Source organism: Nocardia sp. (assembly GCF_025465275.1).
Taxonomy (GTDB): domain Bacteria; phylum Actinomycetota; class Actinomycetes; order Mycobacteriales; family Mycobacteriaceae; genus Nocardia.
Genome location: NZ_JAODNK010000193.1, coordinates 56,665 through 114,335, shown reverse-complemented (window position 1 = coordinate 114,335; position 57,671 = coordinate 56,665). Strand labels below are relative to the sequence as shown.

Below are 57,671 nucleotides of genomic sequence, written 5' to 3'. Positions count from 1 at the left end.
CTCATGTCCGGTCACACCGGGGTGCGGCCGGGGACGGCGCAGGCGCTGGCGGGACTGCTGGATAGCGGGCTGATTCCCGTTGTGCCCGAATACGGTTCGCTTGGCTGCTCGGGCGATCTGGCCCCGCTGGCCGCCGTGGCGCTGGCGCTCATGGGCGAGGGGTCGGTGCTCGGCCCCGAGGGGGAGTACCCGATCGCCCAGGCGCTCACCGATTGCGGGCTGACCCCGATCACCCTGGCCGAGAAGGAGGGCCTGGCGCTCACCAACGGCACCGACGGCATGCTCGGCATGCTGGCGCTGGCGATTGCCGATCTGCATCGGCTGTTCGATTTCGCGGATCTGACCGCCGCCATGAGCGTGGAAGCGCAACTGGGCACCGATCGGGTGTTCGCGGCCGATCTGCAACAGCTGCGCCCGCATCCTGGCCAGGCCACCGCGGCGGCCAATATGCGTGCGGCGCTGGCCGGTTCGGAGATCATGGCCAGTCACCGCGGGGACGACTGCCCGCGGGTACAGGATGCGTATTCATTGCGCTGCGCCCCGCAGGTGCACGGCGCCGCCCGCGACACCCTGGCCCACGCCGAGACCGTGGCCGAGCGCGAATTGTCTTCGGCCATAGACAATCCCGTGGTGCTGGCCGACGGCAGGGTGGAATCCAACGGCAATTTCCACGGTGCGCCCGTCGGCTATGTGCTGGACTTCCTGGCCATTGCCGTCGCGGATGTGGCGAGCATTGCCGAGCGGCGCACCGACCGCATGCTGGATGTAAACCGCTCGCACGGCCTGCCCGCCTTCCTGGCCGCCGATCCGGGCGTGGACTCCGGCTACATGATCGCCCAGTACACCCAGGCGGGCGTGGTGTCGGAGCTGAAGCGCTGCGCCGCCCCGGCCTCGGTGGATTCCATTCCGTCCAGCGCCATGCAGGAGGACCACGTGTCGATGGGCTGGGCGGCCGCGCGCAAACTGCGCCGCGCCGTGGACGGGCTGACCACCGTGCTGGCCATCGAATTACTCACCGCTGCAAGGGCTCTGGACTTCCGTGCGCCGTTGCGGCCCGCACCCGTCACCGGTGCGGCCCGGGATCTGGTGCGCGAGCGTGTGCCCGGTCCGGGACCGGATCGGCATCTGGCGCCCGATATCGCTGCCGTGACCGAACTGATTCGGTCCGGCGCCATCAATCATCTTCTCGACCAGGGGGTTTCGAACTCATGACCCGAACCGTTCGCGCGGCCCGCGGCACCACACTCACCGCTCGCGGCTGGCAGACCGAGGCCGCCCTGCGCATGCTGCACAACAACCTGGATCCCGAGGTCGCCGAGCGGCCGGACGATCTGGTCGTCTACGGCGGCACCGGCAAGGCCGCCCGGGACTGGCCCAGTTTCGACGCCCTCACCCGCACCCTGATCGACCTGCGCGAGGACGAGACGCTGCTGGTGCAGTCGGGAAAGCCGGTCGGCGTGCTGCGCACCCACGAGTGGGCGCCGCGCGTGCTGCTCGCCAATTCGAATCTCGTTCCGGACTGGGCGAACTGGCCGGAGTTCCGGCGGCTCGAAAGCCTGGGTCTGACCATGTACGGGCAGATGACCGCCGGATCCTGGATCTACATCGGCACCCAGGGCATTCTGCAGGGCACCTACGAAACCTTCGCGGCGGTGGCCACCAAGCGGTTCGGCGGCAGCCTCGCCGGAACCCTCACCATCACAGCGGGACTGGGCGGCATGGGTGGCGCACAGCCGCTGGCCGTCACCATGAACGGCGGGGTGGCGCTGTGTATCGAATGCAATCCTGAGCATGCGCAGCGCCGCGTGCAGACCCGATACCTGGACGAGGTGGCCACCGACCTCGACGATGCGCTGCGGCGGGTCGAGGCCGCCAAGCGTGAACGGCGCGCACTGTCGGTCGCGGTCATCGGCAATGCCGCGGAGGTGCTGCCGGAGCTGCTGCGGCGGGAGGTCGAGGTGGATATCGTCACCGACCAGACCTCCGCGCACGACCCGCTCACCTACCTGCCGATCGGCATCGCGCTCGAGGACTGGGACGACTACGCGGGCCGGAAGCCCGATGAATTCACCAAGCGCGCACGGGATTCCATGGCCATCCACGTAGGCGCGATGGTGGGCTTCCTCGACCGCGGGGCGGAAGTATTCGACTATGGCAATTCCCTGCGCGGCGAAGCGAAGCTGGCCGGATACGAGCGTGCCTTCGACTTCCCCGGCTTCGTGCCCGCCTACATCCGTCCCCTGTTCTGCGAGGGCAGGGGCCCGTTCCGGTGGGTCGCGCTCTCCGGCGATCCGGCCGATATCGCGGCCACCGACCGCGCCATCCTGGAATTGTTCCCGCAGAACGAATCCCTGGCCCGCTGGATGCGCCTGGCCGGCGAACGGGTGGCCTTCCAGGGCCTGCCCGCCCGTATCTGCTGGCTCGGCTACGGCGAACGGCACGCCGCCGGATTGCGTTTCAACGAAATGGTCTCCAACGGTGAGGTTTCCGCCCCGATCGTGATCGGGCGCGACCACCTGGACTGCGGGTCGGTGGCATCCCCCTACCGCGAAACCGAGGCCATGGCCGACGGCTCCGACGCCATCGCCGACTGGCCCCTGCTGAATGCCTTGGTCAACACTGCCTCCGGGGCCAGCTGGGTGTCCATCCACCACGGCGGCGGCGTCGGCATGGGCCGCTCGATCCACGCCGGACAGGTCACCGTCGCCGACGGGACGCCACTTGCCGCGCAGAAGATCGAGCGGGTGCTCACCAATGACCCGGGTATGGGTGTGCTGCGGCACGTGGACGCGGGCTATCCGGAAGCAGACCAGGTCGCCAAGCAGCGTGATGTACGAATTCCGATGTGGGACAGGTGAATCAGTGAACTCTTCGACCGAGGTGAATCGATGACAGCTCGGGCCGGTGATGCCGGGGATGGGCCGGTCCCGTCGCGGCCGTCCGCCAATGACCTGCTGGCGGAGATCGATCGGGTGGGGGCCGACCGGACGCGCGGCGGGTATTCGCGGCACGTGTTCACCACCGCCGAGGGCGAGCTGCGGGAGTGGTTCCGCGGGGCGGCGCGGGCGCGGGGGCTGGAGGTGCACAGCGATCGGAATGCCAATGTGTGGGCGTGGTTCGGGCGGCCTGGCGCGGATGCGGTGGTGACCGGGAGCCATCTGGATTCGGTCCCGGGCGGCGGCGCGTACGACGGGCCGCTGGGCGTGGTGAGTGCGCTGGCCGTGTTCGATCTGCTGCGTGCGGAGGGGTTCGTGCCGCGGCGGCCGCTGGCCATCGTGGTGTTCGCGGAGGAGGAGGGCGGGCGGTTCGGGGTGCCCTGCCTCGGATCGCGCCTGCTGACCGGGACTCTCGCACCCGAACGGGTGCTCGCCCTGCGCGACAGCGACGGCACCACGTTCGCCGAGGCGGCGCGCGGCGCCGGGCAGGATCCGAGACACTTCGGCCGCGACAGCGAAACCCTCAGCCGGATAGGCACTTTCGTGGAGCTGCATGTGGAACAGGGCAGGGGACTGGTTCACCTGGACGCGCCGCTCGCGGTGGGCAGCAATATCATTCCGCACGGCCGGTGGCGATTCACCTTCACCGGGCAGGGTAATCACGCGGGCACAACGCTCATGACCGATCGCCACGATCCCATGCTGCCCGCCGCCCGAATGATCACCGCGGTGCGGGCGGCGGCGGCCGCCGTGCCCGACGCGCGCGCCACGGTGGGGCGGCTGGTGCCCACACCGGGCGGCACCAATGTCATCGCCTCCCAGGTGGATGTGTGGCTGGACGCACGGCTGCCCGAGCCCGGCGACGTGCTCGCACTGGTTGCCGAGATCACCGAACAGGCCAGGGCGGCAGCAGAACTCGAAGGCTGCACGGTGGCGGTGCGAGAGGAATCCTACGAGGGCACCGCAGCCTTCGACCGGGCCTTGCGAGACCGCCTGCGCGCCCTGCTCGGCAACGCGCCCGTCCTGCCGACCGGAGCCGGGCACGATGCCGCGGTGCTGGCCGACTTCGTACCCACCGCGATGCTGTACGTCCGCAACCCCACCGGCATCAGCCACGCGCCCCAGGAGTTCGCCGAACCCGCCGACATCGACCACGGCACCGCCGAGTTGGCGCGCGTCCTGCGGAGCCTCGCGGGATGAGCGGGGCGGAGTCCGGAGGGGTGAGCAGCTACTGGTGTGCGCGGGCATGGCTGCCCGGTGGGGTGGCGAACGCGGTGCGGATCGATATTGCGGAGGGCGTCATCACGGCCGTCACGGCCGGGGCGGAGCCGGGCTGCACCATCCTGCCGGGGATGGTGCTGCCAGGGTTCGCCAATGCGCACTCGCACGCCTTCCACCGGGCGCTGCGCGGGCGCACTCATGATGATCGCGGCAGTTTCTGGACCTGGCGGGAGCGCATGTATGCGGTAGCGGAACGGCTGCAACCGGATTCGTACTACCGGCTGGCTCGCGCCGTCTACACGGAGATGGTGCTCGCGGGCTACACCAGCGTCGCGGAATTCCACTATCTGCATCACTCCGCCGGCTCCCAGTGCTACGCCGACCCCAACGAGTTCTCGCATGCCTTGGTAGCCGCGGCCGCCGACGCGGGTATCCGCCTGACGCTGCTCGATGTGTGTTATCTGGCAGGCGGTTTCGGGCAGCCCACCGCCGGCGTGCAGCAACGCTTCGACGACGGGGACGCCGACGGCTGGGCAGTCCGGGTCGAATCCTTCCGTCCGGCAGGCGATCTGGTTCTCATCGGCGCGGCCATCCACTCGGTGCGCGCGGTTCCTGCCGAACAACTCCCTGCCGTCGTACGCGCCGCGACCGGTAAACCGCTCCACGTCCACCTGTCCGAGCAGCCCCGCGAGAACGCGGAATGCCTCGCCACCTACGGCTGTACGCCGACGGAACTGCTGGCCTCGGCAGGTGCCTGGACTCCGCACACGATGGCCGTGCACGCCACCCACCTCACTCCCGTCGATATCACCACCCTCGCCCCCTCCTGGGTCTGCCTGTGCCCCAGCACCGAAGCCGATCTGGCCGACGGTATCGGCCCTGCCCGTCGCCTCGCCGATGCACAGGTACGCCTCTGCCTCGGCAGTGACGGCCAGACGGTCATCGACCCCTGGCACGAGACCCGCGCTCTGGAACTGCACGAACGCCTCGCCAGCGGCCGCCGCGGCCGATTCGACACCGGGGAATTGCTCTCCGCGGCAACGGCTCACGCCGCCTCCGGCTGGACCGGCGTGGGCGCACTCACGCCCGGTCAGGGGGCAGACCTGGTCTGCGTCGACACTGCCTCGCCCCGCACGGCGGGCGCGGACGGCGCCGGAATCCTCTCCGCGGCAACGGCCGCCGACGTCACCGACGTCATGGTGGCGGGTCGCTGGATCGTCCGTGACCGGACCCATCGGACCATCGACAACGTAGCCCACGCTCTCGCTACGGAGATCGGAGCGCTATGGCAGTGAACGCCGTGACAACGCTGATCGATGGGATCGGCGAACTCACCACCAACACAGTGGAATTCGGTGTGTTGCGCAATGCGGCCCTGGTTGTGGAAGGCGAACGGGTGCGCTGGATCGGAGCGGCGCCCCGTGCCCCTGCCGCTGATCATCGCATCGATGCCGGCGGCCGGGCAGTGCTGCCCGGATGGGTCGACAGCCACACCCATTTGGTGTTCGCCGGTGACCGCACGGCGGAGTTCGGCGCACGCATGAGCGGAATGCCGTACTCGACCGGCGGTATCCAGACCACCGTCGAGGCCACTCGCGCCGCGAGCGACGAGACGCTGGCTGCCACGCTCGAGCGGCTGCGGGAGGAGGCGCTGCGACAGGGCACCACCTGCCTGGAGACGAAGACGGGATACGGCCTCACCATCGCCGATGAAAAGCGTTGTGCCGCATTGGCAGCCGAGGTTGCCGACGAGGTCTCGTTCCTGGGCGCGCACATCGTGCCCCGTGGTATACCCGCCGACGACTATCTGGATCTGGTGTGCGGCCCGATGCTGGAGGCCGTCGCCGAGCATGTCGGCTGGATCGATGTCTTCTGTGAGACAGGCGCTTTCGATGCCGAGCAGTCCGCCCGGGTACTGGCGGCGGGCCGGGCGCACGGCCTCGGTCTCCGCGTGCACGGCAATCAGCTCGGCCCCGGACCCGGTGTGCAGCTGGCGGTCCGGCACGGCGCCGCCAGTGTCGACCACTGTACGCACCTCACCGACGCCGATGTCGAAGCGCTCGCCTCGTCCTCCACCATCGCGACGTTGCTGCCCGCGTGTGATCTCTCCACCCGCCAGCCCCTTGCTCCGGCGCGCCGCCTGCTCGATGCCGGTGTGCGAATAGCCCTGGCCACCAACGCCAATCCGGGCAGCTCCTACACCACGTCCATGGCCTACTGTGTGGCCACCGCGGTCCTGCAGATGAGGCTGTCGGTGGAGGAAGCCATCTGGGCCGCCACCGCCGGCGGCGCGCTGGCGCTGGGCCGCGATCTCACCGCCGACGGTGCGGTCGGTGTGCTGCGGCCCGGCGCCCGAGCCGATCTGCATATCCTCGACGCGCCCTCGGCCGTCCACCTGGCCTACCGGCCGGGCGTCCCGCTCACCTGGGCGGTGTGGTGTCGGGGCGGGCTGGTGGAGGGGTCCGCCACTCCGGCCCACCCCGGGCTCAGCTGAGGGATAGCGAGGGGGCTGAGATCGACATCGGGGTCAGTCGCTCGATGTGTTTGCGGTACCGGGTGAAAAGGCGGGGGTGATCGATGGCGAAGACCGCCACCGGTACACCGTCGCGCTCATAGAGCGCGATGCACGACGGACTCGACGGGTCTCCGTCGAGGAAGCGAACCTCGTCGGTTGCTCGGCAGCGGCCCGCGAACTGCAGTGTTCGCCCGTACTGCCGTGACCAGAAATACGGCACCGGGATGGGTTGCTGCTGCGGGGCGCCGAGAATGGTGGCTGCGGCGATGCGGGCCTGGACGGTCGCATTGGTCCAATGCTCGGAGCGGTGGTGTGCACCCAGCGCTTCGTTGTAGCTGCGGGCACAGTCGCCGATCGCGTAGATGCCGGGAATCGAAGTGCGGCACAGAGAATCGGTGACGAACCCGCTGTCGACAGCCAAGCCCGCAGCCCGGGCCCATTCGGTATTGGGCACGGCGCCGATGCCGATGACCACGGCGTCGGCGGTGAGTTCGGTGCCATCGCTCAATCGGACCGCGCGGACGTGTTCGTCGCCGATGAATTTCTCGACAGCGACACCGGTCAGCAACCGGACGCCGTTGGCGCCGTGCATCGCGGCGCAGAGCGGGCCGATATGTGGGCCGAATACCGCGGTGAGCGGGTCGGTGGAGATTTCCACGATGGACACAGCGATGCCGAGAGTTACTGCGGTAGAGGCAATTTCGGCGCCGATCAGGCCCGCGCCGATGATCACCACCGTTTTCGCGGTGCGCAGCGAATCACGGATGGCGCGGGCGTCTTCGAGAGTGCGCAGCGTGTGTATGCCACCCATTTTCTCCGCGCCGGGCAATGATCTGGCGCGTGCGCCTGTCGCAAGTACCAGCGAATGTCCGGCGATTCGGGTCCCGTCGTCCAGGACGACCCCGGGCCCGGCCTCGGTTCTGATGAGTGCGTTCGCTCGGCGGCCGAGAATCCAATTCGCTTCCGCCCCTTCGCCCAGTGCGAGATCGATATCGCCCTGCAGGAACTCTTTGGACAGCGGCGGCCGGTCGTAGGGAAGGTGTGGTTCGTCGCCGACAACCGTGATGTTGCCGTCGTGACCGTGTTCGCGCAGTGCTCGCACCAGCGAGAACCCGGCCAGTGATGCGCCGACCACGACTACCGGGTCAGCGTTCACAACTGCACCCACACGTCGCCGTCGACCACTCGCACCGCGTGTATCCGCACCGCGATCTTGGCCGGCGGACCGGACACCGCGCCGGTGCGCAGGTCGAAGCACGATTCGTGCAACGGGCATTCGACCGTGCAGTTCTCCACCCAGCCGTCGGACAGCGACGCGTCCTGATGCGTGCAGGTGTCGTCGATCGCGAAAAGTCCGTTCTCGGTATGGAATACCGCGATCGGCGGGGCGCCGTCCGGGGTCACCGTGGCGACCTCACCCAGCGGCAGATCGGTCAGGGGCGCGACGAACAGCTCTGCGGTAGTTGTTTCCGATTGTTCGGCCAGGGAACCCATCAGTCCTCCAGAGTTGCTCATTACGCAACACGTCTCTTATCACGCAACAGTTTGCGCGGGTTTCCGGCGGCGGTCAACCCTGGAATCTGTTTGTGAACAGTAGGTTTCCAGCGGTTGACAGGCCGCCGGATCGGGTCGACCATTTGTTGCGTAATGCGATTACGTTGCGCATCAAGCAACATCGGAGGCACGTCTTGGCTCACCCGAAAGTTGTCATCATCGGAGCCGGAATCGTCGGAACCTCGTTAGCTGATGAAATAACCTCGCGCGGCTGGACGGATGTCACGGTCCTCGATCGCGGGCCACTGTTCACCACCGGCGGCTCCACTTCGCACGCACCAGGTTTGGTGTTCCAGACGAACTCGTCGAAGACAATGACGGAGTTCGCCCGGTACACGACAGAGAAATTTCTGGCGCTCGATCATGAAGAGGGTTGGGTATTCAATCCGGTCGGCGGCTTGGAGGTGGCCACGACACCCGAGCGCTGGCAGGATCTGCATCGCAAGGCCGGGTGGGCGCAGTCGTGGGGAATCGAGGGACGGCTCCTCGAGCCGGCCGAGTGCGCCGTACTGCATCCACTGCTCGATGCCGATCGGATTCTCGGCGGATTCCATACTCCCGCAGATGGTTTGGCCAAGGCGCTGCGCGCGGCGAGCGCGCAGGCCCGGCTCGCGACCGCACGCGGTGCGCGATTCCGCCCGTATCAGGAAGTACTCGGCATCGTGGAGCGTGGCGGGCGGGTGGCGGGTGTGGAAACCGCCGACGGAATCATCGATGCGGACATCGTCATCTGCGCGGCCGGCTTCTGGGGCGCCGAGGTGGCCGCGAAGGCCGGCCTGGTAGTGCCGCTGGTGCCGATGGCGCACCAGTACGCCAAGACCGGCCGGATCTCCGCGCTCGAGGGGCGCAATACCGCACTCCGCGAGGCGAACCTGCCGATCCTGCGGCATCAGGATCAGGACCTCTACTTCCGCGAGCACGGCGATCGGATCGGCATCGGCTACTACGGGCACAAGCCCATGCCGGTGGACCTCTCGACGCTGGCCACCGCGGGTACGGATATGCCATCGATGCTCTCTTTCACCGACGAGGATTTCGCCCCCGCCTGGCAAGAGTCCATGGAACTGCTTCCCGCGCTGGGTGATTCGAAGGTGGAGGAGGGGTTCAACGGGATCTTCTCGTTCACCCCCGATGGCTTCTCGATCATGGGCGAGCACCGCGACCTGGCGGGATTCTGGGTCGCCGAGGCGGTGTGGGTCACCCATGCGGCCGGTGTGGCCAAGGCGACCGCCGAGTGGATCATCGACGGCGCAGCGCACACCGACGTGCACGAATGCGACCTGTACCGCTTCGAAGACGCCGCGCGCAGCGCCCGATTCATCCTCGAGACCAGTTCGCAGGCCTTCGTCGAGGTCTACGACATCATCCACCCGCATCAGCACCGAACGGCCCTGCGCGGCCTGCGCACCAGCCCCTTTTACCCCCGCCAGCAGGAACTCGGAGCGTTCTTCTTCGAGGGTGGCGGCTGGGAGCGGCCGGCATGGTACGAGGCCAATGCCGTTCTGATGCAACGCCTTCGCGATGAGGGCTTCGCGTTCCCGGACCGTGACGGCTGGTCGGCCAACTTCTGGTCGACGATCTCCATCGCGGAGGCGCACTGGACCAGGGAGCACGTGGCCTTGTTCGATATGACGCCATTGACCCGCTACGAACTGGCCGGACCGGGCGCACTGGAACTGCTGCAGCAGCTCACCACCAATAATCTGGACAAGAGTGTCGGCTCGGTGACCTACGCGCTGATGCTCGATGAGAACGGCGGCGTCCGAAGCGATCTCACCGTTGCCCGGCTCGCGCCACAGCGATTCCAGGTGGGCGCCAACGGTCCGCTGGACTTCGACTGGTTCAGCAGACATCTACCCGCCGACGGCTCGGTGACGCTGCGTGACATCACCGGCGGCACCTGCTGTATCGGGGTGTGGGGTCCGGCGGCACGAGATCTGGTGCAGCCCCTGTGCTCCGACGATCTGTCACATCAGGCATTCAAGTATTTCCGCGCCTCGAACACCTATCTCGGCGCTGTTCCGGTGACGATGATGCGCGTGTCCTACGTCGGTGAACTCGGCTGGGAGATCTACACGACGGCCGAATACGGCAGCGCGCTCTGGGATCTGCTGTGGGACGCCGGTCGGGCACACGAGGCCATCGCGGCGGGCCGGATCGCATTCAACAGCCTGCGTATCGAAAAAGGTTACCGCGGTTGGGGAACCGATATGACCACCGAGCATCGTCCGGCGGCGGCGGGTCTCGATTTCGCGGTGCGCATGAGCAAGGCCGATTTCATCGGCAAAGCCGCGCTGGAGCAGGCGGAGCCGCCGGCGAAGATCTTGCGCAGCATCGTGTTCGACAGTCCGGCGGCCGTCGTGCTCGGCAAGGAGCCGGTGTACGTCGGCGGCGTGTGTGCGGGTTATGTCACCAGCGCGGGCTATTCGGCCACCATCGGTCACAGCATCGCGTACGCCTGGCTGCCGGCGGCCACCGCGCCGGGCGACGAGGTCGAGGTCGAATACCTCGGCACCCGCTATGCCGCCGTCGTGCATTCCGAACCGGTGGTGGACCCCGAAATGTCCCGGATCAGGAGGTAGCGAAATGACCACGGCGACAGACGGTTACGACGTCATTGTGATCGGTCTCGGTGGAATGGGCAGTGCCGCCGCCTATCATCTGGCCGCCCGCGGGCAACGCGTGCTCGGACTCGAGAAGTTCACGCCCGCCCACGACAAGGGTTCGAGTCACGGCGGCTCCCGAATCATTCGGCAGTCCTATTTCGAAGATCCCGCGTATGTGCCGCTGCTGCTGCGCTCCTACGAGCTCTGGGAGCAGTTGGCGGCCGACAGCGGCCGGGAGGTCTTCCGGCTCACCGGCGGACTGTTCCTCGGGCCACCGGAATCGCTGACGGTCGCGGGCAGTCTGCGCGCGAGCCGCGAATGGTCACTGCCGCACGAGGTTATGGATGCGGCCGAGATCCGGCGGCGGTACCCGAATTTCACCCCCGAGCCGGACGATATCGCGGTCTATGAGGACAAAGCCGGGTTCGCCCGTCCGGAGCTGACCGTGCAGGCGCACATCGACCTGGCCCTGCGTTCGGGTGCGACCCTGTCATTCGGTGAAGAGGTGCTGGACTGGGCGGAGACCAGCGACGGCGTGACGGTCACGACGGCCCGGGCCACCTACCGCGCGAACCAGCTTGTCGTCTGTCCGGGCGCCTGGGCGCCACAGTTGTTGTCCGAGTTCGGCATCCCGATCACCATCGAACGCCAGGTGCTGTACTGGCTCGACCCGGTAGGCGGCACAGCGGCTTTCGAGGACCAGCCGATCTACATCGCCGAGAGTGTCGCAGGCATGCAGATTTACGGTTTTCCGGCGATCGACGGACCCACCGGCGGGGTGAAGACGGCATTCTTCCGCAAAGGCATCGAGTGCACGCCGGAAACCATCGACCGCGTGGTGCATCCGCACGAGATCCGGGAGATGCGCGAGCGTGTCGCCGAGCTCCTTCCGTCCCTTGACGGTCCGCTGGTGCACTCGGCGACCTGCATGTACTCCAATACCCCCGATCAGCATTTCGTGATCGCCCGCCATCCCGACTCCACGCGGGTGACCATCGCCTGCGGCTTCTCGGGCCACGGCTTCAAGTTCGTCCCGGTGGTCGGTGAAATCCTGGCCGATCTGGCCACCGAGGCGAAGACCGCTCATCCCATCGCACTTTTCGACCCGCAAAGGCTGGTGACCGCATGACGACCGCGGACACACCGCCGGTGGTGGCACCGGCACTGATTCCCACTCTGGGTGGCCGGTGGTACGTCGAGGAACGGATTTTCGCGTCCGAACAGGAACGCATCTTCGAGCAGATGTGGTTCTGCGCGGTGCGCTCGAGCGATCTCGCCGATGCGGGCCGGTTCAAAAAGGTGCAGGTCGGCCGGGAGAGCGTGTTGATCGTGCGGGGCCGGGATGGGCAGCTGCGCGCTTTCCTGAATATCTGCCGCCACCGCGGCGCGATGCTGTGCACCGAGGACGAAGGACAGGTGCGGCGCAACCTGCGCTGCCCGTATCACGCGTGGACCTATGGGCTCGACGGCAAACTCGTCGCCGCACCCAATATGGCCGCGCTCAAGGACGAGAGGGGCGCGGATATCGACCGGGTCGCCTACGGCCTGGTGCCGGTCGCGCTGCGCGAGTGGCTCGGTTACGCCTGGGTCTGCCTGGCCGACGACCCGCCGTCGTTCGAAGACAGCGTCATGGGCGCGGTGACCGAGCGATTGGGCAGTCCGACCGCGATCGACGGATACGAAATAGACACATTGCGGGTAGGTCGCCGCGTGGTCTACGACGTCGCGGCGAATTGGAAGCTTATTGTGGAGAACTTCATGGAGTGCTACCACTGCGCGACCATCCACCCCGAACTCACCGAGGTCTTGCCGGAGTTCGCGGACGGCCTTGCCGCCCAGGTCTTCGTCGGCCACGGCGCCGAATTCGGTCCCGCGATTTCCGGATTCACCATCGACGGCTCGGCGGGCTTCGACCGACTACCCGGTGTCAGCCCAGACCAAGACCGCCGCTACTACGCGATCACCATCAAGCCGACGGTCTTCGTGAATTTGGTGCCGGACCACATCATCTTCCACCGAATGTTTCCGATGTCGGCGGATCGCACCATTGTCGAATGCGACTGGCTCTACACGCCGGACGTGGTCGCGGAAGGCCGCGATGTGTCCCGTTCGGTGGAATTGTTCCATCGGGTGAACGAACAGGATTTCGAGGCATGCGAGCGGACACAGCCCGCGATGTCCTCGCGTGCCTACCGCGACGGCGGAGTACTCGTCCCCGCCGAGCATCACATCTCGGAGTTCCACGAATGGCTGCACGACTGTATCGGCGACGAGAGGTGACATGAGATGAACGGCAACCCGGACCTATTCATCGGCGGCGAATGGGTGCACGCCTCGGACGGCGGCCTGCGCCGGCTCGTCAACCCGGCCGACGGGACGGTGGTGGACACCGTGGACGAGGCCACACCGGACGATGCGCGCCGGGCCGTGGCCGCAGCGCGCGCGGCCTTCGACGACGGGGCCTGGGTTGCCACACCGATCTCCGAACGCGCCGCGCTCCTGGTGCGGATGTCGGACCTGTTGCACCGCGATAAGGAGCAGCTGGCGCATCTGGAGACGGTCGATACCGGCAAAACACTGGTGGAGAGCCGCATCGATATCGACGATGTGATCTCGGTGTTCCGCTACTACGCGAGTCTGGTTGCCGGACAAGCCGATCGGCTGATCGACGTCGGCGATCCGATGGTGGTCAGCAGGGTGGTCCGGGAACCGATCGGTGTCTGTGTGCTGATCGCACCGTGGAACTATCCGCTGCTGCAGATGTCGTGGAAGATCGCCCCGGCCCTGGCCGCCGGTTGCACGATGGTCGCCAAGCCGAGCGAGGTGACCCCGCTCAGCACCATCGCCTTCGTGCGCCTGGCCGAGGAGGCAGGCGTGCCGCCCGGGGTGCTGAACCTGGTGCAGGGCAGTGGTGCGGTACTCGGTGCGGCGCTGACCGATAACCCGCACGTCGACTTCATCTCCTTCACCGGCGGCCTCGCGACCGGCCGGACGATCACGAAGGTCGCCGCCGAGCACGTCACCAAGGTCGCGGTGGAACTCGGTGGCAAGAACCCGCACATCGTCTTCGCCGACGCCGACTGGGAGAGCTCGGTCGACCAGGTACTGACCGGCGTGTTCCTGCACTCCGGCCAAGTCTGTTCGGCGGGAACACGACTCGTCGTCGAAGAGTCCATCGCTGACGACTTCGTCGCGGAGTTGGCGCGCCGGGCCGAGCTGATTCGGGTCGGCCCCGGCCTCGACCCGGTCAGCGAAACCGGCCCGCTGGTCTCGCAGCAACATCGGTCGAAGGTGGAAGCCTATGTGGAGCTGGGCATTTCGGAGGGCGCGAAGCTCGTGACCGGTGGCGTCCGCCCGAGCGACCCGGCGCTGGCCGATGGCAGCTTCTTCCTGCCGACGATCTTCGACCACTGTGATCGGTCGATGCGGATCGTGCAGGAGGAGACATTCGGCCCGATCCTCACCGTGGAGCGATTCACCACCGAAGCCGAGGCGATCCGGCTCGGCAACGACACCGAATACGGTCTCGCCGCCGGCGTGCGCACCGCCGACGCCGCCCGCGGTGAGCGCATGGTGCGCGCACTGCGACACGGCACGGTGTGGCTCAACGACTTCGGCTATTACACCGCCGCGGCGGAATGGGGCGGGTTCAAGAAATCCGGCAACGGACGTGAGCTCGGCCCGACCGGCTTGGCCGAATATCAAGAAATCAAACACATTTGGCACAACCTGGCACCGAAGCCAGCGGAGTGGTTCAAGGGCGTCTGATCGAAGTTTTACCTCTCGGCCGGACAGCCCGTACGGCCGCACCGCGGAAGGCACGGCAGCAATGGTAGTCAAGGAACAGAGTGTGTCCGACGACAATGGCATGGAGGATTTCGGTTACCGGGAATCCCTGGACCGAAGTATCGGAAAATTCGCCAGCTTCGCGGCCGGCGTCAGCTACATCTCGATCCTCACCGGTACGTTCCAACTATTCTATTTCGGTTTCGGGACAGCGGGGCCGGCCTACCTATGGTCGTGGCCGCTGGTCTTCGTCGGACAGGTCGCTGTCGCACTGTGTTTCATGGAGCTCGCCGCGAAGTATCCTGTCGCCGGGTCGGTATATAACTGGTCCAAGGCGCTCGGCAGCAGAATTGTCGGGTGGTCATCCGGATGGCTGATGTTGACCGCCTCAATCGTGACGCTGTCGGCGGTCGTGCTCGCGCTACAGATGAACCTGCCCCGGCTGTGGAGCGGTTTTCAGATCATCGGTGACGGCACCGGTCAATACGACAGCGCCGGCAACGCGGTGGTACTCGGCACAGTGCTGATCGTATTCACCACCGCCGTCAATGCTTTCGGTGTGCGGCTCATGTCCAGAATCAATAGCGCGGGCGTGTTCATCGAACTGATCGCGGCTGTGCTGATCGCAATCATCCTGGCGGCCAACTGGACTCGCGGACCGCAGGTGTTCTTCTCGACGCACGGTTACGGCGCGGGGGAGTCCGGTGGCTATCTCAGTGCGTTCCTGGTGGCCACGCTCGCGTCCGGCTATGTGATGTACGGCTTCGACACCGCCAGTTCGCTCGGTGAGGAGACGGTGGAGCCGCGGCGCACCGCCCCCAAGGCGATCTTCCGGGCTGTGCTCGCCTCATTCGTCATCGGCGGCGCGATCCTCGTTTTCGCCGTTATGGCGGCGCCGGACCTGAAGGACCCGCAGATCGGTAGCACGACCGGTGGCCTGCAATACATTGTCCAACAGGTGATGTGGGGTCCGCTCGGCAGGATCTTCCTGGTGTGCATCGTCATCGCGGTGACAGTCTGTTCGCTGGCGGTGCACACCGCGGCTATCCGGCTGGCCTTCGCCATGGCCCGCGATAACGCGCTACCCTTCGGCGACAAGCTCGCCCGGGTACACCCGAAGACACAGACACCTGTGGTTCCGGCCGTGTTGATCGGGGTGCTCTCCGCGCTGATCCTGGCGATCAATGTCAGCCAGCCGAAGATCTTCACGGTGCTGACCTCGATCGCGGTCATCATGATTTACCTGGCTTATCTGATGGTGACCGGGCCGATGCTGAAGAAGCGGCTGCGGGGGCAGTGGCCTCCGAAGGATCTGAGCGAGGGCGGCTACTTCTCGATGGGCCGCTGGGGCATGTTTGTCAATATTGTTGCCGTGGTGTGGGGTATCGGGATGGCGTTGAACCTGGCGTGGCCGCGCGCTGCGATCTACGGCACCCCTTGGTACAACACGTGGGGTGCGTTCGTCTACATCGGTGCGATCCTGGGTGCCGGGTTGCTCTGGTACGCGATCAAGGGCCGCAAGAGTATCGGGACCCTGGCCTCACACGCGGCGGAGGTGCGTTCCGATGTCTGACACGGTCTTCGACTACGTGATCGCGGGCGGCGGAACGGCCGGATGTGTGCTTGCCGCCCGGCTCAGCGAAAACCCCGATGTGACAGTGTGTTTGGTGGAGGCCGGGCCGTCGGACGTCGGCAATCGCGATATCCTCGAGCTCACGCAGTGGATGCATCTGCTCGATTCCGGTTACGACTGGGACTATCCGGTAGAACCGCAGGAGCGCGGCAACAGCTATCTGCGCCATGCCAGGGCGAAGGTGCTCGGCGGATGTTCCTCGCACAACTCGTGTATCGCGTTCTGGCCGCCGGCCGAAGGGCTGGACGAGTGGGCCGCGATGGGTGCCACCGGGTGGAGCGCGGCGGACGTGCTGCCCTATGTCGCGCGGGTGGAGAACAACAACGCACCGGGAAGCCAGCACGGCCGCAGCGGTCCGGTTCAGTTGCGCGATATCCCGCCGCTCGATCCGTGCGGTGTCGCGGTGCTCGAAGCCGCAGCGCTCGCCGGGTTGCCGACCGTGGAATTCAACCGTGGCGCAACGGTTCGCAATGGCGCCGGCTGGTTCCAGATCAATGCGGCCCAGGACGGCACCCGAATGTCGTCCTCGCACGCCTACCTGCACCCGGTGCTCGATTCAAGGCCCAATCTTGTTGTGCGCACCGGGTGCTGGGTCAGCGAGATCCTGTTCGACGAAGCCCGCAATGCGACCGGCGTGCGCTATCAGCGGCCCGATCTCACCGGGTACGACACGGTTTCGGCGCGCCGTGAGGTCATCGTGACAGCCGGGGCAATCGATACGCCGAAACTGTTGATGCTGTCCGGCATCGGACCCGCCGACCACCTGCGGGAGATCGGCGTTCCGGTACTGGTCGATGCCCCCGGTGTGGGTTCGAATCTGGACGATCACGTGGAAGGGCTGGTGTTCTGGGACGCCGCGCAACCCATGATCGAAACCTCGACACAGTGGTGGGAGATAGGAGTTTTCGCCACGACCGACGAATCGCTGCGCGTGCCCGACATCATGATGCATTACGGCAGCGTGCCGTTCGATATGAACACGCTGCGCCATGGCTATCCGACCACCGACAACGGCTTTTGCCTGACACCCAATGTCACGCAGGGCCGTTCGCGGGGGACGGTCCGTCTGCGCACCCGGGACTACCGGGACCGGCCGAAGGTCGACCCGCGGTATTTCACCGATCCGGAAGGCCACGACGAACGCACCATGCTCGCCGGAGTCCGCTTGGCACGCACGATCGCCGAGCAGACGCCGCTGAAGGAGTGGATCGCACGGGAACTCGCGCCCGGTCCGGACGCGATCACCGACGATGAACTGCTGGACTATATTCGCGCCACCCACAACACCGTCTATCACCCGGCGGCCACGGCGCGGATGGGCGCGCCCGATGACCCGAGGGCGGTGCTCGACCCCGAACTCCGAGTGAAGGGGGTGTCGCGCCTGCGGGTCGTCGACGCCTCCGCAATGCCGAAATTGCCCGCCGTCAATCCCAATATCACTGTCATGACCATGGCAGAGAAGTGCGCGGATCTGATCAGGAAAACCTGAGTCTGCCATCCGGTAGCGCCGGTACCGGGATGCCCTATTGCTGCCCGCGGACAGCAATAGGGCGATCGCCGCTGCGTGAGATCGCGGCGGCGGGTGGGGAGTTCGGTAGCCACAACCACCTAGAATGGCGATTGCTATGGCTAAACAAGACGTCGAGGACAGCGGGCCGACGGCTGCGGTGCAGTCCGTCGATCGAGCGCTGCTGGTCATGGAGATAATCGCCAAGCTGGGGCAGGCGGGCGTCACGGAGATCGCGACCGAACTCGGCGTCCACAAATCTACCGTTTCGCGGTTGGTCGCCGTGCTGGAATCGCGAGGATACGTCGAGCAACTCTCCGAGCGCGGCAAGTATCGGCTCGGGTTCTCGATCGTCCGGCTGGCCGGATCCGCCAGTGCGCAGGTCGATCTCGTCGAGCAGAGCCGAAGCGCCTGCGACGCGCTGGCGATCGAGGTCGGCGAGACCACCAATCTCGCTGTGCTGGACGGCAATCGGATCATCAATATCGCCGAGGCGCACGGTCCCGGATCGATCGCGTTGCGGTCCTGGGTCGGCCAGAGCTGCCCGGCGCACGCCACCTCCAGCGGCAAGGTGCTGCTCGCGGATCTCGAGCCCGCCGCGATGCGCAAGCGCGTCGGCGCCAAGCTCGAGGGCTTCACGGCCAATACCCTGACCAAGGTCGCGGAGCTGGCGGCACAGCTCGTGACGGTTCGTGAGAACGGTTGGGCCAGTGCGTCCGAGGAGCTCGAGATCGGGCTGAACGCGCTTGCCGCGCCGGTTTACGACAGCAAGGGCTCAGTTGTTGCGGCACTGAGTGTTTCGGGCCCCGCGTATCGGTTGAGTCCCGATCGTTTCGCCGCAGCCGCACGGTCGACTATCGCCGCCGCTGCGGATATCAGTCGCCGGCTCGGCCATCTCGGCTGAGTATTCCCGGCGTTTGGGCTCGTTTCGTGTTGACAAGGTGTGCGACCGGTTCGATACTTGGTTGCGCATAGAGCATCAGTTGCGCTTTACGCAACTCACCGGTTCTATATGCAACCGCACATCCGCCGTTTTACGCGCAGCGGGAGATCTCCACCCACACCGGGTGGAGAGCCGAAGGAGCAACACCTCCCGGGAATCTCTCAGGCCCAGTACCGCCGCGCACAGGCAACTCTGGAAAGCAGTGCACACGCACTCGCCGACGGGGCAAACGCACAGTGGCCTAATCGCCACGGTGCGCGAATCTCTCAGGTCATTGGACAGAGCGGGAGGAGCCACCCACGCGCATGCGTCGACGAAAGGCTCCTCATGGCCATCCGTGACTCCGCTCTCCGAATCGAACTCGATACCGGGCTGCGCGAATTCGACCCGCTGATCGCCGAGTTGATCGATCGCGAGGTCGATCGGCAGCAACGTGGCCTGGAAATGATCGCCTCCGAGAACTATGCGCCGCTCGCGGTGATGCAGGCCCAGGGCTCGGTGCTGACCAACAAATACGCCGAAGGGTATCCGGGCCGCCGCTACTACGGCGGGTGCGAGCACATCGACGAGATCGAGTCACTGGCGATCGAGCGGCTGCGCGGGCTGTTCGGCGCCGAATACGTCAATGTGCAACCGCATTCGGGTGCGCAGGCGAACGCGGCGGCGATGCACGCGGTACTGCGGCCGGGCGATGCGATCCTCGGACTGGCGCTCGACCACGGTGGCCACCTCACGCACGGGATGAAGATCAACTTCTCCGGGCGGCTCTATGACGTTGCGGCCTATCATGTTCGGGCCGAAGATCATCTCGTCGATATGGACGAGGTCCGGCGCCTCGCGCACGAGCACCGGCCGAAGCTGATCGTGGCAGGCTGGTCCGCCTACCCCCGGCACCTGGACTTCGCCGAATTCCGGCGCATCGCAGACGAAGTCGGCGCGTACCTGATGGTCGATATGGCGCATTTCGCGGGCCTGGTCGCGGCTGGATTGCACCCCTCGCCGGTGCCGCACGCACATATCGTCACCTCGACCACTCATAAGACCCTCGGCGGACCGCGCGGTGGATTCATCCTCGCCGTCGAGGAATTGGGCAAGAAGCTGGCCTCGGCGGTCTTCCCCGGACAGCAGGGCGGGCCGCTCGAGCATGTGATCGCCGCCAAGGCGGTCGCGTTCAAGATGGCGGCAGAACCGGCCTTCCGTGATCGTCAGGAGCGCACGCTGGCGGGCGCGCGTATTCTCGCCGACCGGCTGCTGGCGCAGGACTGCCGGGCCGCGGGCATCAGTGTTGTCGGCGGCGGCACCGACGTGCACCTGGTGCTCGTCGACCTGCGTGACTCCGAACTCGACGGACAACAGGGTGAGGATCGGCTGCACGACATCGGAATCACGGTGAACCGCAACGCCGTTCCGTTCGATCCGCGCCCGCCGATGATCAGTTCCGGACTCCGAATCGGCACGCCCGCGCTCGCTACCCGCGGCTTCGACATCGAGGCGTTTACCGAGGTCGCCGATATCATCGCCCTGGCGCTGCTCTCGGGGTCCTCGGTTGCCGAGCTGACCGAGCGGGTCGATGCCCTGGTGCGGCGCTACCCGCTGTACCCCGGGCTGCGCGGTCCGGCATGACGGTCAGCGTCTTCGACCTGTTCAAAGTCGGTATCGGGCCCTCGAGTTCGCATACGGTGGGGCCGATGCGCGCAGCCGCGCGGTTCGTCGATCGACTCAAATCCGAGGGGGTGCTGCACAATACGGCTTCCGTACGGGCTCACTCGGTGCGACCGGGCGCGGGCACGGCAGCGTCGAGGCGGTCGTCGCTGGATTGTCGGGCGAGCTGCCCGAGACCGTCGACCCAGATGTGCTGGTGCGCACCATGTCCGACGCCCGGGAGACGGGCACGTTGCACCTGGGAGGCGTACATTCGATCGCCTTCGCCGTCGACGACGATATCGAACTCCTGGGTCGAACCAAGCTCGCCTTCCACACCAACGGCATGCTCTTCCAGGCCTCCGGCGGCGATGGCGAACCGCTCGCCGAGCGTCAATTCTATTCGGTGGGAGGAGGTTTCGTCCTCGACGAGGACGAGATCAACCGGCCGGATCGGGGAGCGGCAATGGTCATTCCCCATCCGTTCGGATCGGCCGTCGACTTGCTCGCCCGCACGACCGCCACCGGCCTGCCGATCAGCGCGCTGGTACGGGTCAACGAAATGTCCTGGCGTTAGTGCGGATCAGATCAGAGCCGAACTGCTGGACCGGTCTGGTGCAGATTCCCTGCATCGAGCGCAACGGCGTAGGCGCAGTCAAAGCAATCATCGCCGCTCGGTTGGCAATCCGCGGCGACGGTATTCACCACGTCTCCCTCGACCAGGTAATTCAAACAATGCGGGCCACCGGCGCCGACATGCTCGACAAGTACAAGGAGACTTCCCAGGGCGGCCTGGCGGTCGCCGTCGTCGAATGCTGACCTCGCTTGTTCTCAACATCTTCTCGGGGCCGGTTGCTGCGGGTTGTAGACAGAATTGGCCGGGTGCTCATCTGCGCGCTACCCGATGATGGCAGCGTGGTCGAGTGCGAATAGCGACTGTCTCGGAATCCGCTCGCTCGCGGTCGATTCGTTCGTTTCACCGGTTGTGCGAACGCGTGGTCGAGCGGCTGCCGTTCGGGCTCGATCGTGCTGTGGCACCGACATTCGTGGGCTACCTGCTGGTCAGCGGGTGCACCTTCGCCGCCGATCTGCTGATGCTCACCGCTTTGCACGGCTGGCTGGGGGTGCCGCTGCCGATCGCGGTCACCGCGGCATACGTTGTGGCATTCGCCTCGAGCTATCTGCTCAATCGGATCCTGAACTTCTCCTCGCACGCTGCGGTGGGCCCTCAGATAGCCGTGTACATCGTGGTCGTCACGGTGAACTATCTGGTCTTCATACTGGGCGTGACCAGTGGCCTGGCGGGACTCGGTGTCGAATACCGTATTGCGCGGATCCTCGGCGGGCTCGGTGAGGCGCTCTACATGTACTCATCGATGCGCTGGCTCGTTTTCCGGCGCTGACGACTAGGGCACCAGGCCGAGACGTGCGGCCAGCCAGGACAATTCGCGATGTCCGCGGCGAGGTAGGTGGCGGCGTTGGCGAGGCGAGAGTCCAGGCACAACGGGTTCGCGAACGGGCCACCGGTTCCGTCGGCGACGATAGGCAGCCGCTGCACCTGCGCAACCTTTCATGACGCCTTGACCGGATCCAACGCGATGTCGTCGGGACGCACGGGTATCCGAGGCAGATCCAGTCCAGTGGCATCGCGCAACGCGTTCAGGATGGCGGGGGTGGATGACAGTGTGGGCGGCTCGCCCACGCCGTTGAGCCCGTACGGTGAGTCCGGGTGCGCAAACTCGAACAGCGTGATCGGCATCGGCGGCACATCGAGGATGGTCGGGATCAGGTAGTCGGTGAACGACGGATTGCGTACCTTCCCAAGGGAATCCACCACGATCTCCTCCATCAGTGCCAACCCGAGACCCTGCACGCTGCCGCCCTCGATCTGGCCTTCGACGGCCATGGGGTTCATCGCCTTACCGACGTCCTGGGCCACGGCCAGCTCGACAACGCGCACCAGCCCCAGTTCGATGTCGACGTCGACGACGGCGCGATGCGCGCAGAACGAGAACGCGACGTGCGCATTACCTTGGCCGCGTTCCGGGTCGATTCCCTGGGTTGGCCGGTGGTGATACTCGTAGACCCGTTCCAAGGTATCCCCGCCGACCGTATCGGCGATCGAGGCGACCGGCTCATTGCTCACAATGTCGAGGATCGCATTGTCACGAAGGGCGAGAGTGGAGGCGTTTCGACCGGTGGCTGCCGCGGCCCGGCTCAGCAGCTCGCGCGTAATCTCCCGGCACGCACCCTGTACGGCACCGCTCGACATCCAGGTCATCCGGGATGCCGACGCGGAGCCGGCGTCGCCGATCCGAGTGTCGGCAGGCAGCACCACCACTCGCGTGACACCGAGCTCGGTGGTCGCGATCTGCGACTGCACGGTCGTAATCCCCTGCCCACATTCCGCCGCGGCGGTATGTATCGACACCACCGGCTCGCCGGCTGCGACGGAAAGAGTCACCCGGGCCGTGGAGATGTCGTCCACACCGCCGGAGTATCCGGTCGCCTTGACGCCTACCGCGTAGCCGACTCCACGGCGAATGCCTTCGCCGTGGGTGGTATTGCCGACCCCTCCGGGCAGCGTGCGCAGGTCGCGGTTCAATTCCGATTCGGGCAGCGGCCGGGCTTTGAGAGCATCGAGCAGTTCACGCACCGGAACAGGTCCGTCGACCGGCTGGCCCGTCGGTAGCACCGTCCCGGTTGTCATCGCATTCTTCAGCCGCAGCTCGAGCGGATCCATACCGAGTGCGCGAGCGAGCTTGTCCATATTGGACTCGCAACCGTATGCCGACTGCACCGCGCCGAACCCGCGCATCGCCCCGCACGGCGGGTTGTTGCTGTAGACGGCCAGGCCATCGATCTCCGCATGCTCGACCGCGTACGCTCCCGCCACGAAATACGACGCATTCGCGATCACGACCGGTGACGTCGAGGTATATGCCCCACCGTCCAGCACCAGCCGCGCCTTGACGTAGACGAGCTTGCCATCGCGGGTGGCGCCATGCTCGTAGTGCATCTTCGCGGGATGGCGATGGACATGGCCGAAGAAGGATTCGTAGCGGTTGTACATCATCTTCACGGGCTTGCCGAGGTGTAGCGCCAGCATGCACGCGTGGACGTGCACCGAAAGATCCTCGCGCCCACCGAAAGCGCCGCCCACGCCCGCCATCGTCAGCCGAACCTGCTCCGGTGGCAGCGCGAGGCAGGGCGCGAGCTGCTCGAGATCCTTGTGCAGCCATTGCGAGGAGACGTACAGCTCCACTCCACCATCCGGCGCGGGAACGGCGAGACCCGATTCGGGGCCGAGGAAGGCCTGGTCCTGCATGCCCACCTCGTAATCGCCGACAACCACGACCTCGGCTTGCGCGCGAGCCTTTTCCATATCTCCGTGGCGAATCTTGACGTGTCGCACCAGATTCGCACCATCGTGTATCCAACGAGTGTCCGGGTCGAGGGCGCGCTCGGCATCGGTCACCGGTTCCATCAGGTCATAGTCGACCTCCACCAATTCAGCTGCGCGCCTGGCGGTCTCGGGATCATCCGCCGCCACCAGTGCCACCGGTTCGCCCTGGTACCGGACCTGATCGATGGCGAGCACCGGCTGGTCGGCGACCTTCATCCCGTACGTCTTCGCTCCGGGGACGTCCTCGTGGGTGAGGACCGCGTGGACGCCGTCGACGGCCAGCGCCTTGCTCACATCGATCGATCGGATACGCGCTGCCGCGTGCGGGCTCCGCACCGTGGTCGCCCAGACCATGCCCGCTATCCACAGATCCGAGGAATAGGCGAATTCGCCGGTGACCTTGAGCGCACCGTCCGGTCGCAGCGCGCTGCTTCCGACGCCCTTTCCTTCTTGTGTCTGTGCGGCACTCACCAAGGTCGTCATCGTGACCACCGGACCGGCCGGCTGCGGAGTGATCGGGGTCGGGATACGTCGTCGGGCGCTCTACTCATGAGCTGACTCCTTGGATGTGCGGCGTTTCGAGACGCCGGGGATTGACCGAGGTCGCCAGCCCATTCCCACCCAATTGCCTTGTACACAAAGCCATTCGGGACATCCCCGACCGGAAACCTTTGGCAAGTCTACACGTGTAGAACCGTGCTGCCCAGATATTCGGCCGTAAGCTGCGCGCGTGCAACGGATTACCCGAGACGATGTCGCACGGCTGGCGGGCACCTCCACGGCCGTCGTGAGCTATGTGATCAACAATGGCCCCCGCCCGGTCGCGACCGCGACTCGCGCCCGGGTGCTGGCGGCCATCGCGGAGCTTGACTACCGGCCGAACCTGGTGGCGCGCGCCCTGCGTTCGACGCGGAGCAATACGATCGGTCTGGTAGTGCCCGACAGCAGCGAGGCATTCTTCACCGAGCTGGTGCATGCCGTCGAACGAGCGGCTTTCGCCGACGATTCGCTGGTATTGCTCGGCAATTCGGGCTATTCCCCGGCGCAAGAAGCCCGGTATGCGCGAACGCTGGCCGGCATGCAGGTCGGCGGAGTCCTGCTGGTGCGCTCGGAAGTCGACGGGCCGCGTGCCGCGCATACCGCCGCAACCGGTCTCGGTGTGCCGGTGGTCTATCTGAACTACCGAGCACCCCGCAATGTTGACGCGACGTCGGTGACGTTGGCCAATCGGCACGGCGGCCGGTTGGCCGCCGAGCATCTCCTCGGGCACGCCTACCGTCGAATCGGTTGTCTCACAGGCATATCCCGATCCGGGCCGGTGGCGGACCGGGCACGCGGCTGGGCGGACGCGATGCGGGCGGCCGGCGGCGATACCTCGGCCGTGCAACGCACCGGACTGGACCGGCGGGCGGCTCGCGGGCAAGTGAAAGCCTGGCTGCGACAAGGGGATCGGCCCGAGGCCGTATTCGCCGCCGCGGACGGATTGGCGCTGGACGTACTGGCGGCGGCGCAGGAGGTGGGGCTGCGCGTTCCCGAAGATCTGGCCGTGGTGGGATTCGGTGCGACCGAACCCGCCGCGCACAGCTGGCCACCGCTGACGACGGTCGGCCGATCGTTCGACGATCTCGGCCGCGCGGCGGTGTCGACATTGAAGGCGGTGCAGGCGCAGGGAAGTCGACGGCCCGATCAGGAGCTCGCGGTATCGCTCATCCCCAGGCGCAGCTGCGGGTGCCCTCAGGATTACATGTAATATGGCGACATTGTCACAAAAGGAGGGTGTGCCGCCGTGCCCGATTCGCCAGGACTGGAGAGCATCTCTCCCGGTGAACTTCTCACCGACCGTACCTATGAGGCCCTGAAGGCGGCGATTCTCCGCAATCAACTGACCCCGGGCACAGCACTGAGCGTGCCGGAACTCGCACGGCAGCTCAATGTGAGTCGCACTCCGGTGCGCGAGGCGGTACAGCGCTTGATCTATGAAGGTTTGGCCAATCACGTCTCACGCCGCGGCGCCGAGGTGAGCAAGGTAGACATCGCCGACCTGCGGCAACTGTATGTGGTGCGCGAATTGCTGGAGGGCATGTCCGCGCGGTTGGCGACCGAGCGCCTCGACTCGGAGAGTCTGTCCACGTTGCGCGAGATCTTGGCCGAACACGAACGCGTGCTCGCCGGGGGCGCGGACAATGCCGCCCATATCGAACTGGATATCCGGTTTCACCGCACTCTGCGCGAAATCGCCGCGAATACCCACCTCACGGCCGCGCTGGAACCCATTGCCGGGCGGTCACACCTGGCGCTGCATTCGCTGTGGCGCAGTAAGGACGCCCCCCGGCTTGCGCTCGACGAACATATCCACATTGTCGATGCGATGGCCGCCGGCGATCCGGAGTTCGCCGAAACCGTTGCGCGGCGGCACATCTCCCGGCTCCGGGTGCGGCTGTCCCAGGCGACGACCCGCGACGACATGTCGAGCGACACACCGCGCCGACGAAACTTCTCCCTGCTCGTCGGCGACGATGTGCCCCCGGAGCCCGAGGGGCACGCAAATCACGGCGCGCGCACCCCCGGAACCCCTTGCTAGCAGCTACTTCGCGGAATCCAGTGCCGCTTCCTCGGCCCAGGCCGACGGGGTGTAGCCGCCGTAGTGGTCGGCGTGCGAGTTGGTGGCCGAGGCCTGCGTGACCTCGCCTCGCAGGTACGCCTCGGCCTCGGCCTTATCCTTGGGCGGCGGGGTCGGGGCCAGTCCGAGCAATTTCGCCATATTGTTGCCCAAATAGCCTTCGAGGTCGTCCTCGGACAGGTTCAAACCCTGCGGCGGCTCGTGGCACAGGACCTCGAGCTCACGCGCCCACATTCCCGGCTCATTCGGCGGCGAATCGGTGCCGAATACCATTTTGCTCTTCTTCATTTCCTTCGCGAATTCCACGATTCGTGATTGGAGCAACCAGCCGGATTCGCCGATGACATTCGTCGAATCCTGGATCATCCAGAAGGCCTCGAAACAGTAGACGCCACCGGTTTGGATACCGAAATGTCCGAGGATGAAATTCACCCCGGGGAACTCCCGGATGATCGGATAGAACTGTGTGGGAATGGAGTACGGACCGTCACCGGTGTGGATCAGCACCGTAACTCCGAGCTCATCACAGACCCGCAGGGCGGGACGCAGCCAGTCCAGTGCCCGGTCCGGGCGGTACGAGTGCATATTGGCATGGAGTTTCATCATTTTGTAGCCGTGTTCCCGAACGTGGAACGCCAATTCTTCGGCACCGTTCTCCGGTCCGAAACGCGGGTTGTAGATGAAATTTCCGATGAAACGGTCCGGATACTTCTGTACCAGCGAAGTGATGTAGGCCTGGTAGTCGCGGATGCCCTCGCGGCCGCTGCGATTGCCTTCCCGCCAGGCCGTGTTTCCCGGTGGCGGCATGATGCAACTGATGTCTACGCGGCGTGGCTTGCCATTGATCCACAATGGGCCGTCCATCATATCGAGAGTGCGCTCACCGGTGAATGGTTCACCGGTATGACGCCACGCCTCGTCGACGAGATTTGTCGGATGGACGTGCGTATCGATGATCATCGTGGCTCTCCTTGATCAGGTCGGGATGAGATCCCCGGCCGCGAATCACCGCACCTACGGGCCGCTCTATCGACGCGGCGCCGAGCCGGCCCGACGCCGACTCGATGGCACCGAGTTCAGCACAGCGCAATCAGTGTGTCAACAGAGTGCATGTAATCCATGATCAATTGATTTCCACATTTACCCAGCTCAGATGGGCTATCATTCCGCGGCTCGCAAAGGTCCTCGACAAAATAGAGGGTTGACAGCAGCAATGGTGCCAGGTTTACATGTATCTGCGCCGGTCCGAGCGGACCGAGTCGCACTGCCGGTGACCTCCCGATCCTGGGTTAAACCGTTCGGCGATCGCCAGGGCTCTGCCCTGGCTGGGAGTCAGCTCCCTTCGCCCACGGATTTGAGGCGGCTCAGCCGCCCGGGAAAGGCAGAGGCGGCCATGACACCTCCATCCCACACACGCTGCGACCTTCTTCTCACCGGCGGGACGGTGATCACCGTCGATGATGCCCGCAGCGTCCACCGAACGGGCGCAGTCGCCGTTTCCGGTTCACGGATCGTCGCGGTGGGTACCGCGGCCGAACTCGCCGACTGGCGTGCGGACACCGTGATCGACTGCAGCGGCCGGGCAGTGCTGCCCGGTTTCGTCGACGGCCACAGCCATCTGTACCAAGCACTGGCCCGCGGGCTGGGCGAGGGCATGTCGATCGTGCCCTGGCTGTGCGAGTTCATGTGGCCCTACTCGATCGCGATGACTCAGGAGGACGCGGTCGCCGCGGCCCGCCTCGGCGTGGTCGAAGCCATGCGAGCGGGCATCACGACCATCATCGACAATCATTACGCCCCCAGTGATTTGGCGACTACGCTTGCGGTCGCCGACGTCATCGAGGACGCCGGTCTACGGGGGGTAGTCGCACGCGGTGTGATCGGCGACCGCACCGAGATCGCGGCACGGCGTGGCCAGCCCTCGGGCTTGTTCCGGTACAGCAATGCCGAGGAACTCGCGATCACTCGCGAAGCGATCCAGCACCGCCCGCGCGGCTCGAAGGTCGAGATATGGCCCGCGCCACTGAATCTCACGTATGTGGATCAGGATTTGGTGCGCGGCTGTGTCGAGCTCGCCGCGGAGTTCGACACCCGATGGCACACCCATTGTTGTGAGAGCAGCAGTGACCCACGCAGTTACGTCGAGCAATACGGTCTGCGGCCGGTGCAATGGCTGGCCAAGGAGGGTCTGCTCGACCATCGGGCCACGCTGGCCCACGCCATCTGGCTCGATGACCACGAAATCGAACAGGTCGGCATGGCAGGCGCCGGTGTGGCACACAATCCGGCCTCGAACGCCTATCTCGCATCGGGCACCATGCGGCTGCGTGAACTCCGAAACCAGGGCGCCACAGTGGCTCTCGGCAGCGACGGCCCCAGTTGCGGGCACCGGCAAGACTTGTTCGAGGCGATGAAGCTCTCGATCTTCGCGCAGCGGCTGGCCACGCTGGACCCGACCGCCGCTCGCGCCGAAGACGCGCTTGTACTGGCCACCCGCGAAGGCGCGCAGTACGCCGGTATCGATGCCGGCGTGCTCGAGCCGGGCAGGCTCGCCGACATCATCGTCGTCGATCTCGACCGGCCACACCTTCGCCCGCTCCACCGTGCGGTGAGCTCACTTGTCTACTCTGCGCGCGGCTCGGACGTCGAGACCACGATCGTCGGCGGGCAAATCGTCTACCACAAGGGTCAGTGTGTGCTCGTCGACGAAGACGCGGCGATCGCACAGGCCCAGTATCGGGCCGAACGACTGGTCGACCGTGCGGGCATGACGGCATTGCGAATGCCCTGGTCGAACTGATCGATCCCCTTGGGCCGCAGCCCATTTCTCGACCACGTGTCTCACCGCACGGTGGGCCCAGGAGCAGTCATGAAATTTTTCACCCGTAGCCGTACAGCAGAGTCGAGAGACCCGGTCGATACGGTACCGCCGCTACGTCACCTGATCCCTCTCGCCCTGCAGCACGTGATCGTCGCCTACTCCGGTATGGTCACGCTGCCGCTGGTCATCGGCTTGGGCATCGGCTTGTCTCCGGCGCAGATCACCACACTGGTCACCGCGAACGTATTCGTCAGCGGCGTGGCCACGCTGCTGCAGACCCTCGGCCTCTTCAATATCGGCGTGAAGCTGCCCATCGTCATGGGTTCCACCTTCACCGGTATCGCCCCGGCCATCATCGTGGGCACCAACTCCGGACTGCCCGCCGTATTCGGCGCGACCATCGTGGTCGGCGTGCTCACGTGGATGGTCGCGCCCTGGTTCGCCAAGCTGACCCGGTTCTTCCCACCCATCGTGACCGGCACCACCATCGCGATCATCGGCTTCTCCCTGGTGCCGAAGACGGCGACCCTGATCGCCGGATCCGCGACGGCGGCCGACCACGGGGGAGCCAAACGATTGCTGCTCGCCCTCGGCACCATCGTGCTCGTGGTGGTCCTCGAACGAGTCGCTCGTCCCACCATCGGCCGCTTCGCCATCCTCATTGCGCTCATCGTCGGGACATTGGCTGCGTGGCCGCTCGGGCTGACCAACTTTTCCGCCACCGCTGCGGCGCCGATATTCGGTGTTGTACGACCGTTCTCCTTCGGTACACCGACCTTCATCCTCGCTGCGATTCTCCCGATGCTCGTGGTGCAGGTGGTCAATATGGTCGAGTCGACGGGTGACACGCTGGCCACCGGTGTGGTCGTGGGGCGGAAGGTCGGCCCACCCGATATCGCTCGTGCACTGCGCGCGGACGGTGTGGGCACGGCGATCGCCGGTGTATTCAGCACCTTCACCTTTGTGACGTTCGGCGGGAACGTCGGGCTGGTCAGCATCACCCGGGTCATGAGCCGCTATGTCGTGGCCACCGCGGGGGCGATTCTGGTGATCATCGGCCTGATGCCCAAACTCGGGGCGGTGGTCGCCTCATTGCCAGGGCCGGTCCTCGGTGGGATCGGGGTGGTCATGTTCGGCACCGTGGGTGCGATCGGCATCAAGTTCATGATGGCGGCGGACTTCAGCCAACCACGAAACCATCTGATTGTGGCCATAGCCTTCGGATTCGGGCTCATGCCGGTGGGAAATCCGGACTTCTACACACGGTTGCCGGGGCCGTTCCAAACTGTGCTCACCAGCGGCATCGCGGCCGGCGCCATCGCGGCGTTCCTGCTGAATCTGCTGCTCAACGGGGTTCCGCGAGACCAGCCCGACCATGCGGAATTCGACCAGGCACAGCTGGAACATGCAGAGCTCGGCCATGCGCAGCTCGGTCACGCAGAGCCCGGCCCGGCGGTCAGCGCAGCCGACAACGGTTCGCCGGCGGGCGAACCTGCCGACGATTCGGCCGGCCCACCGTCCGCGAGTCGAGAAGTGTTATGACAGAAGAACACTCACTCCCAGCACCGCGAACGGCCGAGGTGTCCGCAGCCGATGAGCGTCCGCCCTTCGCACACATGGTCGGCTCATCGCGGGACCCGATCCGAGCGACCCCGGTTACGGCCGGCTCAGCCACCTTGCGCTCGCTGGTTTGACCATGGCTTTGATGGTGGTATTCCGGCGGCTCTTCCGCGCCTTGCAGTTCCACACCTTCGGAGCATTGACCGTCTCCGGCATTCAGATCCTGTCACGGGTGGATTTCGATCGGTCCAGCAAGAGCGGTGTCGCCACCGGCACAGTTCTCGCGGTCGTGCTCAACCTCGTCTTCCACGCGCGGCGCCGCGACCCCGACGGCGCGCGTGTATCGGCCGATTAGGGCCTCTCGCATGCCATTTCAGAGCCAGACCATCCCGAGAAGGACCGTCATGTCACACGAATACGGCGACGGCGCCGGCCCACCCGACAAGCCTCGACTGATCATCGGTGTCACCGGCGCCAGCGCACCGCACCTCGCAATCCATCTGCTCACCGCCCTCGCACGACTGAATATCGTGGAGACACACCTGGTGGTATCCCGTGCGGCTCATCGCACTCTGGAACTCGAGGCCGGTCTGCGCGCCGACGACCTCGCCGGGCTCGCGGACGTCTATCACCAACGCGGGGATATCGCGGCGACCATCGCCTCCGGATCCTTTCTCACCATGGGCATGGTCGTGGTCCCGTGTTCGATGAAGACGCTGGCCGGTATCGCGCACGGCTATTCGGAGGATCTGCTCACGCGAGCGGCCGATGTCTGTCTCAAGGAGCGCCGCCGCCTGGTGCTGGTCACTCGCGAGACACCGCTGAGTCTTGTGCATCTGCGCAATATGACGGCGGTGACCGAAGCGGGTGCGACCGTGCTGCCTCCGATGCCCGCGTTCTATCAGCGGCCCGCATCCATCGAGGACTTGCTCGCGCATGTGAGCGGCAAAATCCTCGACCAATTCGGCATCGAGCACGAGTTGTCTCCGCGATGGCGCGGAGCGGGATCCGCGACCCAGTTGACGGGAGGGATGGTCCGATGACGTATTCGGAACTGTCGCAGCGACAGAACCCGCACGCCTTTCTCAATGACTACCTGGCGGCACATCCCGAGGACGTACTGACAGTCGAGGATGCCATCGCCGCGGATCAAGGCGTCACCGGATTGATCTATGAACTCGCCGCCCAGGGACGAGACGAGATGCTGTTGTGCCGCAAGGTCGATGGCGTCGCGGTCCCCGTGGTGAGCAATGTGTTCGCATCGCGCCGCCGCATCGCGCGGTTGCTGGATGCCGGGCCGGAGAGTCTGCACGCGGCGTTCACGGCTCGAGCGGCACAACCGCTGGCCTCGCGGTACGTCGATTCGGCGCCGATCCTCGAAGTCGTGCACTCGGGCGCGGACGTCGACCTGGCGACGGTGCCGATGCTCCGGCACTTCGCCTCGGACCTGGCGCCCTACATCACCAGCGGCATCATCGTCGCCGAGGATCCCGATACCGGTGTCGGAAATTTGAGCTATCACCGCTCGATGATTCACTCGCCCAACGAATTAGCGACCAGCCTGCATTCGCGCGGCGATCTGTGGCGCATCCTGGCACGGTATGCCGAACGGGGTGAGCCGATGCCGGTCGCCATGGTGATCGGCGGGCATCCACTGTTCATGCTCGCCGCGTCCGCGCGGGTCGGCTATGACGTCGACGAACGCTCGATCGCCGGTGGCCTGCTGGGTGAACCACTCGAAGTGGTGCCGACCCCGAAGTACGGCATCGCGGTTCCGGCCTGGTCGGATTTCGTGCTGGAAGGCACGATCGATGCCGCCGCGCACGCCGCGGAAGGCCCGTTCGGCGAGTTCTCCGGCTACTCCTCGAACCGGTCCACCAACAACCTGATACAGGTCTCGACGATCATGCGGCGGCGACGGCCGATCCTGTTCGACGTCGAAGGAGGCAACACCGCGGAGCATCTCAATCTGGCCAGAATTCCGCGCGAGTCGGAGATGGCTGAGAAGCTCAAATCGCGGTTCCCGGATGTGACCGCCGTGCACTATCCGACTTCGGGGACCCACTTCCACTGCTATGTGGCGCTGCGGCAACGCAGGCCGGGGCAGGCCCGTCAGGTCATGCTGGGGCTGCTCGGCTGGGATCCATACGTCAAGACGGTTGTTGCCGTCGACAGCGATATCGACATCACCGACGACGCGGCGGTGCTGTGGGCGCTGGCCACCCATTTTCAGCCGCACCGCGACATCCTGACCGCCGACGGACTTCCCGGATCACCCCTGGATCCGTCCTCGACCAGCGATGGGACCACGTCCCGCATGGGACTCGATGCGACGCGCGGCCCGGGCTTCGAAGGCCGGCGGATCGAAATCTCGGAAGGCGCGCTGGCCCATGCGCGAAAAATCCTCATGCAGAACACCACAACCGGAGGAATCCATGCCTGACAACGCCAAAATCCCGGTGACCGTCCTGACCGGATTTCTAGGTTCGGGAAAGACCACCCTGGTCAATCACATCCTGACGGCGCATCACGGCCACCGAATCGCGGTGATAGAGAACGAATTCGGCGAGATCCCCATCGACAACGATCTCGTTCTGAACGCGGACGAGAAGATCATCGAGATGAGCAATGGCTGCTGCCTGTGCTGCACGGCCCGCACCGATCTGATCGAAATCCTGCACTCCCTCCTGGCGCGCAGCGACCGCTTCGATCGCATCCTCATCGAGACCAGTGGGCTCGCCGATCCGAACCCGGTAGCTCAGACCTTCTTCGTGGATGAGGAGATCTCGCGGCACTTCGCACTCGACGCGATCGTCACGTTGGTCGATGCCAAACACGTCCGGACCCACCTCGCGGAGGTCGATCATCACGGTGTCGGGTCCCAGGTGTTCGATCAGATCGCGTTCGCGGACCGGATCGTGATCAACAAGGTCGATCTGGTCGATGCCGAGTCGGTGCGCGCGGTCGAGGAAGCGGTGCGCGCGATCAATGCGACCGCGGACATCATCACCTCCGAGTACGCAGCGGTCGACCTCGCCGATGTGCTGGGAATCGGCGCGTTCGACATGGCACGCACCATGGCGGGCGATCCGCACTGGCTCGACGAGGACACCCATCAGCACGACCCGGAGCTGACTTCGGTCGGCGTCGAACTCGACGGCAGGGTCGATCATCACGCGCTGGAGTCGTGGCTCGCCGCTCACCTGGCCGAACGGGGTGATGACGTGTACCGGATCAAAGGGCTGTTCGCGGTCGAAGACGACGCCCGCCGATTCGTCCTGCAGGGCATCCACGCCTCCTTCGATATTCGACCGTCGGCGCCATGGAAGGGCGAAAACTACACCGGCAAGGTCGTTTTCATCGGCCGTGACCTCGACCGCGCCGAGCTCACCCGCGGCCTGCGATCCTGCCTCGCCTGGTGATCGAGATTCTCTTCAACTCATAGGAGTCTTCCGAGATGGAATTCTTGCGACCTGCGACTTGGGCAGATGCTCTGGCCGCCAGGGCCGAGTATCCGGATGCGGCGCCGATCGCCGGCGGTACGGACGTGATGGTCGAGCTCAATTTCGACATCAAGCGACCACCGGCCCTGCTGGATCTGACGCGTGTCGGAGAGCTGACGGACTGGACGGTCGTCGACGGCGTCCTGCGTATCGGTGCCGGCCTCACCTATTACCGGCTCATCAGCGAACTCGGCACCCGATTGCCCGGATTGGCAATGGCCGCACGCACTGTCGGCTCGCCGCAGATCCGCAATCGGGGGACTGTCGGCGGCAATCTGGGCGCGTCTTCCCCTGCGGGGGACGCGCACCCGCCACTGCTCGCCGATGACGCGGTCGTTGAGGCGCATTCGGTCCGCGGCATCCGTCATATTCCGATCACGCACTTCTACACCGGCGTCAAACGCAACGCTCTGGCGCCCGACGAGCTCATCGCGGCCTTCTGGGTCCGGCCCGCCACGGGCCCGCAGCAGTTCTCCAAGATCGGCACGCGAAACGCGATGGTCATCTCCGTCACCGCCTTCGCCTTGTCGCTGCGTCCCGACCGCCGAGAAGTCGGCACCGGATTCGGCTCCGCGGCACCCACGCCGCGTCGGGCCACCGCGGCCGAACAATTCCTCAGCGACGAACTCACCGCGAGCGGACGGTGGGAATCTCGAACCGAACTCGCCCCCAACATAATCCGCCGCTTCGGAGAATTGGTCGCCGAAGCGGCGGCACCCATCGACGATGTGCGCGGCACCGCGGAGTACCGCCGTCACGCGCTGTCGGTGCTGGCCCGGCGAACCCTCGCCTGGACCTGGAAAGACTATGTGACAGAAGGGAAGGCTGCCTGATGCGTGTCACCTTCACCGTCAACGGCGCACCCGTGACCGTCGACGACGTGCGGGCAGGCGAGAGCCTGCTCTACATGCTGCGTGAGCGAATGGGCCTGCCCGGCTCCAAGAATGCCTGCGAACAGGGTGAGTGCGGCTCCTGCACAGTCATTTTGGACGGAACCACTGTCTGCTCATGTCTGGTCGCGGCCGCTCAGTCCGAGGGCCGTTCGGTGCGGACTGTCGAAGGTCTCGCCGAGGGCGCACAGTTGGATCCGATGCAGCAGGCGTTCGTCGAGACCGGTGCCGTCCAATGTGGTTTCTGCACACCGGGTCTCATCGTGCAGGCGCATGATCTGATCGAGCGAAACCCGGAGCCCTCCGATGTGGAGATCCGCGAGGCACTGGCCGGAAACCTCTGCCGCTGCACCGGTTACGAGAAGATTCTCGTCGCGGTCCGCCTGGCCGCCCAGCGAAAGGCGGCCGGGTGCTGACCACGGCACGCGTGACCCGGCAACGTGTCCCTATGCCTTCGTCAACTCGATGTGCGGCCCGTTGCGGGGGACAGGCGCAGTGCAGCCTGACCTTCGCCGCCTATTTCTGCATCAACGGCATCGAACAGGTCCGGGGAGGCTGATATGCGCGACATCGCGGCACAACTCTTGGAATGGCATGTGGCGCAGCAGGATTACGCCATTGCGACAATCATCGGCATCGGTGGCAGCGCGCCCCGGCCGGTGGGCGCGGCCCTGGCGGTGAACTCCGGCGGCACGGTCGTCGGGAGCATCTCGGGCGGCTGTGTGGAGGGTGCGGTTTACGAGCTGTGCCGCGAGTCGTTGCACACCGGTGAGCCGATCCGGGAAACCTTCGGCTATAGCGACTCCGACGCCTTCGCCGTCGGACTGACCTGCGGCGGGACCATCGAGGTCTTCGTGCAGCAGGTCACCCCTGTCAATTGCGCAGCCTTCGAGGCGATCCTGCGTTCCGAGGAGCCCGTGGCCCTGGTTCGCGACCTGAAATCCGGTGCGGCCATGGCGCTGGGCTCCTGGTGGACGGTCGGTGAGAGCTTCGACAACACTGTCGTCGCCGAGGCTCGGGCCATGCTCGATGTCGGCGCGACCGGTGTCCGCACCCTCGGCTGCGATACTGGCGAGACCACCGTTTTCGTGGAGTCCGCGGTACCGCCGCCGCGGATGATCGTCTTCGGCGCAATCGATTTCGCCGCCGCGGTCGCCCGCATCGGTAAATTCCTCGGCTACCACGTCACCGTCTGCGACGCCCGGCCGGTATTCGCGACTCGAGCGCGTTTCCCCGACGCCGATGAGGTCGTGGTGGCGTGGCCGCACACCTACTTGGCCCGTACCCCGGTGGATGCTCGCACCGTATTGTGCGTGCTGACGCACGATGCGAAATTCGATGTGCCCCTTCTCGAAGTGGCACTGCGCATGCCAGTGGCATTTGTGGGAGCGATGGGATCCCGGCGCACTCATGACGATCGGCTCGCCCGACTCCGTGCGATCGGCGTAATGGAAGCTGAACTGGCGCGGCTGCGTTCGCCCATCGGCCTGGACCTCGGTGGCCGCACTCCCGAGGAAACGGCCGTCTCCATCGCCGCCGAAATCGTGGCCGTGCGCCGCAGTGGCTCCGGCGTACCGCTGGGCGCGAGCGGCGGCCCCATCCACCGCGACACCGTCCCCATATCCGACCTATCGATTCCCGATGGGCTGAAAGTCTCCACGAAGTAGTCGCCGATCACCGTGTGCTGGGCTGGTAGTCGTGATCGATCCCCGTCGCAAGGTCGTCACACCCGACCCGCACCGCGTCCGCTCTTTCGCGTAAATAGCTCCCGGCTCCAGTGTTTCCGGCGGCATTGACCAGCACGCCCGCCCAGTGCCCCCGGCCCAGCACCACCGGGTGGCCGGGGAGCTTCCCGAAAACCGCGCGCGCCAATCGGCTTTCGGAGCCTCTGGCGGCGGCCAGTACCCGGGCCACCACCTCCGGTCCGACGTCCGGAGTGTCCACCGGCATGATCGCCGCGAACTCCGGCGGCGTAATACCGCCGCCGGAGTTCTTTGCCGTTCCAAGGCTCGCCACTGCGGCCAGGCCCGCCCGCATCGAGGCACTCAGACCGATGGCCCAATCCGAAGCCCAGACCGCATGAACGCCCGCGGGCAGTGGGATGCGAGGAGTCTGCGAAACGAGCCATGCCGGCTCCGGGGCGGTCTGGTCACGCTGTGCGGGACCGGTCGCGCCCAGCACCACGAAGACCCGGTCGCAGCCGCCGTCCCGGAGCGCCCGCACCGCCGAATGCAGCCAGGCCCCATCCTCGGCCAAGGCTTTCGGCATCCCGTAACGGGTGCCGGCGCCCGCCGCCAGCACAATGCCATCGCAGCGTTCGGGGGTCATGCCCGTGAGAGTAGCGCCGCACGCTGATATTTGCCGCTCGATGTAGGTGGAAATGTAGGTGACACAGTCCCGTTGGGGATCTATTACTTGTCGTATGCCGCGATGAGCTGTCCGCACGACTAATCCCTCTTGGAGTCCAGTTGGGTAATCAGCGAGCGCGGGTGCTGTATATCAACGCTGGGTTCGTTCCAACCGGCGAGTATTTCGGTGCCGAAGAAATCCTGGAACTGCACTTGAACTGACCGCACAATCGATTTCACATGTCACCGATAGCGTCTAGGTGTATGAGGGCTGGACGTTAATCGTTGTGGAGGTGAGTCGCCGCTCGATTTTGCGGGGCTCACGGGGTCTGGTTGCGTGGGGCTTCTTGCGTCGGCGGGGGCCGCCAAGGCGCCATCGGCGCGACCTGCCCGTCGAGCACCGAGCACCGCTCGACGCACCCCGTAACCCGCTGCCGTATCTGTCTGTATGAAGCCGACCACATCGGGCCGGGCGGTCGCCGTGTCGACTGCTGCTGTCCGGCAACTGATCGCGGTGGCGGTGCTGCTGACCGGCGCCGCGATCGCAGTGACACTCGGCGTGCTCGGCACCCACTTCGGGCCCGTCCCTCGGCCACTGCCCACCTGGGGCTTCTCCGCGCCGCAGACCTTCAAGGCATATCTGAGCAGCCTGGTGCTGATGCTGATCATCGCCCAATTGTTCACGGCCGTATGGATTTACCGATGGCGCGCGGGACGGTGGGTCCATCGGTACCACCGTATCGCCGGTGCGCTCACGTTCACCGCAAGCCTGCCGGTGGGCTACTACTGTCTCTACAGCTTCGGTTTCCACCTCGACGCGGGGATCCCGCCGCGCATCCTGGTGCATTCGATCGCCGGCACCGCTTTCTACGGTGCGTTCGCCGCCAAGATGCTGGCATTGCGGCTGCGCAACGCACCTGCCTGGCTGGTGCCGGTGCTGGGTGGGCTCGTCTTCGGAACCTTCGTGCTCGCCTGGGCAGCGGCGGCGCTGTGGTGGTTCCACACCGTCGGATTCTCCCGCTGAACATCCGGATGATCCTGTCGAGCGCGTACTACAACCCGCACGCCTAATCGCAGCGTATGCGCCCGATTGTCAGATCGAGGAGCTGGGCTGCGTCCTGGCGCAGGGATTCCGCGGCGTCGGGTTCGCCGGCGTGGTAGCGCAGGAGGGCTTGCTGGAAGAGTCCGTCGAAGGTTGCGTAAGCGAGGGATTCGCTGACCACCAGTGGCTGATCGCACAGGACGGCGTAGCGCTCGACGACGTTGGCGATCATTTTCTGCCGGCGCTTGTCGATGTCGACGACGTCCGCGCGGAACGATTTCTCGAACAGACTCTGATTGCGTACGTCGTACCACAGCCGATGCAGTGGGGCGTCGTCCTGCAGCGTGCCGGCCATCAAGGCGCTGAAGGCATTTCTCAGTTCCTCGGCGGTGTGCGACGTCGCGACGACATCGTCGTAGCGGGTGACACATACGGCCTCGTACAGCTGTACCGCGTGGGTGAGCAACTCGACCTTGTCGCTGAAGTAGTAGTGCAGCACACCGTGTGAGAACTCGGATTTCTGGGCGATCTCGCGCAGGCTGGTGCGGGCGTAGCCCAACTCCGCCAACGTGTCCAGCGCCGCGGTCGCCAATTGGGTCCGCCGCTCGGCGAACTTGTCGACCTGGTCGCGGGCATGTCGCGCCCGCTTCTCGACGCTTTCTTTGATCGCGTTTCTCCTTCATCACATCCGGCACCTGGTGACGAACCGTATCGAGTCTATAGCTGATGCAACTCACCCCGATCTCCCATGGCTGGACAGTCGTCAAAGAAAATCTTGACGACTGTCAAGGGCGTCGAGTAGCGTGAGCGGCGCTTCGCAATGCTGGTAGGTACACGCGAGAGGCCAAGCCGCACACGTTATCTCGATGACGCCTGTGTGCGCGGATGACGCTCGTCGGATTCGCGAGCAATCCTTGCGGCCGGGCGGGTGCCGAAAGCTTGAGCGTCAGCACCGCGACGCAGCAAGATGTCGTAATTGCGCACTGCAACAATAGATTTCGGCTCCAGCGCCGTTTTCGGCAGCAGGAGCTGTGAAGCCGCGGGCCGCTTTCTCGGGTCGGCTCGCGGTCGTCGACCGGCTCCGCCTGCAACGGACCCGATGACGATCGTGAACGGTCGAGGCCCCGGCAGCCGCCGCCGGGGCCTCGCCACCCCCGAGAGCTGCCGAGGATGACAGCGTTCACCCGGTCTCACGCGGCAGGTCGCCAGGGTCGGTCCAGATTGCCATCGGGACCGTCGCCGCGCTGCGTCCCGCCGAATCCAGCACGCGCCCCATGCGTTTGATGAAACGCAGCACGATCGACGTGCCGAGGATCGTCAGTCGCGGTACTTCGGTGGAGAGCCGGGACTCGACCACGAGCACCTCGTCGATGGTCGGCAGCGAGAATCCGACGGCAAGATTCGGCTCGCCGCCGGACACCCGCATACACACGCGGGCGCCCGGCACTCGCAGCAGCGCCTCGACCGTGGCCCGGTCGTTCGGATCGGCCCGGCCCCACAGCCACATGCCCACCGGCCAACTCGACAGCGACAGCGCCAGATCGCAGCGCAGCACCAGTTGCCCTCCGGCGATCATGCCGTCGAGGCGACGGCGAATCGTGCTGATACTCAAGCCGGTTTCCTGCGCCAGCTCGGCCAGCGGCGTGCGGCCATCGTGTCCCAACCGCAGGATCAGGGTGCGGTCGGCGGCATCGAGTGGCCGCGCTGCCGGTGGCCGCGCGGGCCATGGCCGCACCCCCTCCATCAGCCGGGCCCGCTGCGCGGAATCCAGTGCGTTCAGCTGCCATTGGTCACCCATCCGGTACACCCGCGTCACCAGCATCGTGCTGGTCGCGGACACCCCGGGGACGGCCGACAGCGACTCCAGCAGCAGCCGCGACAGTGCCACCAGACCCGGCACGCTGATCAGCAGCGATAGATCGTGACCACCGCTGATGTGTTCGACACTCAGGATGTGCGGCCAGCGGGCCAGCCGCTGCGCGGTATCGCTCACCGCCCCGTTGGCGCAGCTGACCAGGACGATGGCCAGACAGGCGTCGGGCACACCGGTGGCGCGACCCCCGACCCACGCTGCCCTGGCGGCGCTGAGCCGTTGCCAGCGCCGCGCCACCGTGACCGGGTCGACGTCCAGCGCCGCGCCGATCCGTTGCCAGGTGGCACGCGGGGCGATCTCGAGGCAGTTGATCAGCACCAGATCCAGCTCGTCCAGTGCGATGCCAAAATCCTGCATCTTCACCCCGATATTTCGAAGATCCTGCGGATTTACGCATTCTTCGGCAGGCATCGCCATCCTGTCACGATTCCGCATCTCAGGAGGACTCGGCAAATGCATACACCGCAGAAAAGGCTTGCGCTCCAACATGATCTGGTCCGGTTGCGCCGCGACCTGCATGCCGACCCCGAGGTCGGACTCGCGCTGCCCCGCACCCGGCGGCGGGTGCTCGACGCGCTCGCCGGGCTGCCTCTCGAGATCACCCTCGGCCGCGACATCGGATCGGTGACGGCCGTGCTCCGCGGCGGGCGCCCCGGACCCTCGGTACTGCTGCGGGGCGATATGGACGCCCTGCCGCTGGCCGAACGCACCGGGCTCGACTACGCGTCGGGCAATGGCGCGATGCACGCCTGCGGGCACGATCTGCACACCGCGATGCTGGTCGGCGCCGCCCGGCTGCTCTGTGAGCGGCGGCACTTGCTCGCCGGCGACGTGGTTTTCATGTTCCAACCCGGCGAAGAGGGCGAGGACGGCGCCGCGAAGATGATCGCCGAGGGCGTGCTGGAGGCGGCCGGGACACTCCCCGTGGCGGCCTACGCGACGCACGTCATGTCGGCACGATTCCCGCACGGCATCTTCACCACCCGCAGGGGACCCCTGATGGCCGGCGCCGACCTGCTGTCGCTGACCGTGCACGGCACCGGCGGTCATGGCTCGGCCCCACACCTGGCCCGCGATCCGATCCCCGCCGTGGCCGCGGTGGTCGGTGCACTGCCCGGCTTGCTCTCCCGGACCGTCGATCCGGCCGACACGGCGGTACTCACCATCGGAGCCATCCACGCGGGCGCCGCCGGAAACGTCATCCCGGATCGCGCCGAACTGCTGGGCACGCTGCGCTGGCACGATGCGCGCACCCGCGACGCCCTGCGGGAAGGCTTCGCCGAAGTGTGCCGCTCGATCGCCCGGGCACACGGCGTGACCGCCGATCCGGGTGTCGTCGAATACCTCGACGTGACGGCCAACGATCCGGACGAGGCCGATTTTGTCGCGGCGGTGGCGGCCGAGGTGCACGGAGCGCGGCGGTATCGCGATCTGCCGCAACCGCTGTGCGCCGGAGAGGACTTCTGCCGGATCCTGGAGCGGGTACCTGGAGCGATGATCCTGCTCGGTGCGTGCCCACCGGACCTCGATCCGGCACAGGCTTTCGACAACCATTCGCCCTACGCGATTTTCGACGATGCGGTGCTCACCGACGGCGCGCTGCTGCATGCCGAGATCGCCGCCCGCAGACTCGCCGCCGCCACCATCGCCGATCGGCCGACCGCCGACGCCCACACCGGATAGGTCGCTCATGTCGAACATCACCTCGGCCGTGCAATCCGGCCACACGCATCCGCGCATCGAATCCGCATCCGCCGCAAGCGTTGCGGCCGCTCGTCCGTGGCGCACCCTGGTCTCGACCGGCGTCGGCAACGCGCTCGAATGGTACGACTGGGCGATCTTCGGAACCTTCTCGCCGTTCTTCGCCCACGCGTTCTTCCCCGCCAAAACCGGCACCCTGGCGCTGCTGTCGGCATTGGTCGTCTTCGCCGTCGGATTCGTCATTCGACCGGTCGGCAGCCTGGCGTTCGGCTGGTATGCCGATCGGCGGGGGCGCCGCCCCGCGCTGGTCGGGGCGATCGCCCTCGCCGCAGGAGGCAGCCTGCTGATCGGCGTCGCGCCCACCCATACCGCGATCGGCATCGCGGCTCCCGTCCTGCTCGTTCTCGCCCGGCTGGCGCAGGGGCTCGGGCACGGTGGCGAGATGCCTGCTGTGCAAACCTATCTCGCCGAATCCGCACCGCCGGGGCGGCGGGGGCGCTGGGCCAGCTTCATCTACGTGTCCGGCACGACCGGGATCGTGGTGGCGACGGTCCTCGGCGCCGTGCTGTCGGGTCTGCTGAGCAAGGTGCAGATGGAATCCTGGGGCTGGCGGCTGCCGTTCGTGCTGGGCGGCGTGCTGGGCATCTACACGCTGGTGATGCGGTTGCGACTGCCGGAAACCCGCGTCATCGAGCGCACCACCGCCTCTGCCCGGCTCCTGCGAGGGCTGTGGGAGCAGCGGGCCGGGTGCGCCCGAGCGTTCGGGCTGACCATCGGCGGCACCGTCGCCTTCTATCTCTGGGTTATCGGCACACCGGCGAAGGCTGTTGCCGCACACCGAATTCCGGCATCACAGGTGCTGTGGATCAGCGTATTCGCCTCGGTGTTCCTGATCGCATTGCTGCCGTTGTGCGGGATCGTCTCCGATCGGATCGGGCGTCGGCCGTTGCTATTGCTGTCCTTCCTCGGCACCGCGGTTGTGGTCTTTCCGGCGATGGCGCTACTGGACGGCGGCGCCTGGTCCATGGCCATCGCACTACTGCTGGCCATGGTGTTCCTCGCCCCGTTCGCGGCGGTCATTCCGGCGGTATACGCGGAACTGTTCCCGGCCGGAATCCGCGCCACCGGAAGCGGTTTCGGCGCGGCACTCGCCACCGCAGCCTTCGGCGGCACCGCACCCTATCTACAGACCTGGCTGACCACCTCGGGCCGCACGAACCTGTTCGCCGGATACGTGCTCGCCCTCATGCTGGTCAGCGCGGCGGTAGCGGCGTGGACACCGGAGACCGGTGGTGCGCCGCTCGACTGACCTGGTGCTTGCACGAGTTAATGTCGTTTCATGTCAACTACATTGCCCGCCAAGGCTGTCGACGCGATCAACGGCGGATTGCTCGCCCATCTGGTCACCGTCAATGCCGACGGTTCACCGTATGTGCGCTGCGTATGGACTCACGCCGAAGCCGACTCGCTGACCATCGGCTCGATGAGCTTGGACAAACGCTACATCCGCAATCTGCAACGGGATCCGCGCGTGGCGATCTCCTACGAGTCGGATGTGATCGATGCCCACGGGCTGGCCGAATACCTCGTCGCCGAAGGGTCCGCGGAGGTGGTCGAGGGTGGTGGCGGTCGCGCCCTGCTGAACCGGCTCGGGAAGGCATATATCGGCCCCGATGCGGACTTCCTCTCCGATCCGGCCCTCGGCGAGGGCAACCTGATCCGCGTGCGACTGACCAAGGTCACCGGCATTGGAGCCTGGCTGGACTGAGCTCGGACCCGGTGGGCAACGGATTCCGGGCGTTCCGTCAGGGCGGCAGGCGCTGTTCCTTCGCCACCGCTACGGCGGCGGCGCGGGTGTCGACGGCGATTGCCCAGGCTTGCTGCGCTGAAACTCCGGGTCGCGCGTGTCGCGAACGATCTGGAAGCCGAGGGCGATCAGATACAGCAAGCCTGGGAAGGCGGCGATCCGCTCCCACAATCCGAACTGTGCCGTTCCACCGATCCTGGCCAGCATGAAGCCGATTCCCACGATCGCGGTGGCCCCGAAGGTTAATCCCAAGGCCCCGACGCGGTTCCGTCGATCTGCTCGCCACAGCGCCACTCCGATCAGGAATGTCCCGAAGGCGAGGCTGCCGATCGCTATCGCCGCGCCCGATACGTGCACGGTCTTGGCCGTGTCCTCGGGATTGAGTGCGACCATGCACAGCCCGATTCCCGCGATAAAGACCAAACCCAGCCCGAACGCGCCGACGCGACTCGAGGGCAGCGCGGGTCTCACGAGCACCGCCCCCAAGCACATACATACACCGGCGATCGTCCACGAGATGTTGGTCGCGACGTGCCATGGCGAGCACACCCAGCCATCGAGTTGGTCGGAACGATGGCAGGTCGCGGCACCCAGATCGCTGATCGCATTGCGTGACCAGCTGTAGGGGGCGGTCCATCGACTCTGCGAGATCACCAGCATGACGAAGTACTGCACCACCAGGACCCACGCGATACCGCCGATCACTACCTGACGAGTTCGAGCATTCATGGCTCCTCCGTGGTTGTCGAGTGTCGTGGCGGGGGCCTTGTGCGCGCCCGGTTGCGACTCGACCACTAGTAGCTGATCATTTGCCTTCAGTGTGCGGCGGGTCGCGGTGCCGGCGCATTCATCCGCGCAAACTCCCGGAGGCGTGCGTGCACTATCTGATCGGCAGTATCGGGTTGGCGGGTTTCCTGTTCCTCGCATGGTTGCCCAGTAGTGATCGACGGGCGGCGGGTGGACGGCTGGGGCGAGTCGGGGTGCTGCTGCTGGTGCAGTTCGGCCTTGCCGTGCTGTTGCTGAAATCATCGGTGGGGGACACCGTGATTCGCGCCGTCAGTTCGGCGTTCGATCACCTGATCACGTACGCCGGTACCGGCACGGCCTTCGTATTCGGCGGCCTGCCCAAGGTCGGTGAGCAGCCGGCGATCTTCTTCTCGGTGCTGATGCCGATCGTGCTCGTCTCGGCCCTGATCGGGATCCTGCAGCATATTCGGCTGCTGCCGTTGATCATTCGTGTGGTGGGGCAGGTCGTGTCCTGGATCAGCGGATTCGGCAAACTCGAATCGTTCAATGCGGTCGCGGCAATGCTGCTCGGGCAGTCCGAAGTGTTCATCTCGTTGCGCGACATCCTGGGCCGGATACCCGAACGGCGGATGCTGACCCTGGCCACCTCGGCTATGTCCACGGTGTCGGCCGCGATCCTCGGGGTGTACATGCAGCTCGTGGAACCGCGGTACGTGATCGCTGCCATCACCTTGAACCTCTTCGGCGCGTTCGCCGTCTCCGCGCTCATCAACCCGTATCGGACCAGCAGCGTCGAGGATGATGCCCTGCTGCACGTCGAGGACGCCGAATCCCGGGACAAGCCCTCGTTTTTCGAGATGCTCGCCGACTACATCCTGCTGGGTTTCCGGATCGCGATCACGGTCGCCGCCATGCTGCTGGGTTTCACCGCCCTGCTGGCGCTGGTCAACGGCATCTTCGCGGCGGTGTTCCACGGCACCACCTTCCAGGATGTGATGGGACATGTCTTCGCGCCGCTGGCCTGGTTGACCGGGATTCCCTGGGACGAGACCCGTTCGGCGGGAACGTTCATGGGCACGAAGCTGGTGTCGAACGAAGTGGTCGCGATGCAGCAGCTGCACAGCCGGCAGACCCCGCTGTCGGGCCACACGATGGCGATCCTGTCCACCTATCTGGTGTCCTTCGCCAACCTCACCACGATCGCCATCGTCACCGGCGCGGTCCGCATCCTCGATGCCGGCCAGGGCGCCGTCGTCGCCCGCAAGGGACTACGGCTGATCTACAGTGCCACGCTGGTGAGCCTGATCAGCGCGACCGTCGTAGGGCTGGTGCAGTGATCCGCCACTTCGGCGCGCTGCTGCTGTTGTCGGAAGGATCGTTGGACAAGCACTTCAATCCGTTCGAGGATATTGATTGGGACAACCCCGACTTCGCCGCCGACGCGGGCGAGCATCGCTGGATCCTGCCGGTCTCGGCCGATGTTCAATGAGTCGACCGGATCGGGCTCGACGTGCCCGGCACGGGGCCGCTTATACGGAAGTTCAGATTCCTGGAGGATCCTCGGACGCGCGATCGTGACCCCGCCCGCTAGCTCTTGGTCGACGGATCATCCTCCGTGCGCGCGGCCCCGGCGGATTCGCAGGGGCCACACTGATATGCGACTACCTCGTGGTTCTGGTCGCGTCGGAGATCGTGGCATTCGTCAGTGCGACGAGTTCGCCGGCGATCCTGTCCAGGGCTTGGGTACTGCGCTGCGCGATGGACAGCACCAGGGCGCCCTCCACCGCGGCGATGATCATGGTTGCGAGTGACTGTGCGCGCGGCATCGATACCCCGCGCTGCCACAGCGATGCCGAAATGGTCGCCTCCCATGAGGTGAATGCCTCGCCCGCCGCGATCCTGCCCGCCGGGTACGGCACTCCGCCGAGCGCCCCGGCCGCTACCGGGCATCCGGCGGCGTAGTCGGTATCGATGAGTTGCCGACGGAACAGTCCGACCATCGATTCGACGGTCGCGGCCGGCCCCGCGTCGGCCAGACCATTGCTGATCACCGCACCGATCAGCCCCCCGGCCAGGTGGGTGGCTTCGGCCACCAGTTGCGGCTTTCCTTCGGGGAAATGATGGTAGATCGATCCTCTCGGGGCCTGCGCGTGCTCGATCACGTCGGCCAGCGACGTCGCCTCGACGCCCCTTTCCCGGAACAAGATCGCCGCACTCGACACCATCCTGTCGCGTGCCGTTCTGTGCACACCCATGACGTGACCCCCTGTTGACGGCATCTGCTATGCCAAGTCTCATATCGGCCAGCTGTTCATTGCCGCTGGAAGGCTCTCCGATCCGTTTCACCGTACCCCAATACTCCGGCTGGATCTGGGCCCATCCAGTTGACTGTAACCATGCGTAACACATAGGCTCCGCGTCATGAATATGCCAACTGACATAGCCGGGACGATCGGATCTCGCAGGCCGTCAGCAGCAGTTGATGCACACGTGAATCGCAGCTCCGCCACCGCATCGGGCCTGAGTCGTCGGGGGCGTTGGCTCGCGCTTTTCGTCATCTGCTTCGCGGAGCTACTGGTGGTGCTCGACAACACCGTCGTGGTTGTCGCATTGCCATCGGTGGGCATAGATCTGCGCACCAGCTTCAGCGGGTTGCAGTGGATGGTGGACGCCTACACGCTGACTTTCGCGGGTCTACTGCTGGCGTTCGGGCATCTCGGCGACCGGTACGGGCGACGCAAGGCGATGATGGTCGGGTTGGTCGGTGTCGGCGTTATGTCCGCCGGCGGCGCTGTCGCGACCGATATCAGCCAGGTGATCGCGTCGCGGGCAGCGATGGGCGTGTTCGCGGCCGCGGTGTTTCCCGCCACCCTCGCGCTGATCATGAACATCTTCACCGACGCCCGGGAGAAGGCCCTGGCCATCGCCGCTTGGACGGTCATGGCGGGTTTCGCGGTCGCGATCGGGCCGACGGCCGGCGGCTGGCTATTGGAGCACTTCTCCTGGCATTCGGTGTTCTGGATGAACGTGCCGTTCGCCGCAGTCGCCCTGATCGCGATATGGCTGCTGGTACCCGAGTCGAAAGGCTCGCATGCCGGCCGGCTCGACATCGTGGGCATCGCGCTCTCGCTGGTGGGCATCACCGCGCTGGTCTGGGCAATCATCGAGGCCCCGAAACATGGCTGGATGGCACCGATCAGCCTTGCCGGATACGGACTTTCGGCACTGAGTCTGGGGTCCTTCGTGCTGTGGGAGTTGCGCACACCCGCCCCGGTACTGAACATGCAGCTGTTCCGGAACCGGCGATTCGCCCTGCCCGCCCTGACCATCGCAGTCGGATACTTCTGCCTGTTCGGTGAGCTCTTCCTGATCACCCAGTACTTCCAGGGAATCCGGGAGATGACACCGCTCCAATTCGGTTTGCATGCTTTGCCGTTCGCGGCTTGCATCGCACTCGGAGCCCCGCTGGCGCTATTGCTCGCACAGAAGATCGGCACCACCGCGGTCCTCATCATCGGCCTCGTCGTTACCAGTGCCGGCATGTATCTCGCGGGCCAATCCAAGGTGGACACACCATATTTCGGGCCCATCCTGCTTGCGATGATCCTGCTGGGTATCGGTATCGCCTTCATTCAGGGCCCGGCCACCGAGTCGATCATGTCCTCGGTACCCCTAGACGAGGCAGGCGCCGGGTCCGCGGTCAATGACACTACCCGCGAGATCGGCGGCACTCTCGGCGTCGCGGTACTCGGGTCGATCGCGGCGTCGGTGTATACGACCAAAGCCAAGCCCGCCATCGACGCCGTCCCCGATTCGTTGATGAACTCCCACGAGAAGGACTTCGCCAGCCAGAGCGTGCTGAGTGTGGTCGAGATCGCCAAACACCCCACCAATCCACTACTCGCGCAACCCAAAGCCCACCTCATCGACACCATGAAATCCGCCGCCGTAGCCGGATTCGAAGTCGGCTCCTACGCCACCATCACTGCCGCACTCCTGACCGCGGTGCTGCTGGCCATCTTCCTGCCCTGGAAGCCCGCCACCGGCAACTCAGTCCTTCTCGGCTGGAAGGACTGAAACCCGGCCCTGGTGTGTCCGAAGGCTTTCCGGCACGCCGCGGTGCCGTGCCACAATGTCGTGACGTGGCACCACAAGATCGCTCTGCTGTACTGAACACGCTGTGCTGCACTAGTGTTCAGCAGCCCATCAGGCCCGGCGGACCGCCGGGCCTGATGGGCCGGGGCCGGTGTCAGCTGCGCGCGGCTGACACTCCGAGCTGCGCCGCCAGTGCGGCGGCGGTGGCGGGGAATCGGTCGAGCAAGTCGGTCACCTCGCGGTTTCCGGCCGGTCCGGCATCCTGCCAGCTGCCCTCGATACCGAGGAGGCCGGCGAGTGCGTCGCAGGTGGCGGGGTAGGCGGCCAGCAGTTCGGTGACCGGTCCACATGGTGCTGCCGTCACAGATGTTGCGCCCGTGGTGAGTTCGACCGACCAGGGCGGCACGAACGCGTCTACGACGGGTAGCGCGCCGGGGAACGTGCGGCCCGCTTCCCGGACCAGCCCGGGGATGAGGTCGCCTGCCTGATCCTTCAGAGTGGTGATGAGCTTCGGCAGCCACGGCAGCAGCACCGCGTCCGGCAGTGTGCCGAATGCCTTCGACAACAGCTCCACCACAAAGGGTTTCAATGCCGGGGCCGGGTCGATGGCCTGCACGAATCCGCTCACATACTGCGGAACCGCCGGCAGCACCAGCGGATTGGCCAGCATCGCGTCGCACCGCTGGCGCAGCTCGGCCATGGTCAGCATGCCGAGCTGGAACCGCGCCGCCCACAGCAGGGCCACCTTGGCGGGCGCCTCCGGATGTGATTGCAGCACCGCCAATTCCAGCTGGGTGTGATCGCAGCCCAGCGACAGCGCCAGATTCTCCATCCCGAACAGGAAGCCCAGCATGGCCGCGACTTGCGCCGGACCGGTCTCCTCGGCGGCGAAGGCGGTGGGCAGCAGGGTGCAGTAGTGCGAGTATCCGGCTGTCACGAACCGTTCGCACCAGGCCGGCAAGCCGCCTTCGGTTGAGCGGAAGTAGTTGAGCAGCAACCGAATTCGCCGCAGTACGACGGGCGCGTCGTCCACCGTCCGCTCGGCGGCGAGGAGTTCGACCGCGCGAGTGCCCAGTTCGGCGGCGAGCCGGACCGATCCCAGATACACCAGCGCGTCCTCTACCGCACCCAGCGCCACGGCTGCCGTCGCGTCCGGTGCGGTGACCGCACGTCGCAGGCGCTGCTCCAGCACCTGTTCCACCGACACGCCCTCGTAGCCGAGCTCCACCAGTGACCGCTGGTACTTGCCGAGCCCGATATCCCAGCTCTCCTGGATCGAGGTCTCGCCCAGTCCGCGCGAGCCCATAATGGGGCGCAAGGCATCCTGCGGCAGCAACCTGCGCAGCAGCCACAGCAGATCCGAGCACGGCCGCAGGTCCGGATTCGACTTCAGATCCAGCAGTGCGCGTTGCAGCGTCCGCTTGGACAGATCCAGTCCCAGCGGCTGCAGCCGGTCGAGCACATCGCGGGCCAGCGGCGGCAGCGCCGCGTAGCCGACCTGGCCGATGCGGTCGCCGCCGAGCAGGATTTCGCACAGCCGCCGCACATCGCGCCGCCCCGGCACCCGATCCTTCTCGATGCAGGTGACGGCCGCGTCCTGGAAGTCGTACGGTGTCGGCCGGGCGCGATTTCGTAAGCCCGCCAATAGGATCGAGGTCTCGAAGATGGCGATGGCGTCGGCGGTGCTGGCCAGGTAGCCATTGCGACGGGCCAGCCGGACGATGTCCACCGACCATTCCAGGAGCTCGGCCTCATCGAGTGGGTCCAGGACCGGCGGCCGGGACAGGAATCCTGAAAGCTGATCCGCCACTTCGGCTTCCGGCTCGGCTGGGAGCAGCGGTAGCTTGTTGGCGCGCTTCTTCGCTCCCGGCTGGCCTTCCAGCTCGAACGGCTGTAATTTCCCCCGCCGCAAGCCCTTCGCCCAGGTGGCCGCCGCGATCGACACCGCGCCCCCGGCCAGCCCGAACTGTGCTTCGATCGCGGAATGGCTGGACGGAATCAGTCCGTAGTGCCAGACGGTGGCCGAGCGCGGCGAGATCTCGAACGGCGCGTCCGACTCCAGGCCGAACTGTTCGACCGGGCTGGCCGCATGGGCCGCGCCGCACACGTACAGCGCCCCAGCCGGATCGATACTATTGGCGGCCAAGTGTTCTCGCATGCGAGTCCACATGTACCGTTCGCGATCTTCGTCCTCGGCGGTGCTGCCGCGCCGCAGCCGCCGGAACAGACTGCCGATCATCACCATGACCTGGCGATAAGTGTCGTAGTCGGCGTCCGCGAGGGGCTGCTCCACGTATTGGTCCCACCACTCCGACCAGTGCCGGACCTTGCCGTGGTGCAGCAGGTGTTCTTCCAGTTCGGCGAAACGCGGTCGCAGATCACCGATTTCAATGCCGACCGCCGCGCCGTGCAGCCCGTCGTCCTCGGGCTGCTCGCCGTCAGCCGGTTGCGATTGCTCTGCCTCGGGAGCCCACTGGAACACGTGATCGGTGGACCGATCCACCAGCACCAGTTCGACTCCCGGCGTATCGAGCGCATACGCGATAGCCTGGTACTCGGCCGAGGACTCGGTGATCGGCGCGACCACCGACAGCGGCGCCCATTCCGTCGGGAAACCCGTGGTATCGGTGGCGAAGGCCTGCAATGCCACCGGTAACCGGCAATTTCGCAGTTCCTCCACCAGCGGCCGCAGATCTTCGCACAGCTCCAAATAGATGACGCTCGGCTGCTTTTCGCGCAGCCGCCGCACCATCGCCAGACCGGAGGCGGGGGAGTGGTGGCAGACCGGGAAGATCTCCAGCCGCTCCGTCAGCGCCCGGTCGACATCGTCGACAATGCCCGCCAGGATATCGCCCGCCGCTCCGGGCGCGCCGGCGAACGCGACGGCGGCGTCCGCCAGCTGATCCCGCAGCGCGGCAAAGGCATTCGGCGCGGACCGGGTATCGGAGACGGTCACGAGAGCCTCGCGATCGCGGCCCGGCCACCCTCCAGGAACTCGGCCCAGGGGGCTTTGCCCTTCTTGTCCTTGGTGCGCGGCTCGACCACACCGTGCAGGTACTTGTTGAAAATGGCCAGGTCCTCGGGCTGCCGCCGGGCCAGGGACCCGACCAGCGAACCGGCGAGGATTTCGGCGCTGAGCTCCTTCGCACCGAAGAACTGGCTGTGCAGGATGGCGTCTTCGAGCACGCCGATCTGCTCGGCGGTGGACAGCGCCGACTCCAGTTTGTCGTCGTCGCTGGTGGCTGCCGCCGCGGCGGCGCGCAGATCGGCGAAGCTCTCCAGCAGGATGTCCAGCAACGTAGGCGGCAGTTCCAGTTCGAGGGAGTGGCGGCGCAGCAGTTCCGCGGTGCGGAAGCGCACGATCTCCGCCTCGCTCTTCTTGTTGGATACCACGGGAATTCGCACAAAATTGAAGCGCCGCTTGAGTGCCGAGGACAGGTCGTTCACACCCCGGTCGCGGCTGTTCGCGGTCGCGATAATGGAGAAGCCCGGCTGCGCGAACACCACATTGTCGTCATCGAGCTCGGGAATCGAGACGTACTTCTCCGACAGGATGGAGATCAGCGCGTCCTGCACATCGCTGGTGGAGCGGGTGAGCTCCTCGAAGCGGCCGATCACGCCCTGCTCCATGGCGGTCATGATCGGCGACGGGATCATCGACTCCCGCGACTGACCCTTGGCGATGACCATGGAGATATTCCACGAGTACTTGATGTGGTCCTCGGTGGTGCCGGCCGTGCCCTGCACCACCAGCGTGGAATTGCGGCTGATGGCAGCGGCAAGCAACTCGGCCAGCCAGCTCTTGCCGGTACCCGGATCACCGATGAGCAGCAGACCTCGGTCCGAGGCCAGCGTGACAATGCTGCGCTCGACGAAGCTGCGGTCACCGAACCACTTCTGCGCCACCTCGCGGTCCAGCCCGTCGGCGCGTTCGGAGCCGAGGATGAACAGCCGCACCATCTTCGGGCTCAGCCGCCACGTGTACGGCTTGGGGCCGTCGTCGATGGACTCCAGCCAATCGAGTTCTTCGGCGTACTTGGTCTCGGCGGGGGCGCGCAAAACGTCGTTCATAATGGCTGATCTCCTAGTCGAGAAAGTTCTTGAGCTCGTTCACGAGCTTCTGGATGTGTCCGGAAAGCACCGGGGTGCCAAGGGCTTTGAACCGTTCGCGGAACCACGGATTGACGCTCTGGTGGCCGGAGCTGTTCACCGAGCCGACCGGGATGAGCTTCACTCCGGAGCGGTGCACCGACTCCATGGCCTCGAACAGCGGCTGTGAGCGGTCGAACTCGTAGAAGTCCGAAATCCACACCAGTACGGTATTTTTCGGGTCGGTGATCTTGGGCTGGGCCATGGCCATGGCGACCGGGCCGTCATTGCCGCCCCCGAGATTGGTGCGCAGGAGCACCTCGAACGGGTCGTGCACCCACGGGGTGAGATCCAGGGCGCGGGTGTCGTAGGCGATGAGGTGCACATCCACCTTGGGCAGGCCCGCGAAGATCGACGCCAGAATGGTGCAGTTCACCATGGAGTCGACCATGGAGCCGGACTGGTCCACCACCACGATCATGCGGGCGGGGACGGTGCGCTTGGCGGTCTGGCGGTAGTAGAGCCGGTCGACGTAGAGCCGCTCGTCCTGGGGATTCCAGTTGGGCAGGTTCTTCCAGATGGTCCGGTCCACATCCAAATTGCGCAGAATGCGTTTGGGCGGGACCGAGCGGTCGACAGTGCCGACGCTGGTCTGCTGCACCTGGGTGCGCAGCACTTCGGCGACCTCGTCGATATAGCGGCGGATGAGGCGTTTGGCATTGGCCAGCGCCACTCCGGACAGATTGTGCTTGTCGCGCAACAGTTGTTCGATGAGCGACATGCTCGGGGTGAGCTGGGCGGCCAGGTGCGGATCGGCCAGCACTTCGCGCAGCCGCATGCGGGACACCAGTTCGCCCTCCAGGCCGGTGAGCACACCCTGCACGGTACCGGCCTCTTCGCCCAGGCAGCGGCGCAGCCAATTGGCATCGGACTGCCAGCCCCCCAGTTGGGCGGCGCTGACCTGACCGGAGCCGGTGGCGAAGACGTTCAGCAGCAGCTTGGAAACCAGTGCGGCGGTGCGGACATCGGCTGCGCCGATGGGTCGGGGTGCATCGGCCGCGGCCTCGACGACCTCGGCTGCCGAGTCCTCGGTCGCGGAGTCCTCGATCTCCCCGGCCGCAGTGCCCTCGGTCGGGGCGTCTACAGCCGCGGTGCTCTCGGTCTGGGCATCCTCAGCCGCAGTGCTCTCGGTCTGGGCATCCTCAGCCGCAGCGTCCCCGGTCTCGGAGAAATCGAGGCTGTCGAACTCCGCCTGCATCGCCGGATACCGTTGCACCACATTGTCGATGGAGATGCCCGGATCGAGCACGGCCAGCGGCAACCCCAGATCGTCGACGATGCCCGCACTCGCCTGCTCCAGCGTCGGCTGCTGATCCCCGGTGAAGACACCGGCCAGCAGACGCCAGTACAAGATCTGGCGTCGTGTCTCATGATTTGTCATTTGCGCAGCAACCGTCCCGCGCGCTCGCGCAACACCGCCACGGCATCGCCCGATTTGGCCTGCGCCTTGGCGACTTTCGGATCGGTCGGGCCGAGTGCCCAATCGCCGTTGTGGAAGGCGGTGAGCACGGTTTTGACCTTGCGCTGCACGGCGAGTGGTCGCACCGACCAGCCACTCGCATCCCAGCGCAGCAGTCCGATCATGGTGCTGGAACCGCTCACCCCGGCCGGAGTGAGCGGACCGGCCGACGGCAGCGCGTCCAACTCCACCCGAATCCGCTGCTCACCCAATTCCAGTACACCGTCGCGGAACCGGTACCCCTCGAGCAAAACCGGTACGGCGATGTGCACCGGATCGCGATCCAGCGGCGCGGCGGCCACGGCCTGCGCCTGCGGCAATTGCACGGTGGCGGTGGCGAACGGATCGGCGGCCTCCCCAGCCTTCGCCCGATCGTCATCCCACAGCAGGTCACCGGTTGCCGTCAGCGGCATCTCGGTGAGCTCCAGCGTGCGGTGCTCGGCCAGCGCGGTGAGCAACTGCCGATGCGCGCCCAGCAGCTGCCAAATCGCCGATCCCACAATGGTGTCCACCTTGGCCGCCGCCACCGACACCCGCACCTGGCGAGCCGGTGCGCCCGCGACTTCCAGCACGCCGTGCACTTGTACCTGCACGGCGGTGCCGTGCTCATGTACATCCACGCCCAGCGGCAGCAGGCGACCCGAAATCGACTCGCTCGCAGTAGATTCCGTGCCGCGCCACGACAGTAGCAGGGCACGCGTCCACAGATCGGCCCAGCGGCGTGCGGGTACCCGGTCCATGGTGGCGATCGGGGCGGAACCGCCCAGCTCAGCGGTGAATCCATCCAGCAGTATCGCTAGCCGTCGCAGCGCGGGCTCGGCCAGCAGCGACTCCACTGTGCGATCCGCAGCCGCCACCAGATCGTGGTCCACGCCGCGCCATCCGGCGATGGCCAGTTCGCCCAGCCAGGCCCGGGAACCCGCTGCGAGCGGGCTCGGGGCGGCGGCATCCGACGTGGCCGTCCACTCGGATCTCTTGCGGCCCAACGCCGTATCGGCCTGATCGACCAGCGCATCGTGCACCGAGCCCAGCAGGGCGGCACGGGCGGCGGCCAGCGCCGTCAGTTCCTCCGTGCCGATCGCTCCTGTGCTCACCTTCGACACCGCCGCTGACACCGCCTCGGTGAGTGGCGATCCCGCCACGGCTCCGGCCAGCGCGGCCAGTGCCGCGCCCTGCGGTTCGGAAACCCGGGCGAATCCATTGACCAGCGCGGCATCGAACCCGCTCACCGCGTCCAGGGCCGCCACGACTCCGGCCGGCGCATCCGCCAGCGCGGCCAGCTGTACAGCCTGCATCAGCGACTCACCCCCGCCGGGAACCAGTGCAGTTCCGGAATCGGCGTCGTGCTACCGGGCAATTCCAGGTAGGTCAGATGCCGCAGGAACCGGCTGAACACCGCAGCGGCCGGAGCCGGATCGCGAGTGCCCTTGAGGCAGTGTGAAATTCGAGATCCCTCGGGTACCTCGACCCGTAGAAACCGTGCCACCCGGTCCTGCCCGTACTGCAGCACCGCTTCATCGATCAGCGCATCCAGATGCTTGCAACCCCACCCCTGGTTCAACCCGCCACAAGGCCGATTGTTATTGGTGCTGCAGCTCAGCCCATGCGTCCCCGCGGTCACCGACGCCACGTACACGCGCGAAATATCGGAGCCACTCGACACCACCCCCTGCAAGCGTCCATCGGCCAACTCCACGAACGGCACCTTGTTCAGTTTGCGTGGTGCGACAGCGGGCAGAACCCGCACGACAGAAGCGCTTTCCCAAGCCGGTTGATCCGGCGTGGCACTCGGACTCGAGGCCATCGTTGTCCCTCCCGATCGATCATGATGTGCCCAAGGTAGGTGAGGGCACCGACAAGTTCCGCCGCAACCCCGAATCGACTGGTGCAGAACACTTCTGCGGTAATATCGGACATGCCGGACCCGGGGAAACATTTAGGTCATACCGACCACACGCCCTGTGCGGTGACTGGTGCAGCGGTCGGCTCGTCCGCCGAGATATCCGCCGGATTCGTGAACCGTCGGATCGTTCCTCCTCGGCGACGACGTGATCTACCGGGTCGAGGTCGCCGTCGCGGAGGGCACCTCACCGCGACCGGAAGGACGGACGTGTTTCGGTATCACTGCCACGGTGCGGCGCGCGCGACACGAACGGGTTGTGGTGAAGGATGGTCGGAGCGCGGGATGTTTGTGAGATATACGGGAAAGCCGCTGGTGGGGGCAGTCGATCGTAGGCTGGGGGCGCGTCGGGTGGACTTGATTCAGTAAGGGGCACAGTGTCTTTCAGTGGTTGGTTGCATCGCCTCCGAATACTTGTCGCCGCTATATCGGCGGTGACCGCGATGCTGCTCTACGCCCCGGCGGGATATGCCGATTCGGGGCCAGGGGCCGCGGCGCCGACCGATGCGAACGAATGGCAGAGCTGGGTCGACAGCACGGTGCCGAAGCCCGTCCTGGCGCTGGCTCCGTCGCCACCGACTGCCGAGTTGTCGCCCGAGATGGCCGCGCTGTGGCATGCCACGCTCTCGCCGGCCAGTGGCGATCCGCTGTTCGACGACTGGCCGAGCGGGTTGGATGCCCTGAAGCCCGGTGATCCGATCGAGGTTCGGGATGTCACAGCGACGGCAGCAACATTGGCCGGGGTGCCGATCGCCCGGGCGCTGTTGTTGAAGTTCCGGACCACGGGGGCCTCGGGCGGGGCGTCGTTCGGCACCGCCACGCTTGTCATTCCCGCCGCGAGCTGGACCGGCCCCGGCGACCGCCCGGTGCTGGTGAACGCGATACCGATCAATTCGCTCGGACTGCGGTGCACGCCCAGTTATGCGATGGCGCACGGAGTGAACAGCAAGTTCAGCGTCGGCGATCTGTTTCCGCCCGCCACCTTCCTGGCGCTGTCACGGGGTTACGGGGTGCTCATTCCCGATCACGAGGGACCGTGGATGGCCTACGCGGAACCCCGGGTAGCGGGGCACGTGGTGCTGGACGCCATGCGGTCCGTTCGCGCGGTGGAGCCGAATACGCTGGGGCAGAGCAAGTTTGCCATCGGCGGCTACTCCGGCGGCGCGATCGCGGCGTATGCGGCCGACATGCTGCTGGGGGATTACGCACCGGAGTTGTCCGGGGTCTTGGCCGGCGTCGCGCTGGGCGGGCTGGTCACCGACTATCGCGAAGTCGCGCACCACTTCAACGGCGGCCTCGCGTCCGGGATCTTGGCGGTGGTCGCGCTGGCCTTCGCCCGCGAACATCCCGAATTGCTGACCCAATTGAACAATCTGGGCGAATGGCTGGCCACCTCCCCTGTCAAGGA

47 protein-coding genes, 2 pseudogenes and 2 riboswitches (2 of these 51 only partly in view) are annotated in these 57,671 nt (G+C 66.0%); of the genes and pseudogenes, 35 read left to right on the top strand and 14 right to left on the bottom strand.

Going from position 1 to position 57,671, the window contains the following annotated elements; genetic code table 11:
• The 5 genes in view from hutH to hutI are tightly spaced (at most 30 nt apart) and all read left to right on the top strand, a layout consistent with a single transcriptional unit that may run on beyond the window.
• Positions 1-1,212: the 3' portion of a histidine ammonia-lyase gene (gene hutH / locus JWN03_RS40130; protein ID WP_441343147.1), read on the top strand. 342 nt of this gene lie to the left of the window's left edge; 1,212 of the gene's 1,554 nt are visible here — the last part of the coding sequence; its start codon lies off the left edge, out of view; it ends in the stop codon at positions 1,210-1,212.
• Positions 1,209-2,858 carry a urocanate hydratase gene (gene hutU, locus JWN03_RS40125; protein ID WP_297626914.1) on the top strand — a complete coding sequence of 550 codons (1,650 nt, stop codon included), beginning with the start codon at positions 1,209-1,211 and terminating at the stop codon, positions 2,856-2,858. Before hutH ends, hutU begins: the two co-directional genes overlap by 4 nt.
• Positions 2,859-2,888: 30 nt before the next feature.
• The gene (locus JWN03_RS40120) at positions 2,889-4,136 is read left to right on the top strand and encodes an allantoate amidohydrolase (RefSeq protein WP_297626911.1); all 1,248 of its coding nucleotides are present in this window, start codon (positions 2,889-2,891) and stop codon (positions 4,134-4,136) included.
• Positions 4,133-5,452: a formimidoylglutamate deiminase gene (locus tag JWN03_RS40115; RefSeq protein WP_297626909.1), complete on the top strand. Its 1,320-nt coding sequence runs from the start codon at positions 4,133-4,135 to the stop codon at positions 5,450-5,452. The genes JWN03_RS40120 and JWN03_RS40115 overlap by 4 nt, the downstream gene beginning before the upstream one ends.
• Positions 5,443-6,651: an imidazolonepropionase gene (hutI, locus tag JWN03_RS40110; protein ID WP_297626907.1), complete on the top strand. Its 1,209-nt coding sequence runs from the start codon at positions 5,443-5,445 to the stop codon at positions 6,649-6,651. The genes JWN03_RS40115 and hutI overlap by 10 nt, the downstream gene beginning before the upstream one ends.
• On the opposite strand, the gene JWN03_RS40105 is transcribed toward hutI, so the two are convergent.
• Positions 6,644-7,828 (bottom strand): NAD(P)/FAD-dependent oxidoreductase, encoded by a 1,185-nt coding sequence (locus JWN03_RS40105; protein ID WP_297626906.1) that lies wholly within the window; start codon positions 7,826-7,828, stop codon positions 6,644-6,646. The genes hutI and JWN03_RS40105 overlap by 8 nt on opposite strands.
• A complete protein-coding gene (locus JWN03_RS40100) occupies positions 7,825-8,166 on the bottom strand; it encodes a bifunctional 3-phenylpropionate/cinnamic acid dioxygenase ferredoxin subunit (RefSeq protein WP_297626949.1) in 342 nt (113 codons plus the stop codon). Before JWN03_RS40100 ends, JWN03_RS40105 begins: the two co-directional genes overlap by 4 nt.
• Positions 8,167-8,360: 194 nt before the next feature.
• Between JWN03_RS40100 and JWN03_RS40095 the strand changes: the two genes are divergently transcribed.
• The 11 genes and pseudogenes from JWN03_RS40095 to JWN03_RS40050 all read left to right on the top strand — a co-directional run bounded on the left by JWN03_RS40095 (position 8,361) and on the right by JWN03_RS40050 (position 21,745).
• Complete coding sequence (locus JWN03_RS40095) at positions 8,361-10,808, top strand: GcvT family protein (RefSeq protein ID WP_297626903.1); 2,448 nt, start codon at positions 8,361-8,363, stop codon at positions 10,806-10,808.
• Positions 10,809-10,812: 4 nt separating this feature from the next.
• A complete protein-coding gene (solA, locus tag JWN03_RS40090) occupies positions 10,813-11,961 on the top strand; it encodes an N-methyl-L-tryptophan oxidase (protein ID WP_297626900.1) in 1,149 nt (382 codons plus the stop codon).
• Complete coding sequence (locus JWN03_RS40085; RefSeq protein WP_297626897.1) at positions 11,958-13,112, top strand: aromatic ring-hydroxylating oxygenase subunit alpha; 1,155 nt, start codon at positions 11,958-11,960, stop codon at positions 13,110-13,112. The genes solA and JWN03_RS40085 overlap by 4 nt, the downstream gene beginning before the upstream one ends.
• 6 nt (positions 13,113-13,118) lie before the next feature.
• Complete coding sequence (locus JWN03_RS40080) at positions 13,119-14,600, top strand: aldehyde dehydrogenase family protein (protein ID WP_297626895.1); 1,482 nt, start codon at positions 13,119-13,121, stop codon at positions 14,598-14,600.
• 61 nt (positions 14,601-14,661) lie between these two features.
• Positions 14,662-16,191 carry an APC family permease gene (locus JWN03_RS40075; protein WP_297626893.1) on the top strand — a complete coding sequence of 510 codons (1,530 nt, stop codon included), beginning with the start codon at positions 14,662-14,664 and terminating at the stop codon, positions 16,189-16,191.
• Entirely contained in the window at positions 16,184-17,740 is a 1,557-nt protein-coding gene (locus JWN03_RS40070) for a GMC family oxidoreductase (RefSeq protein WP_297626890.1), read from the top strand. The genes JWN03_RS40075 and JWN03_RS40070 overlap by 8 nt, the downstream gene beginning before the upstream one ends.
• A 136-nt stretch (positions 17,741-17,876) precedes the next feature.
• Positions 17,877-18,662, top strand: coding sequence for an IclR family transcriptional regulator (locus JWN03_RS40065; protein WP_297626887.1), 786 nt, complete (start codon positions 17,877-17,879; stop codon positions 18,660-18,662).
• A gap of 130 nt (positions 18,663-18,792) precedes the next feature.
• Positions 18,793-18,887, top strand: a riboswitch (glycine riboswitch).
• A riboswitch (glycine riboswitch) is annotated at positions 18,888-18,993 on the top strand.
• 35 nt (positions 18,994-19,028) lie between these two features.
• On the top strand, positions 19,029-20,324 hold the full coding sequence (gene glyA, locus JWN03_RS40060; protein WP_297626884.1) for a serine hydroxymethyltransferase: 1,296 nt from the start codon (positions 19,029-19,031) through the stop codon (positions 20,322-20,324).
• A pseudogene (locus tag JWN03_RS40055) lies at positions 20,321-20,919 on the top strand (serine dehydratase beta chain). The gene glyA and the pseudogene JWN03_RS40055 overlap by 4 nt, the downstream one beginning before the upstream one ends.
• 32 nt (positions 20,920-20,951) lie before the next feature.
• Positions 20,952-21,161, top strand: a pseudogene (locus tag JWN03_RS45660) (L-serine ammonia-lyase, iron-sulfur-dependent, subunit alpha); the annotation flags it as partial.
• Positions 21,162-21,373: 212 nt separating this feature from the next.
• A complete protein-coding gene (locus tag JWN03_RS40050) occupies positions 21,374-21,745 on the top strand; it encodes a GtrA family protein (RefSeq protein ID WP_366914539.1) in 372 nt (123 codons plus the stop codon).
• 167 nt (positions 21,746-21,912) lie between these two features.
• Here JWN03_RS40050 and pucD read toward each other — a convergent pair whose 3' ends face one another.
• Positions 21,913-24,231 carry a xanthine dehydrogenase subunit D gene (gene pucD, locus JWN03_RS40045; protein WP_297626881.1) on the bottom strand — a complete coding sequence of 773 codons (2,319 nt, stop codon included), beginning with the start codon at positions 24,229-24,231 and terminating at the stop codon, positions 21,913-21,915.
• Positions 24,232-24,478: 247 nt separating this feature from the next.
• On the opposite strand from pucD, the gene JWN03_RS40040 reads away from it, so the two are divergent.
• Both JWN03_RS40040 and JWN03_RS40035 read left to right on the top strand, forming a co-directional pair.
• Entirely contained in the window at positions 24,479-25,498 is a 1,020-nt protein-coding gene (locus JWN03_RS40040) for a LacI family DNA-binding transcriptional regulator (RefSeq protein ID WP_297626878.1), read from the top strand.
• Between the two features lie 36 nt (positions 25,499-25,534).
• Positions 25,535-26,329 carry a GntR family transcriptional regulator gene (locus JWN03_RS40035; RefSeq protein ID WP_297626875.1) on the top strand — a complete coding sequence of 265 codons (795 nt, stop codon included), beginning with the start codon at positions 25,535-25,537 and terminating at the stop codon, positions 26,327-26,329.
• Between the two features lie 3 nt (positions 26,330-26,332).
• On the opposite strand, the gene JWN03_RS40030 is transcribed toward JWN03_RS40035, so the two are convergent.
• The gene (locus JWN03_RS40030) at positions 26,333-27,328 is read right to left on the bottom strand and encodes an amidohydrolase family protein (RefSeq protein ID WP_297626873.1); all 996 of its coding nucleotides are present in this window, start codon (positions 27,326-27,328) and stop codon (positions 26,333-26,335) included.
• Positions 27,329-27,761: 433 nt separating this feature from the next.
• Between JWN03_RS40030 and JWN03_RS40025 the strand changes: the two genes are divergently transcribed.
• From JWN03_RS40025 to JWN03_RS39985, 9 genes are all read left to right on the top strand, one after another.
• Positions 27,762-29,168 (top strand): amidohydrolase family protein, encoded by a 1,407-nt coding sequence (locus tag JWN03_RS40025; RefSeq protein ID WP_297626870.1) that lies wholly within the window; start codon positions 27,762-27,764, stop codon positions 29,166-29,168.
• A gap of 69 nt (positions 29,169-29,237) precedes the next feature.
• Entirely contained in the window at positions 29,238-30,731 is a 1,494-nt protein-coding gene (locus JWN03_RS40020; protein WP_297626867.1) for a uracil-xanthine permease family protein, read from the top strand.
• 154 nt (positions 30,732-30,885) lie between these two features.
• Positions 30,886-31,104: a hypothetical protein gene (locus tag JWN03_RS40015; RefSeq protein ID WP_297626864.1), complete on the top strand. Its 219-nt coding sequence runs from the start codon at positions 30,886-30,888 to the stop codon at positions 31,102-31,104.
• Between the two features lie 49 nt (positions 31,105-31,153).
• Entirely contained in the window at positions 31,154-31,792 is a 639-nt protein-coding gene (locus JWN03_RS40010) for a UbiX family flavin prenyltransferase (RefSeq protein WP_441343149.1), read from the top strand.
• Complete coding sequence (locus JWN03_RS40005; protein ID WP_297626859.1) at positions 31,789-33,192, top strand: UbiD family decarboxylase; 1,404 nt, start codon at positions 31,789-31,791, stop codon at positions 33,190-33,192. Before JWN03_RS40010 ends, JWN03_RS40005 begins: the two co-directional genes overlap by 4 nt.
• Positions 33,185-34,171, top strand: a complete 987-nt coding sequence (locus JWN03_RS40000; RefSeq protein WP_297626856.1) for a CobW family GTP-binding protein — start codon at positions 33,185-33,187, stop codon at positions 34,169-34,171. Before JWN03_RS40005 ends, JWN03_RS40000 begins: the two co-directional genes overlap by 8 nt.
• A gap of 35 nt (positions 34,172-34,206) precedes the next feature.
• Positions 34,207-35,085: an FAD binding domain-containing protein gene (locus JWN03_RS39995; protein WP_297626853.1), complete on the top strand. Its 879-nt coding sequence runs from the start codon at positions 34,207-34,209 to the stop codon at positions 35,083-35,085.
• Positions 35,085-35,558 carry a (2Fe-2S)-binding protein gene (locus JWN03_RS39990; RefSeq protein WP_297626850.1) on the top strand — a complete coding sequence of 158 codons (474 nt, stop codon included), beginning with the start codon at positions 35,085-35,087 and terminating at the stop codon, positions 35,556-35,558. Before JWN03_RS39995 ends, JWN03_RS39990 begins: the two co-directional genes overlap by 1 nt.
• A 144-nt stretch (positions 35,559-35,702) precedes the next feature.
• On the top strand, positions 35,703-36,809 hold the full coding sequence (locus tag JWN03_RS39985) for an XdhC family protein (RefSeq protein WP_297626848.1): 1,107 nt from the start codon (positions 35,703-35,705) through the stop codon (positions 36,807-36,809).
• 7 nt (positions 36,810-36,816) lie between these two features.
• On the opposite strand, the gene JWN03_RS39980 is transcribed toward JWN03_RS39985, so the two are convergent.
• Positions 36,817-37,470: a nucleotidyltransferase family protein gene (locus tag JWN03_RS39980; RefSeq protein WP_297626845.1), complete on the bottom strand. Its 654-nt coding sequence runs from the start codon at positions 37,468-37,470 to the stop codon at positions 36,817-36,819.
• A 501-nt stretch (positions 37,471-37,971) separates the two neighbouring features.
• Between JWN03_RS39980 and JWN03_RS39975 the strand changes: the two genes are divergently transcribed.
• Positions 37,972-38,514: a DUF6529 family protein gene (locus tag JWN03_RS39975; protein WP_297626842.1), complete on the top strand. Its 543-nt coding sequence runs from the start codon at positions 37,972-37,974 to the stop codon at positions 38,512-38,514.
• A 43-nt stretch (positions 38,515-38,557) separates the two neighbouring features.
• Here JWN03_RS39975 and JWN03_RS39970 read toward each other — a convergent pair whose 3' ends face one another.
• Positions 38,558-39,199, bottom strand: coding sequence for a TetR/AcrR family transcriptional regulator (locus JWN03_RS39970; protein WP_297626945.1), 642 nt, complete (start codon positions 39,197-39,199; stop codon positions 38,558-38,560).
• Positions 39,200-39,712: 513 nt separating this feature from the next.
• A complete protein-coding gene (locus tag JWN03_RS39965) occupies positions 39,713-40,816 on the bottom strand; it encodes an Lrp/AsnC family transcriptional regulator (protein ID WP_297626840.1) in 1,104 nt (367 codons plus the stop codon).
• A 42-nt stretch (positions 40,817-40,858) separates the two neighbouring features.
• On the opposite strand from JWN03_RS39965, the gene JWN03_RS39960 reads away from it, so the two are divergent.
• From JWN03_RS39960 to JWN03_RS39950, 3 genes are read left to right on the top strand one after another with little or no spacing between them, the layout of a single operon-like run.
• Positions 40,859-42,088 (top strand): M20 metallopeptidase family protein, encoded by a 1,230-nt coding sequence (locus JWN03_RS39960; RefSeq protein WP_297626837.1) that lies wholly within the window; start codon positions 40,859-40,861, stop codon positions 42,086-42,088.
• A gap of 7 nt (positions 42,089-42,095) precedes the next feature.
• Positions 42,096-43,415, top strand: a complete 1,320-nt coding sequence (locus tag JWN03_RS39955; RefSeq protein WP_297626834.1) for an MFS transporter — start codon at positions 42,096-42,098, stop codon at positions 43,413-43,415.
• A 30-nt stretch (positions 43,416-43,445) separates the two neighbouring features.
• A complete protein-coding gene (locus tag JWN03_RS39950; protein WP_297626831.1) occupies positions 43,446-43,874 on the top strand; it encodes a pyridoxamine 5'-phosphate oxidase family protein in 429 nt (142 codons plus the stop codon).
• 69 nt (positions 43,875-43,943) lie between these two features.
• Here the strand turns inward: JWN03_RS39950 and JWN03_RS39945 are convergent, their stop codons facing one another.
• Positions 43,944-44,642 (bottom strand): DUF998 domain-containing protein, encoded by a 699-nt coding sequence (locus JWN03_RS39945; RefSeq protein WP_297626828.1) that lies wholly within the window; start codon positions 44,640-44,642, stop codon positions 43,944-43,946.
• A gap of 146 nt (positions 44,643-44,788) precedes the next feature.
• On the opposite strand from JWN03_RS39945, the gene JWN03_RS39940 reads away from it, so the two are divergent.
• Positions 44,789-45,997, top strand: a complete 1,209-nt coding sequence (locus JWN03_RS39940) for a NupC/NupG family nucleoside CNT transporter (protein WP_297626826.1) — start codon at positions 44,789-44,791, stop codon at positions 45,995-45,997.
• Positions 45,994-46,149, top strand: a complete 156-nt coding sequence (locus tag JWN03_RS39935; RefSeq protein ID WP_441343146.1) for a diiron oxygenase — start codon at positions 45,994-45,996, stop codon at positions 46,147-46,149. Before JWN03_RS39940 ends, JWN03_RS39935 begins: the two co-directional genes overlap by 4 nt.
• A 172-nt stretch (positions 46,150-46,321) precedes the next feature.
• On the opposite strand, the gene JWN03_RS39930 is transcribed toward JWN03_RS39935, so the two are convergent.
• Positions 46,322-46,915, bottom strand: a complete 594-nt coding sequence (locus JWN03_RS39930; protein WP_297626824.1) for a TetR/AcrR family transcriptional regulator — start codon at positions 46,913-46,915, stop codon at positions 46,322-46,324.
• Positions 46,916-47,087: 172 nt separating this feature from the next.
• Here JWN03_RS39930 and JWN03_RS39925 point away from each other — a divergent pair, with 172 nt between their 5' ends.
• Entirely contained in the window at positions 47,088-48,737 is a 1,650-nt protein-coding gene (locus tag JWN03_RS39925; protein WP_441343148.1) for an MFS transporter, read from the top strand.
• 172 nt (positions 48,738-48,909) lie between these two features.
• On the opposite strand, the gene JWN03_RS39920 is transcribed toward JWN03_RS39925, so the two are convergent.
• The 5 genes from JWN03_RS39920 to JWN03_RS39900 are packed head-to-tail and all read right to left on the bottom strand — an operon-like array spanning position 48,910 to position 56,059.
• On the bottom strand, positions 48,910-51,711 hold the full coding sequence (locus JWN03_RS39920; RefSeq protein ID WP_297626821.1) for a DUF5682 family protein: 2,802 nt from the start codon (positions 51,709-51,711) through the stop codon (positions 48,910-48,912).
• Positions 51,708-52,826, bottom strand: coding sequence for an ATP-binding protein (locus JWN03_RS39915; protein ID WP_297626819.1), 1,119 nt, complete (start codon positions 52,824-52,826; stop codon positions 51,708-51,710). The genes JWN03_RS39920 and JWN03_RS39915 overlap by 4 nt, the downstream gene beginning before the upstream one ends.
• 13 nt (positions 52,827-52,839) lie before the next feature.
• The gene (locus tag JWN03_RS39910) at positions 52,840-54,285 is read right to left on the bottom strand and encodes a VWA domain-containing protein (protein WP_297626818.1); all 1,446 of its coding nucleotides are present in this window, start codon (positions 54,283-54,285) and stop codon (positions 52,840-52,842) included.
• Positions 54,282-55,658 (bottom strand): hypothetical protein, encoded by a 1,377-nt coding sequence (locus tag JWN03_RS39905; protein ID WP_297626815.1) that lies wholly within the window; start codon positions 55,656-55,658, stop codon positions 54,282-54,284. The genes JWN03_RS39910 and JWN03_RS39905 overlap by 4 nt, the downstream gene beginning before the upstream one ends.
• Positions 55,658-56,059, bottom strand: coding sequence for a hypothetical protein (locus tag JWN03_RS39900; protein WP_297626812.1), 402 nt, complete (start codon positions 56,057-56,059; stop codon positions 55,658-55,660). The genes JWN03_RS39905 and JWN03_RS39900 overlap by 1 nt, the downstream gene beginning before the upstream one ends.
• A 647-nt stretch (positions 56,060-56,706) precedes the next feature.
• On the opposite strand from JWN03_RS39900, the gene JWN03_RS39895 reads away from it, so the two are divergent.
• Positions 56,707-57,671, top strand: the 5' portion of a protein-coding gene (locus JWN03_RS39895; RefSeq protein WP_297626942.1) for a lipase family protein. 373 nt of this gene lie beyond the right edge of the window; 965 of the gene's 1,338 nt are visible here — the first part of the coding sequence; it begins with the start codon at positions 56,707-56,709; its stop codon lies beyond the right edge, outside the window.

Coding starts and splice junctions, on each gene's coding strand:
- JWN03_RS40085 (WP_297626897.1), top strand. CDS start 11,958: ATGACGACCGCGGACACACCGCCGGTGGTGGCACCGGCACTGATTCCC.
- JWN03_RS40020 (WP_297626867.1), top strand. CDS start 29,238: ATGAAATTTTTCACCCGTAGCCGTACAGCAGAGTCGAGAGACCCGGTC.
- JWN03_RS40000 (WP_297626856.1), top strand. CDS start 33,185: ATGCCTGACAACGCCAAAATCCCGGTGACCGTCCTGACCGGATTTCTA.
- JWN03_RS39965 (WP_297626840.1), bottom strand. CDS start 40,816: ATGCCTGCCGAAGAATGCGTAAATCCGCAGGATCTTCGAAATATCGGG.
- pucD (WP_297626881.1), bottom strand. CDS start 24,231: ATGACGACCTTGGTGAGTGCCGCACAGACACAAGAAGGAAAGGGCGTC.
- JWN03_RS40100 (WP_297626949.1), bottom strand. CDS start 8,166: ATGGGTTCCCTGGCCGAACAATCGGAAACAACTACCGCAGAGCTGTTC.
- JWN03_RS40025 (WP_297626870.1), top strand. CDS start 27,762: ATGACACCTCCATCCCACACACGCTGCGACCTTCTTCTCACCGGCGGG.
- JWN03_RS39930 (WP_297626824.1), bottom strand. CDS start 46,915: ATGGGTGTGCACAGAACGGCACGCGACAGGATGGTGTCGAGTGCGGCG.
- JWN03_RS40015 (WP_297626864.1), top strand. CDS start 30,886: ATGGCTTTGATGGTGGTATTCCGGCGGCTCTTCCGCGCCTTGCAGTTC.
- JWN03_RS40030 (WP_297626873.1), bottom strand. CDS start 27,328: ATGATCATCGATACGCACGTCCATCCGACAAATCTCGTCGACGAGGCG.
- JWN03_RS39945 (WP_297626828.1), bottom strand. CDS start 44,642: ATGAATGCTCGAACTCGTCAGGTAGTGATCGGCGGTATCGCGTGGGTC.
- JWN03_RS39910 (WP_297626818.1), bottom strand. CDS start 54,285: ATGACAAATCATGAGACACGACGCCAGATCTTGTACTGGCGTCTGCTG.
- hutI (WP_297626907.1), top strand. CDS start 5,443: ATGGCAGTGAACGCCGTGACAACGCTGATCGATGGGATCGGCGAACTC.
- JWN03_RS40115 (WP_297626909.1), top strand. CDS start 4,133: ATGAGCGGGGCGGAGTCCGGAGGGGTGAGCAGCTACTGGTGTGCGCGG.
- JWN03_RS40010 (WP_441343149.1), top strand. CDS start 31,154: ATGTCACACGAATACGGCGACGGCGCCGGCCCACCCGACAAGCCTCGA.
- JWN03_RS39960 (WP_297626837.1), top strand. CDS start 40,859: ATGCATACACCGCAGAAAAGGCTTGCGCTCCAACATGATCTGGTCCGG.
- JWN03_RS39990 (WP_297626850.1), top strand. CDS start 35,085: ATGCGTGTCACCTTCACCGTCAACGGCGCACCCGTGACCGTCGACGAC.
- JWN03_RS40070 (WP_297626890.1), top strand. CDS start 16,184: ATGTCTGACACGGTCTTCGACTACGTGATCGCGGGCGGCGGAACGGCC.
- JWN03_RS39905 (WP_297626815.1), bottom strand. CDS start 55,658: ATGCAGGCTGTACAGCTGGCCGCGCTGGCGGATGCGCCGGCCGGAGTC.
- JWN03_RS39950 (WP_297626831.1), top strand. CDS start 43,446: ATGTCAACTACATTGCCCGCCAAGGCTGTCGACGCGATCAACGGCGGA.
- JWN03_RS39925 (WP_441343148.1), top strand. CDS start 47,088: ATGCCAACTGACATAGCCGGGACGATCGGATCTCGCAGGCCGTCAGCA.
- JWN03_RS40005 (WP_297626859.1), top strand. CDS start 31,789: ATGACGTATTCGGAACTGTCGCAGCGACAGAACCCGCACGCCTTTCTC.
- JWN03_RS39915 (WP_297626819.1), bottom strand. CDS start 52,826: ATGAACGACGTTTTGCGCGCCCCCGCCGAGACCAAGTACGCCGAAGAA.
- JWN03_RS40065 (WP_297626887.1), top strand. CDS start 17,877: ATGGCTAAACAAGACGTCGAGGACAGCGGGCCGACGGCTGCGGTGCAG.
- JWN03_RS39955 (WP_297626834.1), top strand. CDS start 42,096: ATGTCGAACATCACCTCGGCCGTGCAATCCGGCCACACGCATCCGCGC.
- JWN03_RS40120 (WP_297626911.1), top strand. CDS start 2,889: ATGACAGCTCGGGCCGGTGATGCCGGGGATGGGCCGGTCCCGTCGCGG.
- solA (WP_297626900.1), top strand. CDS start 10,813: ATGACCACGGCGACAGACGGTTACGACGTCATTGTGATCGGTCTCGGT.
- JWN03_RS39995 (WP_297626853.1), top strand. CDS start 34,207: ATGGAATTCTTGCGACCTGCGACTTGGGCAGATGCTCTGGCCGCCAGG.
- JWN03_RS39980 (WP_297626845.1), bottom strand. CDS start 37,470: ATGACCCCCGAACGCTGCGATGGCATTGTGCTGGCGGCGGGCGCCGGC.
- glyA (WP_297626884.1), top strand. CDS start 19,029: ATGGCCATCCGTGACTCCGCTCTCCGAATCGAACTCGATACCGGGCTG.
- JWN03_RS40080 (WP_297626895.1), top strand. CDS start 13,119: ATGAACGGCAACCCGGACCTATTCATCGGCGGCGAATGGGTGCACGCC.
- JWN03_RS40075 (WP_297626893.1), top strand. CDS start 14,662: ATGGTAGTCAAGGAACAGAGTGTGTCCGACGACAATGGCATGGAGGAT.
- JWN03_RS39985 (WP_297626848.1), top strand. CDS start 35,703: ATGCGCGACATCGCGGCACAACTCTTGGAATGGCATGTGGCGCAGCAG.
- hutU (WP_297626914.1), top strand. CDS start 1,209: ATGACCCGAACCGTTCGCGCGGCCCGCGGCACCACACTCACCGCTCGC.